This window comes from Pseudomonas sp. ok272, from assembly GCF_900109995.1.
Lineage (GTDB): Bacteria > Pseudomonadota > Gammaproteobacteria > Pseudomonadales > Pseudomonadaceae > Aquipseudomonas.
This window is the reverse complement of the sequence record NZ_FOCB01000003.1, coordinates 227,657-284,877: the sequence shown is the minus strand read 5'-3', so window position 1 is coordinate 284,877 and position 57,221 is coordinate 227,657. Positions and strand designations below refer to the sequence as shown.

51 protein-coding genes (1 of these 51 cut by a window edge) are annotated in these 57,221 nt (G+C 60.4%); 24 read left to right on the top strand and 27 right to left on the bottom strand.

The window, feature by feature from the left end:
- Positions 1–96 precede the first annotated feature (96 nt).
- Complete coding sequence (locus BMW74_RS06910; protein WP_093415540.1) at positions 97–1,593, top strand: Fic family protein; 1,497 nt, start codon at positions 97–99, stop codon at positions 1,591–1,593.
- A 559-nt stretch (positions 1,594–2,152) separates the two neighbouring features.
- On the opposite strand, the gene BMW74_RS06905 is transcribed toward BMW74_RS06910, so the two are convergent.
- Entirely contained in the window at positions 2,153–3,115 is a 963-nt protein-coding gene (locus tag BMW74_RS06905; protein WP_175479161.1) for a bifunctional GNAT family N-acetyltransferase/nucleoside diphosphate kinase regulator, read from the bottom strand.
- 45 nt (positions 3,116–3,160) lie between these two features.
- Between BMW74_RS06905 and BMW74_RS24665 the strand changes: the two genes are divergently transcribed.
- The gene (locus tag BMW74_RS24665) at positions 3,161–3,382 is read left to right on the top strand and encodes an amidase family protein (RefSeq protein ID WP_139208376.1); all 222 of its coding nucleotides are present in this window, start codon (positions 3,161–3,163) and stop codon (positions 3,380–3,382) included.
- Between the two features lie 26 nt (positions 3,383–3,408).
- Here the strand turns inward: BMW74_RS24665 and BMW74_RS06900 are convergent, their stop codons facing one another.
- Complete coding sequence (locus BMW74_RS06900; RefSeq protein WP_093415537.1) at positions 3,409–3,615, bottom strand: 4-oxalocrotonate tautomerase; 207 nt, start codon at positions 3,613–3,615, stop codon at positions 3,409–3,411.
- 346 nt (positions 3,616–3,961) lie between these two features.
- Between BMW74_RS06900 and BMW74_RS06895 the strand changes: the two genes are divergently transcribed.
- Positions 3,962–4,684: a FadR/GntR family transcriptional regulator gene (locus BMW74_RS06895; RefSeq protein WP_093415534.1), complete on the top strand. Its 723-nt coding sequence runs from the start codon at positions 3,962–3,964 to the stop codon at positions 4,682–4,684.
- 98 nt (positions 4,685–4,782) lie between these two features.
- Here the strand turns inward: BMW74_RS06895 and BMW74_RS06890 are convergent, their stop codons facing one another.
- The 7 genes from BMW74_RS06890 to BMW74_RS06855 form a co-directional block, all read right to left on the bottom strand.
- Positions 4,783–5,607, bottom strand: a complete 825-nt coding sequence (locus BMW74_RS06890; RefSeq protein WP_093415531.1) for a transporter substrate-binding domain-containing protein — start codon at positions 5,605–5,607, stop codon at positions 4,783–4,785.
- Positions 5,608–5,676: 69 nt separating this feature from the next.
- Positions 5,677–6,684, bottom strand: coding sequence for a trans-3-hydroxy-L-proline dehydratase (gene lhpH, locus BMW74_RS06885; protein WP_093415528.1), 1,008 nt, complete (start codon positions 6,682–6,684; stop codon positions 5,677–5,679).
- Positions 6,685–6,714: 30 nt separating this feature from the next.
- Entirely contained in the window at positions 6,715–7,638 is a 924-nt protein-coding gene (gene lhpI / locus BMW74_RS06880; RefSeq protein WP_093415525.1) for a bifunctional Delta(1)-pyrroline-2-carboxylate/Delta(1)-piperideine-2-carboxylate reductase, read from the bottom strand.
- Positions 7,639–7,661: 23 nt separating this feature from the next.
- On the bottom strand, positions 7,662–8,390 hold the full coding sequence (locus BMW74_RS06875) for an amino acid ABC transporter ATP-binding protein (protein ID WP_175479171.1): 729 nt from the start codon (positions 8,388–8,390) through the stop codon (positions 7,662–7,664).
- A 47-nt stretch (positions 8,391–8,437) separates the two neighbouring features.
- Positions 8,438–9,175: an amino acid ABC transporter permease gene (locus BMW74_RS06870; RefSeq protein ID WP_093415519.1), complete on the bottom strand. Its 738-nt coding sequence runs from the start codon at positions 9,173–9,175 to the stop codon at positions 8,438–8,440.
- A 2-nt stretch (positions 9,176–9,177) separates the two neighbouring features.
- Positions 9,178–9,852, bottom strand: a complete 675-nt coding sequence (locus BMW74_RS06865) for an amino acid ABC transporter permease (RefSeq protein ID WP_093415516.1) — start codon at positions 9,850–9,852, stop codon at positions 9,178–9,180.
- Positions 9,853–10,551: 699 nt separating this feature from the next.
- Positions 10,552–10,986: an Lrp/AsnC family transcriptional regulator gene (locus tag BMW74_RS06855; RefSeq protein WP_093415511.1), complete on the bottom strand. Its 435-nt coding sequence runs from the start codon at positions 10,984–10,986 to the stop codon at positions 10,552–10,554.
- Between the two features lie 139 nt (positions 10,987–11,125).
- Here BMW74_RS06855 and BMW74_RS06850 point away from each other — a divergent pair, with 139 nt between their 5' ends.
- The 5 genes from BMW74_RS06850 to BMW74_RS06830 all read left to right on the top strand — a co-directional run bounded on the left by BMW74_RS06850 (position 11,126) and on the right by BMW74_RS06830 (position 17,302).
- Complete coding sequence (locus BMW74_RS06850) at positions 11,126–14,173, top strand: aminotransferase class III-fold pyridoxal phosphate-dependent enzyme (protein WP_093415509.1); 3,048 nt, start codon at positions 11,126–11,128, stop codon at positions 14,171–14,173.
- A gap of 195 nt (positions 14,174–14,368) precedes the next feature.
- Positions 14,369–15,157, top strand: a complete 789-nt coding sequence (locus BMW74_RS06845; protein WP_093415507.1) for an ABC transporter substrate-binding protein — start codon at positions 14,369–14,371, stop codon at positions 15,155–15,157.
- Positions 15,158–15,220: 63 nt separating this feature from the next.
- Positions 15,221–15,868 (top strand): amino acid ABC transporter permease, encoded by a 648-nt coding sequence (locus BMW74_RS06840; protein ID WP_093415505.1) that lies wholly within the window; start codon positions 15,221–15,223, stop codon positions 15,866–15,868.
- A gap of 10 nt (positions 15,869–15,878) precedes the next feature.
- Complete coding sequence (locus BMW74_RS06835; protein ID WP_093415503.1) at positions 15,879–16,538, top strand: amino acid ABC transporter permease; 660 nt, start codon at positions 15,879–15,881, stop codon at positions 16,536–16,538.
- A gap of 14 nt (positions 16,539–16,552) precedes the next feature.
- Positions 16,553–17,302 (top strand): amino acid ABC transporter ATP-binding protein, encoded by a 750-nt coding sequence (locus tag BMW74_RS06830; protein WP_175479160.1) that lies wholly within the window; start codon positions 16,553–16,555, stop codon positions 17,300–17,302.
- Positions 17,303–17,313: 11 nt separating this feature from the next.
- Here the strand turns inward: BMW74_RS06830 and BMW74_RS06825 are convergent, their stop codons facing one another.
- From BMW74_RS06825 to BMW74_RS06790, 8 genes are read right to left on the bottom strand one after another with little or no spacing between them, the layout of a single operon-like run.
- Positions 17,314–18,444, bottom strand: a complete 1,131-nt coding sequence (locus BMW74_RS06825; RefSeq protein ID WP_093415497.1) for a glycosyltransferase family 4 protein — start codon at positions 18,442–18,444, stop codon at positions 17,314–17,316.
- Positions 18,445–19,575: a glycosyltransferase family 4 protein gene (locus BMW74_RS06820; protein ID WP_093415495.1), complete on the bottom strand. Its 1,131-nt coding sequence runs from the start codon at positions 19,573–19,575 to the stop codon at positions 18,445–18,447. It lies immediately after the preceding gene.
- Positions 19,559–20,926 carry a glycosyltransferase family 4 protein gene (locus BMW74_RS06815; RefSeq protein ID WP_093415493.1) on the bottom strand — a complete coding sequence of 456 codons (1,368 nt, stop codon included), beginning with the start codon at positions 20,924–20,926 and terminating at the stop codon, positions 19,559–19,561. The genes BMW74_RS06820 and BMW74_RS06815 overlap by 17 nt, the downstream gene beginning before the upstream one ends.
- Positions 20,923–22,176, bottom strand: coding sequence for an ABC transporter ATP-binding protein (locus BMW74_RS06810; RefSeq protein WP_093415491.1), 1,254 nt, complete (start codon positions 22,174–22,176; stop codon positions 20,923–20,925). The genes BMW74_RS06815 and BMW74_RS06810 overlap by 4 nt, the downstream gene beginning before the upstream one ends.
- Positions 22,176–22,973 (bottom strand): ABC transporter permease, encoded by a 798-nt coding sequence (locus BMW74_RS06805; protein ID WP_093415488.1) that lies wholly within the window; start codon positions 22,971–22,973, stop codon positions 22,176–22,178. Before BMW74_RS06805 ends, BMW74_RS06810 begins: the two co-directional genes overlap by 1 nt.
- Entirely contained in the window at positions 22,974–24,419 is a 1,446-nt protein-coding gene (locus BMW74_RS06800; protein ID WP_093415485.1) for a mannose-1-phosphate guanylyltransferase/mannose-6-phosphate isomerase, read from the bottom strand. It abuts the gene before it with no gap.
- Between the two features lie 3 nt (positions 24,420–24,422).
- Positions 24,423–25,394, bottom strand: coding sequence for a GDP-mannose 4,6-dehydratase (locus BMW74_RS06795; protein WP_093415482.1), 972 nt, complete (start codon positions 25,392–25,394; stop codon positions 24,423–24,425).
- Complete coding sequence (locus tag BMW74_RS06790) at positions 25,391–26,305, bottom strand: GDP-mannose 4,6-dehydratase (protein WP_093415479.1); 915 nt, start codon at positions 26,303–26,305, stop codon at positions 25,391–25,393. Before BMW74_RS06790 ends, BMW74_RS06795 begins: the two co-directional genes overlap by 4 nt.
- Before the next feature lie 431 nt (positions 26,306–26,736).
- Here BMW74_RS06790 and BMW74_RS06785 point away from each other — a divergent pair, with 431 nt between their 5' ends.
- The 8 genes from BMW74_RS06785 (at position 26,737) to cfaB (ending at position 37,385) form a co-directional block, all read left to right on the top strand.
- Positions 26,737–28,311 (top strand): glycosyltransferase, encoded by a 1,575-nt coding sequence (locus BMW74_RS06785; RefSeq protein ID WP_093415476.1) that lies wholly within the window; start codon positions 26,737–26,739, stop codon positions 28,309–28,311.
- Positions 28,305–29,609: a glycosyltransferase gene (locus BMW74_RS06780; RefSeq protein ID WP_093415473.1), complete on the top strand. Its 1,305-nt coding sequence runs from the start codon at positions 28,305–28,307 to the stop codon at positions 29,607–29,609. The genes BMW74_RS06785 and BMW74_RS06780 overlap by 7 nt, the downstream gene beginning before the upstream one ends.
- Positions 29,606–30,499 (top strand): class I SAM-dependent methyltransferase, encoded by an 894-nt coding sequence (locus BMW74_RS06775; protein WP_093415470.1) that lies wholly within the window; start codon positions 29,606–29,608, stop codon positions 30,497–30,499. Before BMW74_RS06780 ends, BMW74_RS06775 begins: the two co-directional genes overlap by 4 nt.
- Positions 30,493–31,329 (top strand): class I SAM-dependent methyltransferase, encoded by an 837-nt coding sequence (locus BMW74_RS06770; protein ID WP_093415467.1) that lies wholly within the window; start codon positions 30,493–30,495, stop codon positions 31,327–31,329. Before BMW74_RS06775 ends, BMW74_RS06770 begins: the two co-directional genes overlap by 7 nt.
- Before the next feature lie 53 nt (positions 31,330–31,382).
- Positions 31,383–32,591 (top strand): acyltransferase family protein, encoded by a 1,209-nt coding sequence (locus tag BMW74_RS06765; protein ID WP_093415464.1) that lies wholly within the window; start codon positions 31,383–31,385, stop codon positions 32,589–32,591.
- A 74-nt stretch (positions 32,592–32,665) separates the two neighbouring features.
- The gene (locus tag BMW74_RS06760) at positions 32,666–33,868 is read left to right on the top strand and encodes a DUF3142 domain-containing protein (protein ID WP_093415461.1); all 1,203 of its coding nucleotides are present in this window, start codon (positions 32,666–32,668) and stop codon (positions 33,866–33,868) included.
- Positions 33,855–36,011 carry a hypothetical protein gene (locus BMW74_RS06755; RefSeq protein ID WP_093415458.1) on the top strand — a complete coding sequence of 719 codons (2,157 nt, stop codon included), beginning with the start codon at positions 33,855–33,857 and terminating at the stop codon, positions 36,009–36,011. The genes BMW74_RS06760 and BMW74_RS06755 overlap by 14 nt, the downstream gene beginning before the upstream one ends.
- 189 nt (positions 36,012–36,200) lie before the next feature.
- Entirely contained in the window at positions 36,201–37,385 is a 1,185-nt protein-coding gene (cfaB, locus tag BMW74_RS06750) for a C17 cyclopropane fatty acid synthase CfaB (protein ID WP_093415456.1), read from the top strand.
- On the opposite strand, the gene cls is transcribed toward cfaB, so the two are convergent.
- On the bottom strand, positions 37,382–38,821 hold the full coding sequence (gene cls / locus BMW74_RS06745; RefSeq protein ID WP_093415453.1) for a cardiolipin synthase: 1,440 nt from the start codon (positions 38,819–38,821) through the stop codon (positions 37,382–37,384). The genes cfaB and cls overlap by 4 nt on opposite strands.
- 131 nt (positions 38,822–38,952) lie before the next feature.
- Between cls and BMW74_RS06740 the strand changes: the two genes are divergently transcribed.
- Positions 38,953–39,474: a DUF3617 domain-containing protein gene (locus tag BMW74_RS06740; protein ID WP_093415450.1), complete on the top strand. Its 522-nt coding sequence runs from the start codon at positions 38,953–38,955 to the stop codon at positions 39,472–39,474.
- 9 nt (positions 39,475–39,483) lie between these two features.
- On the opposite strand, the gene BMW74_RS06735 is transcribed toward BMW74_RS06740, so the two are convergent.
- The gene (locus BMW74_RS06735; protein WP_093415447.1) at positions 39,484–40,350 is read right to left on the bottom strand and encodes a His/Gly/Thr/Pro-type tRNA ligase C-terminal domain-containing protein; all 867 of its coding nucleotides are present in this window, start codon (positions 40,348–40,350) and stop codon (positions 39,484–39,486) included.
- A gap of 180 nt (positions 40,351–40,530) precedes the next feature.
- Complete coding sequence (gene folE2 / locus BMW74_RS06730) at positions 40,531–41,427, bottom strand: GTP cyclohydrolase FolE2 (protein ID WP_093415444.1); 897 nt, start codon at positions 41,425–41,427, stop codon at positions 40,531–40,533.
- Between the two features lie 194 nt (positions 41,428–41,621).
- Here folE2 and zigA point away from each other — a divergent pair, with 194 nt between their 5' ends.
- Together zigA and BMW74_RS06720 are read left to right on the top strand one after the other, a co-directional pair.
- Positions 41,622–42,830: a zinc metallochaperone GTPase ZigA gene (zigA, locus tag BMW74_RS06725; RefSeq protein ID WP_093415441.1), complete on the top strand. Its 1,209-nt coding sequence runs from the start codon at positions 41,622–41,624 to the stop codon at positions 42,828–42,830.
- 88 nt (positions 42,831–42,918) lie between these two features.
- Complete coding sequence (locus BMW74_RS06720) at positions 42,919–43,890, top strand: CobW family GTP-binding protein (RefSeq protein ID WP_093415437.1); 972 nt, start codon at positions 42,919–42,921, stop codon at positions 43,888–43,890.
- Between the two features lie 4 nt (positions 43,891–43,894).
- On the opposite strand, the gene BMW74_RS06715 is transcribed toward BMW74_RS06720, so the two are convergent.
- Positions 43,895–44,296 (bottom strand): DUF3301 domain-containing protein, encoded by a 402-nt coding sequence (locus BMW74_RS06715; RefSeq protein ID WP_093415434.1) that lies wholly within the window; start codon positions 44,294–44,296, stop codon positions 43,895–43,897.
- Between the two features lie 115 nt (positions 44,297–44,411).
- On the opposite strand from BMW74_RS06715, the gene pdxY reads away from it, so the two are divergent.
- Positions 44,412–45,284 carry a pyridoxal kinase PdxY gene (gene pdxY / locus BMW74_RS06710; RefSeq protein WP_093415431.1) on the top strand — a complete coding sequence of 291 codons (873 nt, stop codon included), beginning with the start codon at positions 44,412–44,414 and terminating at the stop codon, positions 45,282–45,284.
- Positions 45,285–45,396: 112 nt separating this feature from the next.
- Here pdxY and BMW74_RS06705 read toward each other — a convergent pair whose 3' ends face one another.
- On the bottom strand, positions 45,397–45,879 hold the full coding sequence (locus BMW74_RS06705) for an acyl-CoA thioesterase (RefSeq protein ID WP_093415429.1): 483 nt from the start codon (positions 45,877–45,879) through the stop codon (positions 45,397–45,399).
- 239 nt (positions 45,880–46,118) lie between these two features.
- On the opposite strand from BMW74_RS06705, the gene BMW74_RS06700 reads away from it, so the two are divergent.
- Entirely contained in the window at positions 46,119–47,882 is a 1,764-nt protein-coding gene (locus BMW74_RS06700; protein WP_093415426.1) for a cation:proton antiporter, read from the top strand.
- Between the two features lie 60 nt (positions 47,883–47,942).
- Here BMW74_RS06700 and BMW74_RS06695 read toward each other — a convergent pair whose 3' ends face one another.
- The 4 genes from BMW74_RS06695 to uvrD all read right to left on the bottom strand — a co-directional run bounded on the left by BMW74_RS06695 (position 47,943) and on the right by uvrD (position 52,295).
- On the bottom strand, positions 47,943–48,350 hold the full coding sequence (locus BMW74_RS06695) for an SMI1/KNR4 family protein (protein ID WP_093415423.1): 408 nt from the start codon (positions 48,348–48,350) through the stop codon (positions 47,943–47,945).
- A gap of 133 nt (positions 48,351–48,483) precedes the next feature.
- The gene (locus BMW74_RS06690; protein ID WP_093415420.1) at positions 48,484–49,356 is read right to left on the bottom strand and encodes a Tim44 domain-containing protein; all 873 of its coding nucleotides are present in this window, start codon (positions 49,354–49,356) and stop codon (positions 48,484–48,486) included.
- A 177-nt stretch (positions 49,357–49,533) separates the two neighbouring features.
- Positions 49,534–49,974, bottom strand: a complete 441-nt coding sequence (locus BMW74_RS06685; protein ID WP_093415416.1) for an EamA family transporter — start codon at positions 49,972–49,974, stop codon at positions 49,534–49,536.
- Between the two features lie 137 nt (positions 49,975–50,111).
- Positions 50,112–52,295, bottom strand: a complete 2,184-nt coding sequence (gene uvrD / locus BMW74_RS06680) for a DNA helicase II (protein ID WP_093415413.1) — start codon at positions 52,293–52,295, stop codon at positions 50,112–50,114.
- Between the two features lie 261 nt (positions 52,296–52,556).
- Between uvrD and BMW74_RS06675 the strand changes: the two genes are divergently transcribed.
- Positions 52,557–55,424, top strand: coding sequence for a putative bifunctional diguanylate cyclase/phosphodiesterase (locus tag BMW74_RS06675; protein WP_093415410.1), 2,868 nt, complete (start codon positions 52,557–52,559; stop codon positions 55,422–55,424).
- Between the two features lie 66 nt (positions 55,425–55,490).
- Here the strand turns inward: BMW74_RS06675 and BMW74_RS06670 are convergent, their stop codons facing one another.
- Positions 55,491–55,805, bottom strand: a complete 315-nt coding sequence (locus BMW74_RS06670) for a hypothetical protein (protein ID WP_093415407.1) — start codon at positions 55,803–55,805, stop codon at positions 55,491–55,493.
- 415 nt (positions 55,806–56,220) lie between these two features.
- On the opposite strand from BMW74_RS06670, the gene hexR reads away from it, so the two are divergent.
- Positions 56,221–57,087, top strand: a complete 867-nt coding sequence (gene hexR, locus BMW74_RS06665) for a transcriptional regulator HexR (protein WP_093415404.1) — start codon at positions 56,221–56,223, stop codon at positions 57,085–57,087.
- A 111-nt stretch (positions 57,088–57,198) separates the two neighbouring features.
- Positions 57,199–57,221, top strand: partial view of a PA3496 family putative envelope integrity protein gene (locus BMW74_RS06660; RefSeq protein WP_093415401.1) — the beginning only. It continues 190 nt past the right edge of the window; only the first 23 of its 213 coding nucleotides appear in the window; the start codon lies at positions 57,199–57,201; its stop codon lies off the right edge, out of view.

Below are 57,221 nucleotides of genomic sequence, written 5' to 3'. Positions count from 1 at the left end.
GCGGCCATTTGCGGTTAATATTTTCTGAGTGTTCGGCGCGTATTTTAAGAAAATCTTGGCTCGGTTAAAAAAATCTAACCAACGACAGGGGAAAAAATGGGAAATCTAGTGGGTTACGCCCATTTGATCAATGCGATGGGGCTGAAGGCTATCGGGGTAAAGAAGCCCGCACTCGTTCAACCCGTCACCCGCATTGAGCGGATCAACGGCGCGCTTGCAGTGCCGCAAGCGGTTGCGCCGGAGGCTGGTGATTTTCTCGCCCACATCATCTTTGCGCTCAAACATGAGGGCGTCAATCTCTCTATTTTGGCGCAGGCTCTGCCTCGCATTGAAGGTCAACTCCTTGTCGAGGCCATAACCCAATCTCCCAGCAGTGGCTATCTGCGCAAAGTCTGCTTCCTCTGGGAAGTCTACTCCGGCGCTTTACTGGACTACACGGACAAGCCTCGGGGCCCCGGTGTCCTCCTTTTTGATCCAGAACGGTACATCACGGGCCCATCGGTGCGAAACAACCGCTGGCGCGTGGACTTCAATGGGCTGGGGACACTCCAATATTGCGCGACGGTAGAGCGCACGCCTGAGGTCCAAGCCCTGCTTGAATACGACATTCTAGGGCGTTCGAAAGAGTTCATTGCTTCCTTGCCTAAGGAAATGATGGATCGCGCCATCAACTGGGCGTACCTGAGCGAGACAGATTCCTCATTTGCGATTGAAAAGGAAGCACCAAGCCAGCAGAAGTCAGAGCGTTTCGTTCAGTTGCTGCGCCAGGCACATGACCGCCAGCCGCTTACCGAAGACTACTTGGTCTCTCTGCAAAACAATGCAATTTCCCAACCGCTTGAATGGGCGGTGGCCTTCCGGCATGAACAAAACCACCTGACCAACTCCTTTCGAGGAGCGGCAGGGGTCACCTATATTCCCCCACCTCCAGACCTTTGCCGGGATCTGATGTTCGAACTCATGGCCTTCGCAAACCGTGCACCGTTGGAGCTTGACCCGCTGGTGGCCGCCGGCATTGCCTCATTCGGGTTTGTGTTCTTGCATCCCTTCATGGATGGGAATGGCCGACTGTCGCGCTTCTTGATACACCAGGCATTGTGCTGCAGCGGTGCGCTGGAGAACGGTTTGTTACTCCCTGTCTCCGTTGCCATGAAGCGAGAGGAGCAACGCTACCTTGAAGCTCTGCAGAGCTTCTCGAAACCTGCCCGTCAATTCTGGGAAGTTCGTTGGATCGATGCCGACAACATGTCGCTTAACTTCACCGGCGACCCAAGCCTCTATCGCTACTGGGATGCGACTGAATGTGTGGCCTTCACGCTGGAAATGGCCAAGCGGGCATTGGAAATCGAACTGAGGGAAGAAACCGAGTATCTGCAACGATACGACACGTTGCTCAAGGTGGTTAATGACAACTACGACGTGCGCGGCAGCCTCTTGAGCAAGCTGATAATGCAGTGCTTAGACCAGAATGGGGTCGTATCAAAGGGCCGTCGGAAGCAGTACAACGGGTATATCCAAGAGGAGGTTTTCGACTTCCTAGAAGGTCACGCCCAGGCCCTTCTGGCAGAAGCCTACGCAGAGCCCGACGACTAATAGTCTAGCGACCGAGGCGGTTGAATGACCGGTGGCAGATCCCTTGGGTGAAGCCATTTCCATCTCAGTCCCGCCATCTCCACTAGCTATTAGGCGGCCCAACCTTTCAAGCTCCTCTGCTTTGAAAAGGCCCAAAGCGTGCGGTCGTTCACCCACGTGGCCATCACTGGAATACCTCAAGTCTGTAAAAGGCGCTGATCAAAGCAATCAGCAGCCTGCGACAGATCCATTTATTCCCGACAGACTTTATTTAGTAGGTCGATCTGAAACACCCCATAAAAATGGTGTTGCGACAGACTTTATTTCTGATCAGCCCACAGGCTAGCCCCTGTAATTGCTGGGATCGATCCGACATACTTTATTCAGTAGGATCAGTTGGATTTAGAGAGCTAAAACTGTCGCAGGAGCCGGCTAGGTCATTCCTGCCGCCTCCTGCTTTTCGCAACTGGCTCCGCTCCTACCCTTGACCATTCAACGGGCCGCTCAGGCACGGAAAGCGAGGCCCCGTCCCTTGGGGGTTCCTCGCGCGTGATGGACGAACACTGAGCAAAAGGCGCAGTTATAGGTGGAAATCGCCCGCAGCCTCCGGCTGGTAAAGCACTTTCCTGATCTCAATCCGGCGGGTCCGATCAGAAATTCGCCAGTCGATGGCGTCCCCTTCCTGATAGCCCAGGATGGCGGCACCGATGTCGGAATACACGGAATGCTTCCCAGCGGTGCTGTCCGCGTCTTCAGGGTAGACCAGAGCCACTTCGATCTCTTCGTCGTCCAGCTGCAGCAAGGCCCTAGAGTTCATCGTGACAACATTGCACGCCACCTGCTGCGGCTTGACGACAATGGCTCGCTCAAGCTCATGTTCGAGTTCAACAACGGCCGGGCCAGGCTCGAGCGCGATTAGACTCTCGAGCCTGGCCTTGTCGATTTCAGTGATGTAGATCCTGGTGGAGTCGCAAACGGCACCTTCGCGCAAGAACTGGAGATAGCGTCCCGCCGTCATGGAAAACGACTTCAATCCCGGCGTTTCGCTCTCCAGCAGAAAGCCGCTGCGCAGAAAGGCTTTCAGCGAGCGCGCGTTGTCCGGGTGGATCTTGGCGATGAGCTTCTCGGCCCGCATGTCGAGGAAGGCCAGTTTCATGCCTTCGCGGATCGTGCGGGCGCCAAGGTTTCGGCCCCATTTGTCGCTGTCTCCGATGACCAGGACTATCTCGCAATTTGAGCCGGTCTTGATTAGACGGACAAAGCCCACTGGGGTGTCATGCCGGTCATAGGCCATGAAAAATCGGCCACCCCGGTTGAATAGATGGGTCAGGATCGGCAATTGAGTCCGATCGATGACTTGCTCGATGGAGCGGGAGACATGACGCGAATCGCTCAGATAGCAGGTGACGCGCTCATCTTCCAACCAATCCATCAGCGTCAGCGCGTGCGCCCGAGTAATTTCAGGGCACAGCGAAATGAAAGGCTTGTTCATCTTCACCACATTTATTTCTAAAGGATGAAAGCCCTTCATGGCTATGGCCATGACGGTTCTTTCGGCAACCGGCTATTTTAAGACATAACGCGAGTAATGCCGAACAACCACCTGGCTATTACCGGTCTAGCCAACGTTACCGGACAGCCGGCGATCACCGTTCCCATGACGTGGTCGGAAGACGCAGGGATTGCGATCGGTGCAGAACTCATCGGCCGCAACGGCGAAGAGCATGATCAGCTCGCACTTGCTGCTCAGTTGGGGCAGGCAAGACCTTGGTGGAATCGACGCAGGCCACTTCAAAGCTTTCAGCTTTAATTGCGTGGGCTCGATCAAGCCGACTATCAGTCAGAATGCGAGAGCTCAGCAGGCGCTGAATAGAGCTCCCCGGCACGCGCCCAGTCCTGGCGATCAATCTCGCTGAAGATGACGTCCACGGCCTCAGCAGTGCATCCGAGGATCTCGACGGTCAACCGAGTGACCTCTCTTGCATATTCGGCTTTTTGCGCCTGGGTACGGCCCGGTAACATTTCTACACGCACTATTGGCATTTACTTCACCGTGAAGGAGGAGGCGGCCACTGAGAATATGAGTGCGCCGCGATATCTGTGAGGGTCATCGACTTGTGTTTGATTTACTGCGCTTCCTGCCGCGCTTGTTTAAGTGGAGGACTGGTTTATTAAAGGACCAGATAAGACGTGCTATTGATCATTTCGGAGAAACGCTGGTAAAAGCGCCTAAGTTGGTCCTATCTAGGGCTTTTCATTGGTTATACTAGGTCCACTTTTCGCGAGCCACAATGGCCACGACCTGCTTTAGGTGAGATTTGGTCATCATTTCAAACCAGTCACACTTATTGCCTTGAGCCACAGCGCACTGCCCAGAGAGATCAATGACATGCAATCAGACTTCCGCCCCAAGCAGATCTATGAACAGGTTGCTGACCAGATCAGGGCGGGCATACGCAGCGGTGAATACGCCTGCGGCTCTCGCCTGCCTTCCGAGCGAGACTTGGCGCAGCTGCTGAAAGTCAGCAGGCCCGCCGTTCGCGAGGCAATCGGCGCGCTCCAGAACGAAGGCATGGTGGTTACCCGTCATGGGTCCGGCACGTATGTCGCCGACTCACTCGAAAGCACGAGCAATGTGTTGCCGATGCACCCCGAAGACGTGCAGGGTGATGCCGATTTCAGCCCCATCAGCACCCTTGAGGCCCGCCTGCTCATTGAGCCTGCCATTGCGAGGCTGGCGGCCCGTCGCGCACAGCGTGACCCGCTGGCTGAGCAGTACCTCAAGCAGATGGCTGATGTGAAGGACATTACCGATCCGCTGCATCAAGCGCGCTGGAGCAAGTCTGATCGCCTGTTCCACCTTCAGCTCGCTGTCATGACAGGCGATATCCTGATTTCCCGCATCGCCGAGGAAATCAACAAGACGATGGCGCAACCGCTGTGGAATCGCTTACGGGACGACGGGATCTATGACCCCGAGCGGATTCAGCTGTATGTCGCAGAGCACCAGATGATCTACGAGGCGATCGTGGCGGGTGATGAGGATGCGGCCGCGTTCTATGTCGAGGGGCATCTCAAGCGGGTTCAGCGCGATATCAGCTCACGGGAGTGAGGCCGTTCATTTAAACGGGACCTGTGCACGAACGGTGTGTCCGTGCAGGGTCACCTTCAGGCGCGCCGGGAGACAAGCAGGCGCGCCCTGTGGCCAGGTTACTGGATGGGTTCGACCTTGAACGGGCGCTGCATTTTGTAGAGCGTCTGGGCACCCAGCCACTTGTCGAAGATCGCCTGCATTTCCCCCGACGACTCCAGCTCATGCAGCGCAGTGTTCACTGCCTGCAGCATCGCAGGCTCGTCCTTTCGGATGCCCAGCCCCCAGACCTCGCGGCCGATGGCGGGCTGCAGGACGGCGTATTGCGCCGCCTTGTCACCCAGGCGGCTCAGTAGTTTCTGCACCACTTCCTCAGAGGTACTGAAGGCGACGACCTTGTTCTGGAGCAGCGCGGTGAACGCCGTGGAGACATCCTCGAAGCCAACCGTCGTGGCAGTGGGCAGCGCTTGCTTGATATAGCCCTCACTGATACTGCCCTTCACATAGCTGATGCGTTTGCCCGCCAGTTCACTGGTGTGCTTGAAGTCGCGGCTGGTTTTGACGGCCAGTACGTTTTCGCTCACGTAGTAGGCATCCGAGAAGGCCACCTGTTCGCCACGTTGCGGCGTATAGGCCAAGCCTGCGCTAAGCAAGTCCATGTGTTTTTGCTGCAGCTCGGGAATGCGTGCCTCGATCGAAACAGGCTTGATCTCGGCCTTCACACCGAGCTTTTTGCTGATCGCCTCACAGACATCCACATCGTAGCCGACCACGGAGCGATTTTTGACGTCCGTGTAACCGAACGGCTCGAAGATATCGAGCACCCCGCAGACCAGCGTGCCGCTGGCTTTGACATCAGCCAGTTGGTCGGCATGGGCTGCGCCTGCACCGAGTATTGCGCAACCGGCAATAGCAGAAACCAACAACGAGAAACGACGCTTCATAGGTGTGACCTCAAGTAGTACGCGTGGCGCTTTTTTATTATTCGATCAAGGTGCGACGAGCAAACGTTGTCAGCGGACCAGGAAACCGTTCTTCTGCGGGTCGCGATCATCGATGATCCAGTTGCAGAACCCGCAGATGTAGGCCGTGCCCGACACCTCGGGAATCACGGCCGGGAACTCGCCCACCATGGTTTCCTTGATGACCTTCGCGCTAAACACTGAGCCGATCACGGACTCATTGATCAGTACGTCGTCCTTGCCGATCTGGCCGCGCAGGTAGAGTTGCGCAATGCGCCCACTGGTGCCGGAGCCGGTAGGCGAACGGTCCACTTCACGGTCCGCGAAGACACAGCAGTTGGCTTGTGTGGACTGCGGGAAGCGCGGCTCGCCATCAATGATGGTGCCGTAGATGTGGTTGATTTGCGGGATGTCCGGGTGAACCACTGGGAACGCGGCGTTGGCCGCCTGCTTCACTTCTGCGCCGAATTTCTTCAGCTCTTCCACCGACGTTTCGCGAATCTCCAGGCCATGTGGCTTGCCGCTGGTATAGAAGTAGAAAGCGCCGCCGTAGGCGATGTCGCCCGTTACCGGTCCATAGCTCGGCGTGTTGACGGTCACATCGCGCTTGTAGATGAACGATGGGACGTTAATGAAGCGCACGCCGTTGGCATGCTTGCCATCCCACTTCACGAAGGCTTCGATGAAACCGCAGGGGGCGTCGATGCCGACGCGAGTCTCCGGAGAGGTGCGCTCGACCCAGCCTAACTCGACCGCGGCGGTGGCCAGGGCGATAGTGCCGTGACCGCAATGGTCGCTGTAACCCTCGTTGTGCAGGAAGATGATGCCGAAGTCTGCAGTGGGTGAAACTGGCTCAGTGAGATAGCCACCATACATGTCGGCATGGCCGCGTGGTTCGAACATCAAGGCCTGGCGGATGTCGTCGGCATTTTCCAACAGCCATGCGCGACGCTCGACGATGCTTTTGCCTGGCAGCCTGGGCAGGCCTGACGTCACGATACGGAACGGCTCACCGCCAGTGTGAACTTCGACGGTATTGATGGAGCGGGAGATTTGCATGGAGAAGCCCTTTCAGAATTCGATAATCGATTACTTGGCCGCCAGAGCGGCGAGTGCAACACGTGCGGCGGCCAGGTCCCAGGCCGCCGTGCCGACACTCTTGAACACCGCCGGTCGCGAACGGTCGATGCCATCCACCAGCGCAGACGCCAGCGACTTCACGTTGGACCAGTCCACACCGGCACGCAGCAGATCGCCGGCCTCATGCCTGGCGCCATCAGGATCGTCGGCATAGATGACGCTGGTATCCAGAGTGGCTTTGCCAATCTCTGCCATTTCTGGCTTGAAGGCTCCTACGCCAATCACCAGGCGACCGGCCTTGGCCAGCTCGTTGTAGACAGGTTCAGTGCTAGTGGTCAGCGTGATCACGACATCGACGTCGGGAATGCTATCGCCGAGCGGAGCCAGATGAGCATGCAGTTCGCGGTTGCGGTCGCAGAACTCTGTCGCTTTCTCCAGATCCAGGCCGCGTACCCAGACCTTGGCATCCGGATACAACGCGTTGATTGCCTGAATGTGATAGCGGGATTGGGCACCGGTACCAAAGATCAGGATCTGCTGCGGTGCTTGTTCCAGTAAGGTGCGAATGGCGAGCAGCGAAACGGCAGCGGTACGCCGCCCGGTGACTTCCGGGCCATCCAGCAAGCAGATGATTTTGCCGGTGACAGCATCACAAACGGTAACGGTGCCATTGATGGTTGGCAATTTACGCTGTGCATTGCTCGGCTGGACGTTTACCAGCTTGTGAATGCCGATGTCCGGTGCAGTAGCTGGCATGCTGAGCAGTACACCGCCATCTCCAAGGGGAACGACCATGCGCTCTGGGCTCAGGATCGAGTGTGCATCCAGTTCTTTGGCCGCGTTCGCGATCGCGTCGACCAGCGTGTTGAACTCAAGCAGTGCTGCGGTCTTGGCCTGATCACAGACAATGATCGAGGTGGATGGGCTACTCATTTACGGACTCCTTGGTACACCACTCAGTGGCTACGAATGTCGGACAGAAATTTCTGGGCGCGCGGGTGCTTGGGCGAAGTGAAGAACTCATCCGGAGGAGCAACTTCAAGCAGGCTTCCTTGATCCATGAACCACACGATGTCGGAGACCTCACGGGCAAAGTTCATTTCGTGGGTCACGCACACCATGGTCATACCTTCGGCAGCCAGGGCCTTCATCACCGAAAGCACCTCGCCGACCATCTCCGGATCCAGCGCACTGGTCGGCTCGTCAAACAGCATGACGGGCGGCTTCATCGCCAGCGCACGGGCGATAGCGACGCGCTGCTGCTGTCCGCCAGAAAGCTGGTTCGGATAGGCATTTGCCTTGTGGCTGAGCCCAACCTTGTCCAACAGACTGAGTGCCAGCTCGCGGGATTCTGCCTGCTTTACCTTGCCAACCCACAAAGGGCCGCAGGTCACGTTCTCCAACACGGAAAGATGGGGAAACAGGTTGAACTGCTGAAACACGAAGCCGATGTGGCTGCGCATCTTATTGACGTCGACATGTGGGCCTTGGACATCCTGGCCGTTGACATGGATGGTGCCCGAGCCAATCTCTTCGAGACGGTTCATGGTGCGGATCAGCGTGGACTTGCCCGAACCGGACGGTCCGCACAGCACGACCACTTCACCCTTTTTAACCTCTGCGCTCACATTGGTGAGTACATGATGTTTGTCGTACCACTTATTCACCTCATGCAGCGAGATGATGGCGCCGGACTGAGCCGGAGCAGCGTTATTGTTCATTTTCATGCTGGTCAATATCCCGCAGCCGGTGCACTGGGTGCGTTGAGGGGAGTGTGGGTGACTGCGCGCGTATAGCGCCGCTCAAGACGGGCTTCGAGCAGACGTGCCGTCTGGGTCAGGGAGAAGCAGATGACGAAATACGCCATCGACAGCACCAGGAACACGGTGAAGGGTTCGGTAATCACTGTGCTGTTCACCTGGTTGGCCGCATAGGTCAGCTCATTGACACCGATCACGTAGCCAAGCGAGGTGTCTTTGATGGTGGTTACGAACTGACCGACCATGCTCGGCAGCATCGTGGTCAGCGCCTGGGGCAGGATGATCTTGAAGGTCCGCGTCCAGTAGCCCATGCCCAGTGCCGCTGCAGCCTCGGCCTGCCCCTTGGGCAGCGACTCGATGCCCGCTCTGATGATTTCGGCCAGGTAGACCGACTGGAACACCACCAGCGTAACGGCCATGGTGGTGAAACCGGCGACGGGGCGCCCGAGAATCATGGGCACGATGAAGTACGCACCAAAGATCAGCATGACCAGCGGGATACTGCGCAGCAGGTAGCGGATCGCCGTGGCCGGATAGCGAATGACCTTGAATGGGCTCAGTTGGGCCAGGGCCAACAGAACGCTCAGCGGAAAGGCAACGCCGATACCGATGATCGACAGCAGGACCGTGGCGGCAATACCGCCAAGCGGACCATTGGGATAGGAGCCTATTAGAAACAGAAGCCAGTATTCGTGAATGATATCAAGCATGATCAGCGCCCCTTGATTCGCATGCGCTGACCGAGCCAGCCGCCAATGAACAGCAAGGTCAACGCCACGGCCGCGTACATTGCCGTGCTGATGCCGTAGGTTTCGAAGATCCGGAATGTGTCGCTGGCCACTTCCTTGGTGGCGTAGGTCAGCTCCATTACGCCGATGACCATGGCCAGGCTGGTGGTCTTCACCAGCATCACGGTGTTGCTCAACAGTGGTGGGATCGCGACACGTATGGCTTGGGGCAGGACGACTCGGCGCATCGTGCCCGCATAGCTCAGGCCAATCGCCCGCGCGGCCTCTTGCTGGCCTTTCGGGATACTGCGCAAGCCACTGCGAATATCTTCGGCGAAATAGGCACCGTAATAGAGGCCTATCGCGATCACGGCAAAGATGAACTCACCGTGGTACTCGTTCACCAGCTCCTGAAGGTTCTCGGGAAGCAGACTGCTCACACCGAAGTACCACAGGAAGATATGCACCAAAGGCGGTACGTTGCGTTGGTACTCGACAAAGGCCAGTACACAGAGCTCAACGAGCTTGATCTTAGTCATCCGGACCAAGGTCAGAAACAGGCCGACGGCGAACGACAGAACCCAACTGCACACCGACAGTGCGAGGGTGATTGCTAAGCCTTGAAGCAAGACCCAGCCATAATCGTTCAGCAATGACATGGCAGGTCCCCGGCGCGGGGCCTGTTGGGGCGGGTGCTTTCGGGGTCGGTGTCGATCCGTATATGCGGGCAAGGGAAGCCGGCCCAACCCATGCCATGGGCCTCGGGATCGATCTCAAGGGGGAGGTAACGGCGGATTGCGGCGGATAGGTTGAGGTACATTTTTTTCTTTTTATTCATCTCTACATTCCTGCTTGCCCCGCGGGGCTTAACTGATCTTTCGACTGAACCTCTGCGGGTTCACTGATAAGCCTCTCACTAGGCATAACCATGCGCTGGCGGTATGAATGGTTACAAAACGATCCAGTTATTGGTCGATACTATGCCCACTTTGCCGCATTAACAATGGTTTGAAGGGCGTTAAATGGAAAAAGAGGCCCTTGAATTGACCGGAAGTCCGGATTTAATAGTGAAATTGGTCACTGTAGTGCCAGATGCGCGCGTGCACGGCGCTTGAAAAACCAATCAATGGTAAGTGGTCAAGTTTGTGCAGCAGAATGTGATGCCGCTCGAGTTCCGGCCCAAGCAGCTCCACAAATCGGAGGCTGAGCAGATTCGCCTGGGTGCTGGCAGGGGGACCTTTACGGCCGATTCCAGCCTACGTTCGAAGAGGGATGTGGCGCATCATTTCAACGTGGGTTGGCCGGTGGGGCGGGATGGCTCAGGGCTTATTCAATCTTCTCACCACAGCCAGCCAGCTTCACTGCCGATCGATATCGCGCCGAAGCACGACGGCAGTGGTGATGTCTTCAACGGTTTCGTGACTGGCGACGGCATCTCTGACGCGATTCAGATCATCGATAGTGCGCGATTCGACCTCAATGACCAGATCGAGCTGGCCGCTGACCGAGGAGACGCGTCGTACCTGCGAGTTTCGGGCCAGGAGGTCCAGCAGGCCCATTGCTGGTGTGCGTTTAAGGCTCACCAGAAGGATCGCGCGAATGACGTTGGCATCGATTTCGCCAATATCAGCCCGGTAGCCCCTGATCACACCATTGCGTTCAAGGTTGATGACGCGTTCGCTGGTCGCACTTCTCGACAGTCCGATTCGCGCTGCCAGGGCCTTCAGGGCAATTCGAGCCTCTTTAGAAAGAATCTCGAGTATTTCTCGATCTTTCACGTCCAGGTCGCGCATCAGAACTCCCTAATTTGGCTGCCGAGTTTGTGCCGGTTGATTCCGACAATATGCAGGCTAAAGCCGACCGCATACCTACTGCCTTCACCGTTTTCGCATGCCAAGCTATCTGAAAAAAATGGCGCGGAAAACAATTACTATGACGAACCTTTCCCATCCTGCACCCCAGTTCTCGACGGCGGATGCCGAAAAGCTGGGTGAACAGCTTTTCAACGTTGTCGGCACGGCCACGCCGCTGGACGGCGAGCGAGACCGTAACTATCGGTTGAACACAGGAGCCGATGCAGGGTGGATTCTCAAGGTCGTCAACTCGACTGAACCACGCATTGAAAGCGAGTTTCAGACGGCGATTCTCAACCACCTCGCCCACTACAACCCCGAGCTTACCGTGCCGTCCCTCAAGAGAAGCCTGGCCGGTGATTTCCTGGCGTGTGCCGTGTCGCCCTCTGGCGAAACCCATGCGGTGCGCGTGGTCAGCTGGTTGCACGGAACGCCGCTTGCCGAGGTCAAGCGCACGTTCGAATTGATGCGCAGCCTTGGCCAATCCTTCGGTGAGATAGATCGTGCCCTGCAGGGTTTCATGCACCCAGGTGGGGTCCGCGATCTGGACTGGGATTTGCGTCACGCTGCCCGTTCGCGTGCACGCCTGCACTTCGTCAAGGACCCTGGCAGAAGGGCCATCCTGGAACGCTTCATTGAGCGTTTCGAAACCACGGTGCAACCGCAGCTTGCACGTCTGCGTACACAGATCATTCACAACGACGGCAACGACTGGAACATCCTCGTCGACGCCCAGGATCACCAGAAAGTCTCGGGCATCATCGATTTTGGCGATGCGGTGCACACGGTGCTGATTGCCGAAGTCGCGATTACCTGTGCCTATTCCATTCTCGACATGCAAGACCCGATTGGCGCCGCCGCCGCTCTCACGGCCGGATTCCATGAGAAGTACCCGCTGCAACCGGAGGAGCTGGATGTCCTCTTCACGCTCATTGCGATGCGCCTGGTGACCAGCGTCACCTTGTCGGCATCGCGGTGTGAGCAGACGCAAGACAATCCCTACCTTGCCATCAGCGAAGAGCCGGCTTGGCGCCTTCTGGAGCGGATGGATCGCATGAACCCTCGACTGGCGACGGCGATCCTGCGCAAAGCCTGTGGTTTTGACGCGATCGAAGGCGCGGGTGCGGTTCGCCGCTGGGTGGCCGAGAACCGCAAGTCCTTCGCCGATATCGTGCATCCTTCTGCGGCGACCATGAACAAGGCCATCGCTCCGTTCGGCGATGCTGCGCATGTGATGACGATCGCGTCAGCCGAGCAGCGTCCCGCGCAGGCAACGAAGTGGTGGAGCGATTTTGCGGCCGAGCACAAGGTGCCGCTCGGGATCGGGCCATGGGGCGAGGAAAGAACCATCTACACCGGCACGGCGTTTGAGTCGCGCTTCATTGAAGGGCAGCGGCGGATCATCCACGTCGGTGTCGACTTGATCATGCCCGCCGGCACGCCTTTGTATACGCCGGTTGCCGGCGTGGTGCAGAGCGTTGAGGTCGAGCGTGAGCCGCTGGGCTACGGCGGCTTGATCATGCTCAAGCATTCGCCTGACGGTTGCCCACCCTTCCTGACGCTGTGGGGGCACATGGCGCATGAGGCGCTGGCGCGGCTCAAGCCCGGTGATCACCTTGAGGCTGGCGCGCTGATCGGCTACATGGGCGCGGATCAGGAAAACGGTGGGTGGATCCCCCATGTGCATTTTCAAATGTCCACCGACACCGAGTTGAAAGCGAGCGAGTTCATCGGCGTTGGCGAGCGGGCTTATCTTGAGGTGTGGGCTGACCTTTTCCCTGACACATCGGCGCTCGCCGGGATTCCCCCAGAAACCTACAGCCAGGAAGGTCGCACCAAGGCAGAGCTGGTGGCCAAGCGTAAGGAACTGCTGCTGCCAAACTTGTCGATTTCCTACTCCGACCCGATCAAGTTCGTGCGTGGCGATGGCGTCTGGTTGATCGACAACTTTGGCCGGGCGTACCTGGATTGCTTCAACAACGTGTGCCATCTCGGCCACTGCCACCCCGATGTGGTGCAAGCGCTTGCGCAGCAAGCGTCACGCCTGAACACCAACACCCGTTACCTGCACGACAATATTGTTGAGTATGCAGAGCGGCTCACCGCAACCTTGCCCGACGGTTTGGCGGTCGCGTCCTTCGGCTGTTCAGGAACGGAAGCCAACAGCCTCATGTTGCGCATGGCGCGCAATCACACCGGGCGTAACGATGCCATCGTGCTGGATTGGGCTTACCACGGCACGACGCAGGAGCTGATTGACCTCAGCCCCTACAAGTACAAGCGCAAAGCCGGTAAAGGGCGTGCGGAGCATGTGTTTGAGGCGATCGTCCCGGATGCCTACCGTGCGCCGGACCACTGGTCGTTCGAAGAGATGGGTAAGCGTTTCGCTGAAAGCGTGGCGGATCAGATTGAGACCATGCGCAAGCAGGGCCGATCCCCGGCGTTCTTTTTGGCCGAGTCCATTCCCAGTGTCGCCGGGCAACTGTTCTTCCCGGACAACTACTTGAAAGAAGTCTATGCCATGGTGCGTGCCGAGGGCGGCCTGTGCCTGGCTGACGAAGTCCAGGTCGGCTTTGGCCGGGTCGGTAGCCACTGGTGGGCGTTTGAAACCCAGGGCGTGGTGCCGGATGCCGTCTCCATGGGCAAACCCATTGGCAATGGGCATCCGATGTCGGCGGTGGTGACCACGCGTGAGATCGCCGACAGCTTCAACAATGGCATGGAGTACTTCAACACCTTTGCCGGCAGTCCGGTTTCATGTGCCGTAGGGCTGTCGGTACTCGATGTGATCGAGCGCGATAACTTGAAACTCAACGCGCTGACGGTTGGTAACTATCTGCTCGACGGTTTCCGCAAGCTGCAGCGCCGCTACGAAGTAATAGGCGATGTGCGCGGGCAGGGGCTGTTCCTGGGGATAGAACTGGTCACGGATCGCAAAACGAAGGTTCCCGCCACGGCGCTGGCCAAGCAAGTCGCCGATGGCGCCAGGGAGCGTGGCATTTTGATCGGTACCGAAGGGCCCCACGACAATGTCCTGAAAATGCGTCCATCGATGATTTTCAGTCAATCAAACGCTGACTTTTTGCTTGAGGTGCTGGACGACAGCTTTAAAGCGGCACTCCAGTAGACCGTAGCGCGCCGCAGGGCCCTGAGGCGCGCTTTGGCAAGGCGACCGACATAGTGTCGGCCAACTCCGGCAATGTGTCAGGCAGGCTGACACCTTGCTGGGTGCTTTCCAGAATTGCCTATGCAAAGCTTTTCGTGAAGGTTGGGTGAAGAGCCCCAAAAACAATAAATAATAATTCTTCGAAGGTGCCATCCGATGCTAACCAAAAAGCTCAAGGGTTTGATTGTCGCTTCCACTGTGGCCGCCGCAGCGCTCATGTCCAGCGCCGCTGTTCACGCTGATGAGTTGCAGTCGATCCAGGATTCCAAAGAGATTCGTATTGCGATGAGCGGGCAATATTCTCCCTTCAGCTTTGCCAACGAACAGAACCAGATCGTCGGATTCGACGCCTCCATCAGCGAAGCACTGGCTGAGCGGATGGGGGTAAAAGTGACGATCATTACCACGCCATTCGACGGGATCATTGCCGGTCTTCTCGCGAAAAAATATGACGCCATTGTCGCGTCCATGACCATTACCCCGGAACGCCAGAAGGCCGTGGATTTCGTTGGGCCCTATTACCATGCCGGCCGGACGATCGTGGTCAAGGACGATTCCTCGATCAAAAGCCTGGATGACCTCAAGGCGGTCACGGTTGGCGTGACCCTCGGTGATGCTCACGATAAATGGGCCCGGGCGCGCGGCAACTTGAAGGTCAGAACCTATAAAGGTCTTCCCGAAATGCTGGTCGACCTGGAGGCCGGGCGCATCGATGCGATTGTGATGGACAGTGTGCCGGTGCTGGTCGCGGTCAAGGAAACCGGGCAGAAGGTACGCATCATTACCCCGCCCGATAGCGACGGTGGCCTTGAAGGCATGGGCATCGCCCTGCGCAAGAACAACCCTGAACTCAAGGCGGCGCTGCAGAAGGGCCTTGACGATATGCTCGCCGATGGCACCTACGAAAAGATCTCGATGAAGTGGATTGGCAAAGATATCCGCTGATTCATGTTGAGCAGGGCCCGACTTATCGTCGGGCCAGTCAATCGGACTTTTCTGAGCGTTCCCATGGATCTGACACTCATACAGCGCACACTCCCGTTTTTTCTGGAGGCGGCCTGGATCACGGTGCAAATCTCCGTACTTGCACTGCTACTTGGGTTTCTGGTCGCGATCGTGCTGGTTGCTGGGCGGTTGTCCACGGTGTTCGTATTTCGCTGCCTGGCAAGACTCTACGTCAGCGTTTTTCGCGGCACGCCCTGCCTGGTCCAGTTGTTCATCATTTACTTTGGCGGGCCGCAAATCGGACTTGAGCTGGAGCCGTTCGCCGCCGGCGTCATCGGTTTGGGCCTGAACATCGCGGCGTACATGGCGGAGTCTATTCGTGGCGCTATCGCCAACGTTGACCCTGGCCAGGAAGAAGCGGCGCGTTCAATTGGTTTCAGCAAGGGGCAAACCTTATGGCTGGTCACGCTGCCGCAAACGGCGAAGTTGATGATCCGGCCGCTGGGCGTCAACGCGGTCGCGTTGATCAAGGGTTCTGCATTGGTGTCGACGATCTCGGTGGTTGAACTTTCATACACGGCGCAACGCTTTATCAGTTCGACCTACAAGCCATTTGAGATCTTTACGGTGTCCGCGCTTCTTTATATCGCGATGGTCTACTCGGTCAGATTTATCGTTGACTATCTCGACAATCGCTTCGCGGCAAGGTGAGAGCATTCAGATGCAAAGCCTGGATCTAAGTATCGTCACACCCTATTCCGAACTACTGGCAACAGGCCTGTGGTGGACCGTGGTGATGTTTGTCAGCTCCAGCGTCTTGAGTTTGATGGCTGGGATAGCCTTTGCACTGATCGTGCTTTATGCACCTAAGCTTTTGGCCCTGCCGGTGCGTTTTATCACGTGGTTGCTGATGGGCACTCCATTGCTGCTTCAGCTGTATGTGATTTATTACGGCCTGGTGCAAGTGGGAATCGATATTCCGGCGCTGGCGGCGGGCATCATCGGCCTTAGCCTGCATTTCGCCGTCTACAACGCCGACGTTATTCGTGCCGGCGTGGTGTCAGTCGACCCCGGCCAGATCGAAGGGGCCCGGTCTATCGGCCTCAGCCGTGGGCAGACGCAGCGTTACGTCATCGTGCCGCAAGCGCTGCGCAGGACGATTGCGCCGTTGGGCAACAATCTGATCGTCCTGTTAAAGGACACCTCGCTGGTGTCCATCATCGGTATCGCGGAGTTGGTGTATAGCGCCCAGCGTGCCGTCAGCGAGACCTATAGCCCATTTGAGTTTTATCTGACGGTTGCGGTTATTTATTACGCCGCCAACCTTGTGCTCGAAGCCGGCCTGCACCTTCTCGAAAAAAAGGTAGAGATGTCACGATGACCCATACACAGTTCATGGTTGAGGTGAAGGGTGCTCGCAAGGCTTACGGAGCACTGGAAGTACTCAAGGGCATCGATCTTTCCGTCGCTCGCGGACAAATCATCGGCATTATCGGTCCCAGTGGGTCTGGCAAAAGCACACTGCTGCGCTCCATCAATCACCTGGAAGTACTGAACGACGGTGAGATCTGGCTGGAGGGTGAACAAGTCAATCGGCCGTTGAAAGGCCGTGCGTTTGAACAGCATATAAACGCTGTGCGCCAGCAGATGGGCATGGTGTTCCAGCACTTCAACTTATTCCCGCACTTGACCGTGTATGAAAACATCGCCCTTGGCCCGATAAAGCTCAAGGGCCTGACGAAAAAAGCGGCGCGCGAGTTGGCAATGGAATACTTGTCGAAAGTTGGCTTGGCCGACAAGTTCGACGAGTACCCTTCTCGCCTGTCGGGTGGACAGAAGCAGCGCGTGGCGATTGCCCGGGCGTTGGCGATGCAGCCCAAAGTCATGCTGTTCGATGAGGCGACGTCGGCGCTGGACCCCGAGCTTGTCGAAGAGGTCAACCTGGTCATGAAGCAGCTCGCTGCGGAGCACATGACCATGTTGATCGTCACCCATGAAATGCGCTTTGCCGGTGAGGTTGCCGACCGGATCGTCTTTATGGACGGCGGGGTTGTCGTGGAGGAGGGGACGCCGCAGGAAATCCTGCAACACCCTGTCCACGAGCGCACCCGGTCCTTCTTGAAGAAGCATCTGCACGATCGATAAGGTGCGCCTGCTTACGCATAGGACAGGGATTTCTCTTCCAGCAGCTCCCGATACAGCTCGGCCCACTGGCGTCCCATCTCATCGGCGGAGAACAGTTGTCGGTAGCGCGCCCCGGCCTTGACGCCCATGGCGGCGGCCTGGACCGGGTTGTCCCAGAGCGTGCGCATCGCCTCGCGAAAGGCCAGTGGATCACTCGGCGGCACGACCAGTCCGGTTTCGTTGTGGATGTTGATATAGCTGGTGCCGGTGCCGATCTCGCTGCAGATCATCGGCTTGCCATACATCGCCCCCTCCAGCAGCGAGATACCGAATGCCTCGGAGCGCAGGTGCGACGGGAAGACGATGGCGTAGCTCAGTTCCAGCAGCGCGACCTTGTCTTCGTCATCCAGGCGCCCGAGGAAGTGGAGGTTGCGCAGGCCCAATGCCGCGGCCTGGGCATGCAGCGCTTGCTCCAGTGGGCCGGCACCGACAATCACCACCGGGTAATCGACGTCCTTCAAGGCGTCGAGCAGGATGTGCAGGCCCTTGTAGTAGCGCATCACACCAACGAACAGGAAGAACTTATCCCCAAGCCGCTGGCGCCAGCGGTTCATGCGCGCGACATCGGGCTGTGGATAACCGGCTTTGTCCAGGCCATAGGGGATGACCCGGGTCTTGTCCTTGAACTGTTGCAGGACGTCACTGGTGTGCAGGTAGTTGGGCGACGCGGCGACAATGCGGTCGGCGCTGGCGAGGAAGCGGTTCATCAGCGGTCGATAGAGCTTGAGCAGGTGCTTCTGGCGAACGATGTCCGAGTGGTAGGTGACCACACAGGGTTTGTTCATGCCGCTGGCGAAATGCACCAGGTCCATGAATGGCCACGGGAAGTGGTAGTTGACCACGTCCGCTTCGGCGGCCAACTCACGGAACTGTTTGAACACGCTCCTGGAAAACCCGGTGGAGGCGAACTGGATGTCGAGCTTGGCACGATGCACTTCGTGCTGGCCCAGTTGCACCACGGGCGGGGTAGGGTCGGCGCTGAGGGTCAGCACTTGGCTGTCGATGCCCAGCTTGGCGCCGCTCTCGCACAACTGGTAGATCACTTGCTCGATACCGCCGAACGAGTCGGTCAGGTAGGTCTTGAAAAAATGAAGGACGCGCATTCAACCTCCCAATACCTGGCGATAGGCGCGAGCGGTAAGCGCTGCGCACTGTTGCCAGGAAAAAAGCTTTGCCTGTTGCAGTCCGGCTTCCCGGCATGCCTGCCAATGGGCTTGATCGTCGACCAGGCGCTTCATCGCTTCACACAGCGCCTGTGGATCGTCGGGCTCAACGTAGTTACCCGCCTGGCCAGCCACCTCGGGCATGGCCGAGCGGCGGGTCACGACCACCGGCGTACCGCTGGCCATGGCTTCCAGTACCGGCAGGCCAAAACCTTCATAGAGCGATGGAAAAATCAGTGCCCGGGCACCGGCCAGCAATTGGGCAACGTGCTCGTCCGGTAGATAGCCCAGCAGGCACACATCGCCTTGGGCCAGGGCCTGGCGCAGTTCATCGTTGAGCTGTTGGGTCTTCCAGCCGGCCATGCCGACAATCAACAACGGGTAGCGCTGGCGCATGCTCTCGGGCAATTGGGCGTGGGCGCGCAAGGCCAGGGACAGGTTCTTGCGCGGCTCCAGGGTGCCCACGCAGAGGAAGTAGCCTTGAGGCTCGACACCGTGGGCTTGCAGTACGGGCTTCAAGGCGTCGTTGTCACGGGGATGGAAGCGTGCAGCGGCGCCCAGCGGCGCCACCCTGAAATGTTCGGGTCCAAGACCGAAGTAGTGCTGGGCCTCATCGGCCACGAACTGCGAGTCGGTGAGGATCAGGCTGGCCTGCTGCACGCCCTGCGCGAGCCGGCGTTCGATTTCCTTCAAGCGCGCCGCCGGCTGTGTCGACGGGTAGTGCAGGTGGGTCAGGTCGTGCAGGGTGATGATGGTCGGCCCCTTGAACGCCAGCGGCCACAGGCTCGGTTCGTGATACAGATCGATGGCAGGCGTGCGGCCTTGGTCGAAGCGTCGTTGTTCCAGCCAGCGCCGGGCTTGATAGGCCCCGGGCACCTGGCGTAACAAGGGCGTGAGCCGCGAGTAGCCGGGCATGGCGGCGGTCGGCACCCGGGGGCTCCAACCCCAGCCGTGGAACAACGACAGCTGCAGGTCAGGCTCAAGGCCCAGGCCGTTGATCAACTCGACCAGGTAATGGCCAATGCCGGTGCGCGGCGCCTGCAGGATCCGGGCGTTAAGGGCAATCTGCATGTTGCCTCCCCACTGCCGCCGGGGCTGGGCGCACATGGCCCAGGACGCGTTCGACCAATTGTGCACTGGCTTCACGCCAGCCGATCCAGCGCCACTCGCTGACGTTGCGCTGTGCCGGGAAGGTGCCGCTGGTTTCCATGCCGATGATCAGGTCAGCCAGGCTCTGGGGGCTGGAGAGGTCGAAATAGGCCATGAACTCGCCACCAATCTCGCGGAACACCGGAATGTCGCTGCCCATGGCCGGCAAGCCGCGCTGCATGGCTTCCACCAGGGGCAGGCCAAAGCCCTCGACGTAGGAGGGGAACACCAACGCACGGGCGTGGGCATAGGCGTATTCCAGGCTGGTGTCGCTCAAGTCGTTGAACATGAACACGCGCCGATTCAGTTCCGGGTGTTCGCGGACGCGGGCCAGCAACGCTTCGCACTTCCAGCCGATGTGCCCGGCGATGCATAGCCGGGCCTTGGAACCGGTGGCCCAGGCCCGCTCGAAGGCATCGAGCAGGTAGGCGTGGTTCTTGCGCGGCTCGATGGTACTGACCATCAAGAACACCGGCTCCGGGGTCTCGAACAAACGGGCCAGGCGCGGCTCGACGCGAGCGTTGTCGGCCTGCAGGTCCAGCTCGCTGCCGAGGTGGAAATAGTCGAACCACACCGTGTCGGCGTGTGTTGGGCCGAGTCGGCGCTGCAGCTCTTCGCGGACCTGGTCGCGCACTGTCGCGGAGATGGTCATGTAGCCGTTGGCGGTGCGGGTGATCCAGTCGAACCACTGGTTGTAGGTCTGCACCAGCCGGTTGTCGTAGAACTGCGGATGGGTCAGGGGGATCAAGTCGTAGATGACCGCGACGATGTCCACGCCATCGCGCTTGAGCCGTTCGGCGAAGGGAAAGAAGTCGGTATGCCAGGACGAATCCAGCAAGATCAACTGATCGCCCGGTTGATGCTGCAGCGGCAGGCAGCGCTTGGGCATTTGCGAGGCGTAGAGCCGATTGATCAAGCGCAGCGGGAGGCTGAAACAGGCCAGTGCCGTGAGGCGATACAACACATACAGTGCGCGGCGGGTCCAGCGCGAAGCCAGGCGTTTATCCAGGCGCTTGTGCCATTCGCAGAAGCGGTGGGCCAGGCGGCCCAGGCGTGCGCCAAACTGCATCAGTTCATCGAAGAGCGGGATGTTGAGTGGCCCCAGTTGCAGCACGCGATGGAGTTTGCCCCGGAGCATGATCACGGGGATGCAGGGCACGCCGTTCACCGCGTCGGGCAGTTGATTGATGACGTTGCGCACCACCCGCTGAATCCCCGAGTTGACCTTGGGGTTGTGGAACACATGCGTGCACTCCACAAGCAGGCGGGTCATGGCGCAGTCTCCGGGACAACCTGTGCGGCGGTGCGGACGATGTCGGTCTTGGCGTCCAGCCACGCGCAGCCGACGAAGTCTTCGCGGCGGTTGTTGATGACGTGAAACACCAGGCCGTAGTCGCGCCATTCGAAGTTGCGGTCCAGGTGCGAGTCCAGCCGTGACAGGCTCAGGGCGACGGAGTAGTTGCCCTTGCCCAGGCCCATGATGAAGGCAAATCGATAGGTGATCTGTTCCCCGGCCTTGAGCTCGGTCAACGCCTGGTCCAGGCGGTGGGTGTTGATCCCGTACATCGGCTGGCCCAGGCGGTCTTTGATCATGAAGCCCAGCACCAGCCGCTCGATGTCCTGGCGGATTTCGACCTGGACCTCCAGCACCACGGGCTGGCCGACTTCGGCGGCATCGATGGGGCGTTCTTGTTCATTGAGCAGGCGCACCCGCAGGATGCCGGCCTCACCGGTGCCGGAAATAGTGCGCACCTGGCCATCGGCGAGTTGCTCCTGACGCACGGTCTGGCCTTCACGTTCGGCGAGTATGGCGTTGTAGTAGTCCATGACGGCTTCAGGCTTGTCATACATGGCCATGCGACCGTTCTCCAGGAGAATGGCCGAATCGCAGATGGACTGGATCGCCGAACGGTCGTGGGAGACGATCAACAGGGTCGTGCCGGCCTTGCGGAAGCTGCGGATGCGCTCGAAGCTCTTGTGCTGGAAATACGCATCGCCCACCGACAGCGCTTCGTCGACGATCAGGATGTCCGGACGGCGGGCGGTGGCCACGCTGAACGCCAGGCGCATCTGCATGCCGCTTGAATAGGTGCGCACATGATGGTCGATGGCCTCGCCGATCTCGGCGAAGCGTTCGATCTCGGGCATCAGGGCTTCGATTTCCTTAATCGACATGCCCAGCAGTTGTCCGGCCATGAATGCGTTCTGCCGGCCAGTGAAGTCGGCATGAAAGCCCATGCCCAACTCCAGTAGCGCGGCAACTCGGCCTTCCAGCTGAATCTGGCCACAGGTGGGTTGGGTCGTGCCGGTGATCATCTTCAGCAGGGTGCTCTTGCCCGCACCGTTGACGCCGACAATGCCAACTGCCTCACCGGGTGCGATCTCGAAGTTCACATCCTGCAGCACCCAATGCTGGCGATGGCGCACCGGTGAGAACGGGATCAGCCATTCGGCCAGGCGGCTCCAGCGCGAAGGATACTGTTTGTAGGCCTTGCCCAGGTCGGTTACACGAATGGTTCCCATCAGAGTTCATCCACCATTTCACCGACCCGCTGGCGAAACAGCCGCAGCCCGATCACGCAGAACAACACGGCAAGCACCAGGGCCGGCAACAGCGAACTCCAGACCGGCCATTGACCGTAGACGAACAGGTTCTGATAGCTGCTCATCAGGCCGGTCAGGGGGTTGAGTTGCAACAGGCGCTGGATCGGCTCGGGCAGGATCGAGATCGGGTAGACAATCGGCGTCAGCCAGAACCAGAACTGCAAGACAATCCCGTAGAACTGCCCGACATCACGGAAGAATACGTTGAGGACGCCGAGGACCATGCCCAGTCCGGCGCAGAACAGTATTTGCAAGGCGACCAGCGGAATCAGCGCCAGCAGGGCCATGCCGGGCAGGCGCCCGGTGATCAGCAGGAAGCCGACGAACAGGGCGATGATGATCGCAAAGTTGATCCCGGCATTGAGCAGCACGATCACCGGCAAACAGATCTTGGGGAAGCTGATCTTTTTCAGCAGGTTGGCATTCTCCAGAAACATGTTCTGGCAGCGCAGGGTGATCTCCGCGAACAGTCCCCAGGCCAGCAGCCCCGCGCACAGGTAGATGCTGTAGGCCATGCCGTCATCGATACCCGGTAGCTTGGCGCGCATGATGTGGGAAAAGATCACCGTGTAGACAACGATCATCGACAACGGGTTGAGCACCGTCCACAGCGCCCCGAACAGTGAGTTGCGATAGCGCGCCTGGAACTCGCGCTTGACGCTGCCGAAGATGAAGCCTCGGTGGCTGCTCAGGGATCGAAACAGGTTGAGGACCATTCAGGGCGTCCTTCCGTATTGGTCTTCGAAGCGCACGATGTCGTCTTCGCCCAGGTACTCGCCGCTCTGCACCTCAATGATCACCAGGTCGATTACCCCGGGGTTTTCCAGGCGATGCTTGTGCCCGGCGGCAATGAAGGTGGATTCGTTCTTGGCTACCAGGTGCGTACCGGTCCCATTGTTGGTGACCTTGGCCATGCCTTCGACCACTACCCAGTGTTCGTTGCGATGGTGGTGCATTTGCAGCGACAGCTTGGCCCCGGGCTTGACCACGATGCGTTTGATCTTGAAGCGCGGGCCTTCCTCCAGCACGGTGTAGGTGCCCCACGGCCGGCTGACGGTGCGGTGCAGGCGGTAGCTTTCGTGTGCTTTGTCCTTGAGTTGCTTGACCACCTTGCGCACGTCCTGGGCGCGGTCGGCGTGGGCCACCAGCACGGCGTCGGGGGTATCGATGACAATCAGGTGTTCCACACCCAGGGTCGCCACCAGGCGCCCGTCGCTCTGGACGAAGTTGCTGTGGCTGTCGATGAACAGTGCTTCGCCGCTGGCGCGGTTGCAGTGTGCGTCGGCCGGGATCAGGGCACTGACGGCGTTCCACGAACCGATGTCGCTCCAGTCGAAACCGGCGGGGATGACCACCACCTTGTCGGAGCACTCCATCAAGGCGTAGTCGATGGAGATATCGGTCATCTCGGCGAAGTGTGCCGCCGCCAACTCCTGTTGCAGGCTACCACCGGTTTCGACCGGGGCGCTGACAGCCAGGCACGCCGTGGCTTGTTCCAGCAACTGCGGGGCGTGGAGGCGCAATTGGGCCAGGACGGTACCGACCGAGAAGCAGAACATGCCTGAGTTCCACAGGAAGTTGCCGCTTTCGAGGTAGTGCGTGGCGGTTTGCAGGTCGGGCTTCTCGACGAAGCGCGCGACCCTGGCGGCGCCCTGGTCATCAAGGTGCTCGCCGCGCTCGATGTAGCCAAACCCGGTTTCCGGCGCGGTAGGCTTCACGCCGAACGTCACCAGGTGACCAGCTTCGGCCAGGCGCACCGCGTGGGTGACAGCGCGCTTGAAGGCTTCTTCATCCTGGATCAGGTGGTCGGCGGGCATCACCACCATGATTGCCTGGTCACCGTGCAGCGCTTGCAGCGACAAGGCCGCGGCGGCGATGGCCGGGGCGGTGTTGCGGCCCACCGGTTCGAGCACGAAGTGGCCGCGATGATGGCCGCCCAGGTCGGCATCCTGGAAGTGATCCTTGCTTTGGAAGTAGTAGTCACGGTTGGTCACCGTGACGATATCGCCGTGGCTGCCGAGCAGTGCCGCGGCCCGTCGATAGGTCTTGCACAGCAGCGTCTCGCCGTCGGGCAGGGCCATGAACGGCTTGGGGTGGCCCTCGCGGGAAACCGGCCACAGCCGCGTGCCGGCGCCACCAGAAAGAATCACAGGTATCAGCATGGCCTACTCCTTGGCGACGCGTTTCATGTCCGCATCCATCATCATGCGGATCAGGGTCTGTAGATCGGTCTTGGGCTGCCAACCCAGCAGGCGCTTGGCCTTGGCGGGGTTGCCCAGCAGTACGTCGACTTCGGCCGGCCGCAGGAATGCCGGGTCGATCTTCACGAAGTCGCGGTAGTTGAGGCCAACATGGTCAAAGGCGATCTGGCACATCTCACGCACCGTGGTGGTGACGCCGGTGGCGATCACAAAATCGTCAGCCTTGTCCTGTTGCAGCATCAGCCACATGGCTTCGACGTAGTCACCGGCAAAGCCCCAGTCACGCTTGGCGTCGATGTTGCCCAGGCGCAGCTCGTGCTGCTTGCCCAGCTTGATACGGGCGGCGGCGTCGGTGACCTTGCGGGTGACGAACTCGATCCCGCGCAGGGGGGATTCGTGGTTGAACAGGATGCCGCTTGAGGCATGCAGGTTAAAACTCTCGCGGTAGTTCACGGTGATCCAGTGGCCATACAACTTGGCCACACCGTAGGGGCTGCGCGGGTAGAACGGGGTGCTTTCGTCCTGCTGCGCGGCCTGGATCAGGCCAAACATCTCGCTGGTGGACGCCTGGTAGAAACGGGTGTGCGGGCTGAACTGGCGGATCGCTTCGAGCACGTGGGTCACGCCCAGTCCATCGACGATCCCCGTGGTGACGGGTTGATCCCAGGAGGCAGCGACAAAACTTTGTGCCGCCAGGTTGTAGACCTCATCGGGGGCGGACTTGATCACCGCGCGCTGCACGGAGCAGGCGTCGGCCATGTCGCCATCGAGGTAGCGAATCTCGCCCTCGATGCCCAGTTCCCGCAGGCGCCAGCGCGAATCGCTGCTGCGCCGGGCGACCAGGCCTGAAACCTGATAGCCCTTGTCGAGCAGGAGTTTGGCGAGGTAGGCGCCGTCTTGTCCGGTGATCCCGGTGATCAGTGCACTTTTGCTCATGCTTGTCGTACCCGTGACGCCCAGTCGGACAGGATCGCCCGCAGGGATTGTTGTGTAGTGAGTGCCGGCGCCCATCCGGTGGCCGCGTGCAGCTTGGCGTGGCTGCCGCAGACGCGACGCTGTTCTGCGCGACGCAGGCGCGCAGGGTCTTGGATCAGTTGCAGGTCGACCTGGGCCAGGTCCGCCAATTGTTCGATCAGGCTGCGGATGCTCTGCTCGACGCCGGAGCAGATGTTGTAGACCTGTCCAGGCGCGCCATGCGCCAACAGCGCGAGGTAGGCCGAGACGACATCGCTGACATCGAGGAAGTCCCGCGTCACGTCGATATCGCCCACCGCCAACTCGGGTGCTTGCAGGCCTTGCTGGATCCGGCAGATCTGTTGGGCGGCGCTGGCGATGACGAAGCTGTCCGCTTGCCCGGTGCCAATGTGGTTGAAGGGGCGGGCGACGATCACCGGCCAGCCCTCGGTCATGCCCCATTGCAGCACCAGGTATTCGGCCGACAGTTTACTCACCGCATACGGGTTGCGCGGGCAGGGCGGCTGTTGTTCGTCGATGGGCAGGCAACTTTCGTCGACCTGGCCGTAGACATCGCCCGAGCTGACATACAGGAAGGTACCGCAAAAGCCTCGGGCCTTGAGGGCTTGCAGCAGGTTCAGGGTGCCCAGCAGGTTGACTTCAAGGGTGGCGGCCGGATCGCGAAAGGCTTCGGGTACGAACGTCTGGCCCGCCAGGTGGATGACGGCGTCCGGCAACTCTGGCCAGACACCGTCGAGGCTGTTGCGATCGCACAGGTCATAGCGCGCTGTAGAACAGGACAATTCCCACGCGGAGTCCGCAGTATTCAGGCGCGATTGGATGTGATGCCCTACGAAGCCGCTTAGACCCGTAACGAACAGTCGCTTGCTCAAGCAGCCTTCCCCCTCTCTCAGCAAACTTCGCCACCCCCAGTATTTACTGCTTGATCCCGGAAAACTCAGGCGGTTTTCTCGGCGATATCAGGGGTGAAAAGTTTTTGTTGTAGTTGTTTGGACGTCAATCTGTGCCAATTGCGCGGTAATTTCAACAGGTCCGAACGTGACTGGTCAGTTCTCATCTGCGCGGCCGGACTTATTCTCGCCAGCCGTTCGCGAATCCCCAAAAGATGTGTTTAGAATGCCCCTCAGCACGATGACCCAGCAGGGCGCATGGCGATCATTTGGCCACGCCGGGCTGACTACAAAAACAAGAACGTAGACGGGTGTACAGCAGTTGGACGGCCACCGTAGTTGCAAGGGGCTGCGTCGCTGGACCGTCATAAAAATGAGGCTGCCGCAGCCGGTGGCTTCAACAGTGGGATGCCATGAACTTCATTCTTTATTCGGATGTGAATGACCGCTCGATCTGCCAGAGCCTAGGCCGTCCCGAATACAGCTATTATTTCGTTCTCAAGGCCTATCGTCCGCTATTCGAAAGCCTGGGCCGAGTACATGTGGTGGCCTCCATCGCCGAGGTCGACCCGCTTTATCAACAACTGCTCGCTAGCGGCGAGAACAGCCTGTTCGTCTCCTTCACCCCCCTGCAGAAAACCCCGCGAGACATCGCGTGCCCGACGATTTGCGTGGTCGCCTGGGAGTTCGATTCCATCCCCGACGAGCAGTGGGACAACGACCCGCGGCAGGACTGGACGCAAGTACTGGCCGGACAGGGGCGTGTCATCACGCTCTCCAGTCATACCGCGCATGCGATCCGCCGGGCCATGGGCGAAGACTTCCCGGTGCTGGTCTTGCCCACGCCGCTGTGGGAAAGCTTTGCAACCCTACGTAACGAATACATCAGTCGGCCAATCAATCCGGGCTCGGTGTTGGAGATCAAAGGCTGCATTCTCGATACCCGCGTGCTCGGCTTGTCCGCCGATGCGTTGATCGCGCCCCCTGCGCCGACCTTGACGGCCGAGCAATTGGCCGAAATCGAAGCCTCGCGTCCGCCGCCCTTGACGTTGAAACGGCGCTTCGTGATTGCCAAGCATTATTTGAGAATGTGGGCGCTGGACTTGGGCAAGACGCAAGCCGAACCGGTGAGCCGCACACACTTCTTGAAACAGTGGTACCAGGAGGGGGTTTGCGACCTGTTCTCTGAAGCCGCCCAGTCCCGGCTTGCCAAGCTGCTGCCATCGATTGCCGGCAGACCACCGGTTGAATCCCACGCGCCGCCGGCGAGAATTTACCCGGATATCACGGCACGGGTCGAAACCCAGGTGGACGGCGTGGTGTATGCCAGCGTGTTCAACCCCAAGGATGGACGCAAGAACTGGCACCAGTTGATCACGGCATTTTGCTGGGCATTCCGGGATACCGCGGACGCCACCTTGGTGCTGAAGATTACCCACAACGACCTGTCGTCCTACTACGACGACATGATGACGGTGTTGGCGCAGTTGTCCCCGTTTGCCTGTCGGGTGGTGGTGATGCATGGCTATCTGGACGATCCTCAGTATGCGCGGCTCTATGCTGCCGCCAGCTTTTACGTCAACGCCTCACGCTGCGAAGGTCTGTGCTTGCCGTTGATGGAGTTCATGGCGTGTGGCAAACCGGTGATCGCCCCGGCCCACACGGCCATGCAAGACTATATCGATGAGCAGGTGGCGTTCGTGGTTGCGGCCAGCGAAGAGCTGACCATCTGGCCCCAGGACACCCGCATTCTCTACCGCACCCTGCGTCACCGACCGGATTGGGGCTCGCTGAAAATGGCGTACCTGGACAGCTATGCCATGGCCAAGGAGCGTACGCAGGATTACCAGCGTATGTCCCAGGCATCTATTGAGCGGATGCATGAGTACTGCGCGTTCCCCTTGCTGCAACAGCGTGCGGCGGATTTTTTCGAGCAGCCGGTCCAGGTGCCTCAGGCAACGACCGCGAGGGATAACGCCTCATGCTGATCATCATTCATTCGGAAACCAACCAACACACCATCGTCGGTAACCTTGGGCGCTCGGAGTACAGCTACTACTTCGTGCTCAAGGAGTACCGGCCGGTGCTGGAACGATTGGGGCGAGTGGTGGAGGTTCGCGACCCTCAGGCTGAGGTCGACGTGTTGTACCGCGACTGCCAGGCCCGTGGGGAAGACTGTGTGTTCCTCTCGTTCTCGCCGCCTCATCGCACGCAAGCAGCACTCGCCTGCCCGACGCTTCCAGTCTTTGCGTGGGAGTTCAGCACCATCCCCAACGAGCCGTTTGCCGGAGATCCGCGCAACGACTGGCGTACGGTGTTACGCACAGCGGGTGCGGCGATTACCCATTCCAGCTACACCGTCAATGCCGTGCGCGAGGCCATGGGCAGCGATTACCCGATCGTGGCGGTGCCCGCACCGGTGTGGGACCGGTTTGCTGCCCGTGGCGCGCAGCTGGGGTGCCAACCGATGGCCGACAACATCCGATTGACCCTCAAGGGGGTGCTGGCTGACAGCCGTCAGCTCGACCTGCAGCCTTACGGTCCGGAGCAATTGCGCAGTGGTGAACCTCTCGATTTCCAGGCAATGGCCAGTGCCCACGAACTGGTCCTCAGCGGTGTGATCTACACCTCGGTGTTCAACCCCAGCGATGGACGCAAGAACTGGGAGGACATGATCAGTGCATTTTGCGTGACCTTTCGTGAGTCAGAGGACGCGACGCTGGTGCTCAAGCTGACTCACCACGATGCAGAAGAGGCGATGTCCGACATCCTGCATCACCTGTATAAAAACCAAACGTTCCGCTGCCGTATCGTGCTGATTTATGGCTATCTTGCGGACGCGGACTACGAGCGTTTGGTACAGGCCACCAGTTATGTGGTGAACACGTCCTACGGCGAAGGCCAGTGCCTGCCTTTGATGGAGTTCATGTCCTGCGGCAAACCGGCAGTGGCCCCACGGACCACGGCGATGATCGACTACCTGGACGCCGACAACGGGTTCCTGGTCGAGACCAGCGATGAGCTGACCGCCTGGCCCCACGATCCGCGTCGGGCTTACCGTACGCTGCGCTACATCACCAACTGGACGTCCTTGTGCAAGGCTTACCGGACCAGCTATGACGTCGCCCAGAACAACCCCGAGCGCTATGCGCAGATGTCCGGCCACGCGGTGGCCAGCCTGGAGGCTTTTTGTAGCCAGGCGATTGCCGAGCAACGCCTGGGGGGCTTTTTTGCGCAGCTGTTCGAGCGCCCGGCGCCCTGTGCGGCACAGGTGCCCAGCCCATGATCCGCTCAGTGCTGCGACGTTTGTTTCCCGTGCCAAGCCCGCCGCCGTCGCCGGTCATGGCCAGTTCGGTGTCACCGGCAGATGTCGGGTTACACGATGCCGTGCTCGACGGTTGGTTCAATGGCAGCACCGGCGAGTTGCTCAAGGGCTTTGCCATCACCGCCCAAGACACACTGCTAGATGTTGGCTGCGGCGAGGGGGTGGCAACGCTGTTTGCGGTGCGCCAGGGCGCCTCGGTGATCTTCACTGACAGTGAGCCGGACAAAGTGCATCATTTGGATCGTCAGGTGAAGGCCCAAGCCCTGGCGCCTTCCCTGGGGGTGGTCAGCAATAGTCTGCCGTTGCCGTTGGCCGACGCCTGCGCCAGTAAAGTGGTGTGCATGGAAGTACTGGAGCATGTGGACACCCCTGAACAGTTCATGGCCGAGCTCGTCCGTATGGGGCGCCCCGGCGCCCAGTATTTGCTGAGCGTGCCCGCCCCGGTGGGTGAACATCTGCAGCAGGGCATCGCCCCCGCAGGCTATTTTCAGGCACCCAACCATGTGCAGGTATTTAGCCATGAGCGATTTGTCGCACTGGTCGAAGACGCCGGCTTGATCATCGAGCATCGCCAGGCCACGGGCTTTTTCTGGGTCATGGGCATGATTTTTTTCTGGGCGAGCGAACGAGCGGCCGGACGTGATTTGGGCGGTGCTGTGCGTGATCGTATCCAGGCGCCGTACCCACCGCTGATGACAAGTTGGGCACGCACCTGGCAGGACCTGCTAGCACAGCCCGATGGGCTGGCGATCAAGCAGTTGCTGGACCAGTTGATGCCCAAGAGCCAAGTGATTATTGCCCGAAAACCTCACACAGGCAGCGTTCCCTGCCTTGGAGCCACCTCATGCTGAGCCTTCTGAAAAAACTAGCGGCAGGCAAAGAGCCCGCTCCAATGTCGGCGGTTGCCGAACCCACGGCCCCCACGGTCGATTCCTTTCAGTTGGGCCTGGAAGACGCGGTGCTCAGTGGCTGGTTCAACCAGCAAACTGACGAGTTGTATACCGGGTTCAAAATTTCTGCGCAGGACACGGTGCTGGACGTCGGCTGTGGGGATGGCGGCAATGTGCATTTCTGTGGAATGAGAGGCGCGAAAGTCATCTGCGCCGACATCGATGCGGCCAAGGTTGCCGCCACCGCCGAGCGTCTCAAGGATACCCCGGCACGTGACGTCGAATGCCATGTCACCGACTGCAACCCGCTGCCACTGCCTGACGCCATTGCCACGCGCATCGTGTCCACTGAAGTGATCGAGCACGTGGACGATCCGGCGCAGTTTCTCGCGGAGCTGGTGCGGGTCGGCCAACCGGGCGCCTTGTACTTGCTGAGTGTTCCCCACCCCAGTTCTGAAAACCTGCAGCAGGGTATCGCTGCCGAGCAGTACTTCCAGAAGCCCAATCACATCCGTGTCATCAGTGAAGATCAGTTCAAGCAGATGGTTGCCGATGCCGGTCTGGAGGTCATCAGTCACAGCCAGTTCGGATTCTACTGGTCAATGTGGATGCTGTTGTTCTGGGAGGCCAAGGTCGATCTCAATGACGCCAATCATCCGCTGCTCAATCATTGGGCCCAAATGTGGCGGTTGATCCTCGACACCCCGCGAGGTCCGCAACTCAAGCAGGCGCTGGATGCACTCGTGGCGAAGAGTCAGGTGATCATTGCGCGCAAGCCGTTGACGGTATAGCGCCGGGAAACCAGAGAGCGGGATCAACAACAATAATGAGCAAAGAGCGTTCGATGAGTAACAAGAAAAACCTGGAGATCGAGTACCTGCGCGGCATGGCGATCGGCCTGACCATCATTGGACACTCGATGATGTTGCTGCCGTTCTACAAGGATTTCTTTGCCCGCCTGTTCAACCTCTATGCCATGGGCACGGGGGTGGATTTATTCTTCTGCATCTCGGGCTTCGTGGTCAGCAAGGCTTACCTGGATTACTTCGACAAACACCGGCAGCAGGGAAGTTATGGTCTAGCGACCTATACCTTCTGGTTGCGCCGTGCGTATCGGTTGCTGCCCACGGCTTGGCTATGGGTACTGATTCCGCTGCTCTTTTCAATCTTCTATAACCAATCCAATGCGTTTGATAGCTGGTTCAACAACCTTCGCAGCTTCACGGCTATTGCGACGTTTAGCGGCAACCTGGCCAATCAGTATGGTGTGATACTCGGTCCCAACTCCGTCTACTGGAGCCTGGCGCTGGAGGAGCAGTTCTACTTCGTTTTTCCTCTGTTCCTGTTGCTGATCACCGCACCGCGTTGGCGGGTCATCGCATTGCTGCTGTTGATTGCCGCGCAGTTCGGCCTCGATCGCAACATGTTTGCCCCGGCCCCAGCGGCGATGCTGTTCTCATTCCGGCTGGACGCCATGATGTGGGGCATTTTGCTGTGCATGTTCACCCGCACCGACCTCTACAAGCAGATGGAGCCGACAGTCTTGCGCAGCAGTCCCCTCAAGCGCCTGGGGATCACGGTGTTCTTGCTGTACATGCTGGGAGCCGTGGGGGCCCAAATGAGCGCAACCCCGATTGCCTACGGCCTGATCGCAATCGTCTCGGTCATCTTTGTCTGGCTGGCCAGCTACCAGAAGGGCTACATATTCAGCCCTTTGCCGCTGTCTCTGATCCTGGAGTGGCTAGGTTCGCGCTCGTATGCGCTCTACGTGATCCATATGTTCGCCTTCCACCTGAGCACCGAAATATGGTCGCGGGTGGCCACGGAGCAAGGGCTTACCCTGGCCCAGGGTTTCACCACCGAGCTAATACTGACATCGGCGGTCATCCTGCTGGTCTGTGCCGAGTTGAACTACCGCTTCATCGAAACGCCGTTGCGCCGCCGAGGGGCGGACATTGCCCGGCGCAAGCTGGCGCATCTGGATGCCGTGCCAGTGCCACCACCGTCTCGTGGGACAGGTGCTGGTATCCTTTCTGGCGCAGAGAAGGGGTAAGGTGGGCGCTGTTCCAAGCCCACCCCCTGAAAGGCCCTTGGTGTATCAAGGGCTGAACTGCGCCACAGGTTTTTATGTCCGCGATCGCTCTGCTACGCAGCACATTACTACTCGTCATGGCCCTGCTACTCGGCTGCCAGCCACCTGACGCACCCCCCCTCGATCAACAACTCTACATCTGGCAACGGCAATGGACCGGCGCCCATGAACAGGCGCTGGCACAATCGCGCGCGGACTTTTCGACCTTGCGGGTGCTGGCTTTGCAGCGTTTTCCACAGGCCGGCTGGCGTCGTGCGCAGATCAATCCCGGGCTGTTGAAAGACGACGGTCGCCCCCTGATCGTCGTGGTGCGCCTTGACGGTCAACTCGCGGGCCTCGATCCCGGCGACGTGCAGGCGCAGATCCAGCAGATGATTGTCGATTGGCAGGCCCAGGGGTTGACCCTGGCCGGGGTCGAGATCGACCACGATGCGGCAACGGCGCGCTTGCCGGCGTACCGCGAGTTGCTGGTGGGCCTGCGCCAGGCGTTGCCGGCTGCCCTGAAACTGAGCATCACGGCGCTGCCGGCCTGGCTCGCCAGCCCTGAACTGCCGGCGTTGCTGGCGGCGGTCGATAGCAGCGTGTTGCAGGTGCATGCGGTCAGCCGCCCGGAACGGGGGTTGTTCGATCCGGTCCAGGCCCGGCAATGGGCCGAGCGCTGGAGCCGGATCAGCAACCGGCCGTTCTACCTGGCACTGCCGGCGTATGGCATTGCCTTGTTGCCGGGAGATGGCGGGGCGCCGCAGGTGGAAAGCGAAGTGCCTATCGAGCGCCGTGGTGTGCGTCGCGAGCTGATGGCCGACCCGCAGCAACTGGCGACCCTGGCCAGCCAGTTACGCGCCGATCCACCGGCGCACCTGGCCGGGTTGATCTGGTTCCGCCTGCCGCTCAAGGGCGATCGCCGCGCCTGGAGCCTCGCGACACTGCAGGCGGTGGCGCGGGGAGAGAAACTGCAGACGCAGTTGACGCTGAACCTTTCCAGCCACGAGGGTCTGTACGACATCGCCGTGAGCAATACCGGCAATCTCGACGGCCCGTTGCCCGCGCGCGTGGGCCTGGCGGCCAGCGGGTGCGACGGGTTTGATGGACTCAACGGCTACACCGTGCAGCGAACAGCCGCCGGACAACTGATGTTTACCCGTCTCAAGGACGCTCGACTGCCCGCGGGAAGCCAACGCTCCCTGGGGTGGGCGCGCTGTACACATATCGATCAAGGAGCCTCACATGTATCCCCGTAACCGGCCACAGCATTGGCTTGCCCTCAGCCTGTGCCTGCCGCTGGGCACTGCCATGGCCTGTGGCCCCGACTTTCCACTGCGCTTGCTCGACGACCGGGCGCAGAACCTGAGCGAGCTGCCCGAGGGCAGTTTCCAGTTCGAGGTCAGCCGTCTCGGCCGTGCCATCGCAGGCCTCAAGCCGGCCACTGGAGTGGCTTTCGATACCGACTACAGCCGTGATGAAGATCCCCACGTGCAGGCGCGCAATGCCGCTGAACAGCAGGGCTTGAGTGAAGCGCAACGCACCCGGGTGGCGTACTTGCGCACGCTGCAGAACCCGCAACAGGTGCTGGCGGAAGGGGCTGACCTGCCGCCGGAGCTGCGCCTGTACACCGCCGGCGCGGTGGCGTTTAACATCGGGCAAAGTGACGTCGCGGCGCTGCTCTTTCGCCAAGTCCTGGCGCTGCCGGCTGAGCAGCGTGCGTTGCGCAGCACCTGGGCGGCGTACTCGCTGGGGCGGACCTTGTCGGCGATCAGCGAGCACGCCACTGCCCTCGATGCGGCAGGACGCCAGGAGGTTGTGCAACACGCGCGTCAGGCCTATCGGCAGGCGCGTCAACTGAGCATCGAAGGCTTCAGCGACCCGCAGGAACTGGGTATCGCCAGCCTCGGCGAAGAGGCGCGGCTGGCGCGGCAGGCCGGGGACTGGAACAGCGCCATCGAACTTTACGCGAGCCAGAACCTGCAAGGCTCGCCCGTGGGTTACAGCTCGCTCAAGCAGTTGATGAATGAGCTCGGCGCGCTGCCGGATGATCAATTGAACGAGGTGCTCAAGGGCCAGGCGGTGCAGCAATTGGTCACGGCTGCGCTGATCAGTCATGTCGGCTGGTCGTTCGGCGAACAACCGCCGCTTGAGCAAAAAATCATCAAGGCCCTGTTGCAGAACACCGCCGGCAGCCTGGATAACGCCGATCGCCTGGCCGCGTTGAACTATCAGGTCGGTGACTACGCCACCACCAAGACCTTGCTTGAACACGCCGGCGATGGCGGCCTGGCGTGGTGGTTGCGGGCCAAGATGGCCGTGCGCGAGGGTGACAAGGTGGCAGCGACGAGCGCGTACGCCAAAGCGGCCAAGTCCTTTCCACAGGACGAAACCTGGGGCTATCGCATGACCGCCAGTGGCGACTATGAAACCCTCAAGCCCGGTTGCCGGGTCGAAGGCGAAAGTGCCTTGCTGGCGTTAGAACGCGGTGACTACCTGCAAGCCTTCGAGCAACTCTATCGCAGCCAGGACCTGTATTGGCTGGATGCCGCCGTGGTGGCGGAGCGGGTGCTGACGGTCGATGAGCTCAAGCAGTTCGTCGACAGCCGGGTGCCGGCCCCCGCGGCGCTGACCCAGCAGGAGCGCGACAACTACGTGCCGCTGCCGGTCGCGGCACGCCTGCGCGACCTGTTGGGCCGACGCCTGCTGCGCGAAGGACGCTACGACGAGGCGCCGGCCTACTTCGACAATCCGCAACTGCAAGGACTGGCCACGGAATATGGCCGCCTGCGCCAGGCCGCGGATTCGGGCTGGTGGCCATCGCGCCGTGCGGCGAACTACTTCAACGCCGGCTGGTTGGCGCGGTCCAAGGGCATGGAGTTGCTGGGCTACGAAATGGACCCGGACTACGCCACCTTCGACGGCGGCTACAGCCTTGAGGCGCCCGCCGTGGTCGTTGCGCCGCTGATCTCGGCGGGGGAAGTGCAACGCCAGCAGGCCAGCGCGGCCCAACCGAATGAGCGGTTCCACTATCGGTATGTGGCCACTGGCCTGGCCAGCCGGGCGGCGGACTTGCTGCCCCACAGCAGCCAGGCCTTTGCGGCCGTGTTGTGCGCGGCGGCAGGGTGGGGCACCGGCGTAGAGGAGCAGCGAGCCCTCTATCAACGCTACGTCAAGGAAGGTCCGTACGTGGATTGGGCGGTGAACTTCGGGCATCAATGCCCTTATCCGGACTTTCAGAGTGCCGACAAACGCTACGTGACTCAGGCGGTGGAGCCACTGCGCACGGCGTTGCGGCCCTATAAAACATGGCTGCAAATGGGCACCGTGGTCGGGTTTACCGCGCTGGCGCTGTGGCTGATCAACCGCCACAAACGCCGGGCAGGTCGCAACCATGCGTGAGGTTCCACGTGGAACACATTCACTCAGCCGCCATAGATTCAGGTCGCGCGAGACCTGGGCACACCGGCTCAAACTGCCGGGCTAGAGCGGGTGCGCGTTGTATCGAAAAAGGCTATCAATTCGATAGCCTGCTAATTGGTCACGATGGTCTACCCTCAGTTCAGACGTCTGAAACAAGAGGGTCTGTTCATGCTCGCGCAACTGCCACCGGCCTTACAGAATCTGCACCTACCGCTTCGCTTGCGACTCTGGGACGGCCATGAATTTAATCTGGGGCCGGCTCCCAGTGTCACGATTGTGGTCAAGGATCCGAAACTGGTATCCCAATTCACTCACCCAAGTCTTGATGTGCTGGGCGCGGCCTTTGTCGAGGGCAAGCTCGAACTCGAAGGCTCGATCAGCGATGTGATCCGGGTGTGTGACGAGTGGAGCCAGGCCTTGCTGGGTGAGGATGAAAGCAACCAGCCGGTGCGTGCGGTCCATGACAAGGCCACCGATGCCGCGGCCATTTCCTATCACTACGACCTGTCCAACGCGTTCTATCAGCTGTGGCTCGACAGCGACATGGCGTACTCGTGCGCCTACTTCGAAACCGGCAGCGAATCCCTGGAGCAGGCCCAGCAAGCGAAGTTTCGCCACTTGTGTCGCAAGCTGCGGCTGCAACCCGGCGAGTACCTGCTGGATGTCGGGTGTGGCTGGGGAGGGCTGGCACGTTTTGCCGCACGCGAGTTCGGGGTGAAGGTGTTTGGCATCACCCTGAGCAAGGAACAGTTGGCGCTGGCACGGCAACGGGTACTCGATGAGGGGTTGCAGGACATGGTCGAGTTGCAGTTGCTCGACTATCGCGACCTGCCGCAGGACGGTCGCTTCGACAAGGTGGTGAGCGTTGGCATGTTCGAGCACGTCGGGCACGCCAACCTTGCGCAGTACTGCAAGACCTTGCATGGCGCGGTGCGTGAGGGTGGCCTGGTGATGAACCATGGCATCACCGCCAAGCACACGGACGGTCGACCGGTGGGACGCGGGGCGGGGGACTTCATCGAGAAGTACGTGTTCCCCAATGGTGAGCTCCCTCATGTGTCGATGATTGCGGCACAGATCAGTGAGGCGGGGCTGGAGATTGTCGACGTCGAAAGCCTGCGCCTGCATTACGCCCGCACCCTGGACCACTGGAGCGAGCGACTGGAGGACAATCTGGATGCTGCCGCCAAGGAGGTGCCGGAGCAGGCGTTGCGGATCTGGCGCCTGTACCTGGCCGGCTGTGCCTACGCGTTCGCCCGCGGCTGGATCAACCTGCACCAGATCCTCGCGGTCAAGGCCCACGCCGACGGCAGCCATGAACTGCCGTGGACCCGAGACGATATCTACGCCTAGAGGATGGGCGAGATCAGCCGCGCGACCCGCATGCCAAGCTGTTGCAGGCGGTGGGTCTTGCGGCCCGCGTCCTTGCCGATCTCCAGGGCGTGGGCGAAGTCATCATTGAGCATGTGCTCGACCTCGCTGGCAAAGACCTGGTCGACGGTCAGCAGCATCACTTCGAAGTTGAGCCGGAACGAACGGTTGTCCAGGTTGGCGCTGCCAATCGCGCTGATTTCGCGATCGATCAGCACCACTTTCTGATGCAGGAAGCCCGGCTGGTAGCGGAACACCCGCACGCCTGCGCGCACCGCCTCAAAGGCATAGAGGCTGGAGGCCGCATAGACGATCCGGTGATCAGGGCGCGAGGGCAGCAGGATCCGTACATCGACACCGCGTAGCACCGCCAGGCGCAGCGCAGCGAAAACCGCCTCGTCGGGAATGAAGTACGGGCTGGTCAGCCAGACACGCTCGGTCGCGGCATGGATGGCCTCGACAAAGAACAGCGAGCAGGTTTCGTAAGGGTCGGCCGGGCCGCTGGCGAGCAGTTGGCACAGCACGCCATCCTCGGGGAAGCGCTGCGGCAGGATCAGCGGAGGCAGTTTGCGTGAGGCCCAGAACCAGTCTTCGGCGAATGACTCCTGCATGCAGGCCACCACCGGGCCGTTGACGGCGACATGGGTGTCGCGCCAGGGAGAGAGCGGCGGCTTTTCACCCATGTACTCATCGCCGACATTGTGCCCGCCGACAAAGCCCAATGCGCCATCGACCACCACGACCTTGCGGTGGTTGCGGAAGTTCACCTGGAACCGGTTCAGCCAGCCGCCACGGGTGGCGAAGGCTTCGACCTGCACCCCGGCGTCGCGCAATGCCTGCACGTAGCTGTGGGGCAGGGAGTGGCTACCGATCTGGTCGTACAGCAAATAGACGGCGACGCCTTCTGCGGACTTTTCCATCAACAGTTGCTGAAGACGCCGGCCCAACTGGTCGTCATGCACGATGAAGAACTGGACCAGCACGGCCTGGCGGGCGCCCCGAATCGCCTCGAAGATCGCCTCGAATGTCATCTGGCCGTTGACCAGCAGGCGCACCCGGTTGTTCGCCAGGCACGGCATGCGCCCCAGTTTCGGCATGGCGCGCAATGAGGCATAGGCACGGGAAGCGCGAGCGGTCAGCGCTTCCTCGATCCACGGGCGCCAGTTCAGGTCGGCGATCGCCTTGTGCATTTCTTCGTTGGCCTGTCGGCGGGCCTTGATGTAGGCATCGAAGGTGCTACGGCCGAAGACCAGATAGGGGATGAGTGTCAGGTAGGGCACGAATATCAGCGACAGGGCCCAGGCGATGGCGCCTTGCGCGGTCCTGACGGTGAGTACGGCGTGGATCGCAGCCATCGTGCCCAAGGAGTGGATGAGCGTGATGAGGTACACAAAGAGGTGAGGTCCAAAAAAATCCATAGGGCCGCCTTGCTCCTGAAAGTTCAGTGCCTAACAGACCATGTTCCATGGTGAATGTCGCTATTTAATTCGCCATGCAACCGAAGTAGATTGGCGACGTCTAACGGCCACTACTATCCAGGAGCTACACAATGAACGTACGCCTGTTGAGCTTGGCCATGGTCGCTGGCTTGTCACTGCCGATGGTTGCCCAGGCGCAGATGCTGCAACCGGGTTTGTGGGAGCTGACGTCCAGCAACATGAAGGTCGATAACCAGAACCTGCCGGACTTGCAATTGATTCTGGGGCAGTTGGGCAGTCAACTGACACCGGCGCAAAAGGCCGCCCTGGAGAAGCAGGGCATCACGCTGGGCGGCAAGGGGATTCGCGCGTGCCTGACCCCGGCGCAGGTGCAGAGCGACACCATTCCGCTGCAGGACCCACAGTCAGGTTGCCAGCAACAGATCACCGAGCGAAACGGCAACCAGTGGAAGTTCCGCTTCAGTTGCCCGAAGGCACAAGGCACTGGGGTGGCGAATTTCCTCAGCGATCGTGAGTTCAGAACCACGGTCAATGGCACGTTCAACGCCACCGGCATTCAGCAGGCGGGCAGCATGGAGACGCGCGCCGTGTGGCTGGGTCAGGACTGCGGAACCGTCAAGCCCCGCGCTTGAGGAGGGCGGCTACAGGCGTTCGCTGCGCAACAGCTCGCACACACCTTCGACAGGTAGCCGGCCCAGGTTCTCCCCAGCCCCAGTGCGCACGCTGACAAAGTTGCCGTCCAGTTCCTTGTCGCCAATCACCACCAGGTAGGGCACGCCCTGCTGGTGGTGATGGCGCAGCTTGTTGGCGATCTTCTCGTTGCGCAGGTCCGAGCGTGCGCTCAAGCCGCTCCGGCGCAGGGTCTCGGTGACCGATTGCGCGTAGTCCGCCTGGCGCTCATTGATGTTGATCACGACCACCTGTTGCGGTGCGCGCCAGCTATCGAGCTCTTGCTGGTTTGGCCAGCACACACCGTAGATCCGCTGCCGCGTGGTCCCGACCAAGTGCTCCAGGCTGAATGCCTGTATCACATGGGTCGATGGTACATGGGGGCCCTCGCCGAGCGCTTCCACATCCTCCAATTGATAGCAGGGCACCAGGTAGGCCATCGAATGGTTGGCCGCCGCCAATGCCTGCATTCGGGTTTCGATCAGCGGCAAGTCTTCAGGCTGCAACGGCGGTTCGTGGCTCAGTTCGCAATAGAAGCCGTCACCGACCACGGCGCCACCGATGATGGTTGCCTCGCTGAAGCGTTGCTTGATGGCCATTGCCAGCAACAAGGCACAGGAGCGACGCAGGATTTCCAGGCCTTGGGGTTCACGGGCCGTGAGGATGCTCACACGTGAGTCCTGGCGGATGACAAACCCGCACTCCACCAGCATGCCGTTCACCCTGCCCGCGACTGCCGCCTTGGCCAGGCCCAGGCTGATACTGGCCGCCACTTCAAAGACCGAGAGCGGTTGGTCGTACTCGCGCCGTGTGCCGTCAGGCAGGGTGATGTGAATCATCGTCGGTGATCCTGAAGGTTTCGCGCAAAGCGGGATTTAACCTTTTAACCATAAAAGCAAACCCTGACCTGCGTCATTAAGAGCTCCGACATGGGGGCGTTTTACCGAAAAAAATACTGCTCTGGTCAGTTGAAGCACCGAGCGTCAGGCGCATCAACACCAAGCTGTGGCAGGCAACGATCATGCGGCGCCCCAGTTCCAGCGACTGATGGCGACCGCATCATGGGCGTGCAGGCTCTCGGCGTGAACCACACGCACCTCAAAGGCGTCGATGCCCTCGGTGCGTTTGAGCGCGAGGTTCAGGCGGCGGGCGGCGTCTTCGCAAAACATCAGGTTCTGACCATTGGCCAGGGCGAAAGCTTGTTCGTCTGCGCGCTTCACGGCGGTTTGCACGGCGGTGCCGAGTGCCGCTTCGGCGTCGTTGATCGTGGCGATCAGGGGGAAGTTATCCAGATCGTTGACCAGCCGCACGTGCAACTGCGCGTAACTGCGCTGGCTATGAGGGGTCGCGACGATGCCGTTTGCGGAGCCGAGCCAGGCCAGGACGTCGGCATGCTGCAAGGGCTGGTTGGCAAAATCATCGATGAACTGCTGTTGAATCAGTTGCCTGGAAAGGGCCGCCGAGCAGGGGCATGTGGATGAGTAGGCCACTTCAGTTTTGAGTTCCACGTGGAACACTTCATTTTCCAGGCGCGCTTCAAAACAGGTTGTGTAGCTTTTCCAGCCGCTCAATGGGCTGATCATTGCTGGGCGTTTGAGCAACATGTCGGCGTGAATACGTAGGTAGGCCGCGTGGGATAAACCGTCGTGACTATCGAGGAAGGTTTGCAGCACGCGTCGCAGAAGCGTTGGGGTGAGGGGTTCGCGCTCAAGCATTTGCAGGGCGAGATACAGCCGCGACATATGTATGCCCCGAGCGTCGCCATCATCAAGACTGACGCCCGCATCGGCCTTGGCGCTGATGCGCTGGCCGTCAAATAACACGGGAAGAGCGATGTCGCACATGCCCACCCAATCGAGCGGCAAGGCTTGGGGTGAAGTCTGCGCAGCGATATCGGGCAATGTCAGCGCGTGCATGGGGCGGTCCACCGTGGGCAATTCAACGTCAGTAATAGGGTAAGCATTCATGTTCTTGAGCGGCGTTGTTCATGCACCGATGGCAATGACTCAACCGCGGTCGTGGGGAGTAAGAGGGTGGCTTAATCATGTTGTTATACTATAACATAAAAACAGCGCCCAGCCTGGCGTCCACTCCTGATGAGGAATACCTGATGCCCAATCGTCTCCCCGTGACCGTCCTCTCCGGGTTTCTCGGCGCCGGTAAAAGCACCTTGCTCAACTACGTCTTGCGCAATCGCGAGCACCTGCGGGTGGCGGTGATCGTCAATGACATGAGTGAAATCAACCTCGACGGCGGTGAGGTCCAGCGTGACGTCACCTTGAGTCGCGCCGATGAAAAACTCATCGAAATGAGCAATGGCTGCATCTGCTGCACCCTGCGCGAGGACTTGCTGGTGGAGGTCGGCAAACTCGCCCGCGAAGGTCGCTTCGATTACCTGTTGATTGAGTCCACGGGGATCTCGGAGCCGCTGCCGGTGGCCGAGACATTTACCTTTCGCGACGAAGACGGCCAGAGCCTGGCGGACATCGCGCGGCTCGACACCATGGTCACGGTGGTCGATGGCATCAACTTCCTGCTCGACTACCAGGCTGCCGAAAGCCTCGCGTCGCGGGGCGAAACCCTGGGGGATGAGGACGAACGCTCCATCACCGACCTGCTGATCGAGCAGATCGAGTTCGCCGATGTGCTGTTGATCAGCAAGATCGACCTGATCAGCCGCGCCGAGCGTGAAGAACTGATCGCGATCCTCAAGCGGCTTAATGCTCAGGCGCACATCATCCCGATGGTCATGGGCGAAGTGCCGCTCAAGGCGATTCTCAACACCGCTCGTTTCGACTTCGAAAAAGCCGCCCAGGCACCGGGCTGGTTGCAGACACTGCGCGGTGAACACGTGCCGGAAACCAGCGAATACGGGATCGCCTCAACGGTCTACCGGGCTCGCCGGCCCTTTCATCCCCAGCGCTTCTTTACCTTCATCAATCGCCCTTGGGTGAACGGCAAATTGCTGCGTTCCAAGGGTTTTTTCTGGCTGGCCAGCAAACATCAGGACGCGGGCAACTGGTCCCAGGCCGGTGGCTTGATGCGCCATGGCTTCGCGGGCCGCTGGTGGCGGTTTGTGCCCAAAAGCCAGTGGCCACAGGATCAGGAGAGCACGGCGGCCATCATGAACAACTGGGCCGCGGACACCGGTGACTGCCGCCAGGAACTGGTGTTCATCGGCCAGAACATCGACTTCGCCCGGCTTGCGTCCGACTTGGACGGTTGCCTGCTCAACGATGATGAAATGACATTGGGTGCAGAAGGCTGGAGGCTGATGGCTGACCCGTTTGGCCCTTGGTTCGAAGAGGAGGCCGCGTGATGTTGGCGCCCGCCTGAGCCATGCGGCGATAGTGAATAACCGCCCGCTCAGGCATATTGGCGGCATTACGACCGTGAAACCCTCAACCATGTTGCAGAACATCCCCACCCACGTCATCGCCGGGCCCCTGGGTGCCGGCAAGACCAGCCTGATCAAGCACCTGCTGGCGCAGCGCCCGGCCAACGAGCGTTGGGCGGTGCTGATCAACGAGTTCGGTCAGATTGGCCTCGACGCCGCATTGCTGACCACCGATGCCGAGGGTATTGCCTTGGGGGAAGTGGCGGGCGGCTGCCTGTGCTGCGTCAATGGTGCGCCGTTCCAGATTGGGCTGGGGCGCTTGCTGCGCAAGTCCCGGCCTGATCGTTTATTTATCGAACCCTCCGGGCTGGGGCATCCGGCGCAGTTACTCCGGCAACTGAGCGAAGCGCCGTGGCAGGGGGTGTTGGCGATCCAGCCCAGCGTGTTGGTGCTGGATGCCCAGGCATTGGCGGCTGGCCAGCCACTCCCGGCCGCGCAGCAGGCCACGTTGCCGGTCGTGGGATTGCTGCTGCTGAACAAGTCCGAGTCGTTGAGCGCTGCCGATCGCCAGCGGATCACCGCGCTTCTCCCGCCGTGCCCGGTGCATTGGACACAACACGGGAGGTTGGCGTTGGACCAACTGCCGGGGGTGAGGAATCAGGCGGTGGGGGCTGTGGATAACTTTCGCGTGCCGAAAGGGCTGGCGCAGATGCCGGCGCTGTGGACAGATAAGACGCAGCCACTCTGCCTGAGCCAGCAGCAGGAGGGCGGTTGGAGCATTGGCTGGCGCTGGCATCCCACGCAAGTGTTCGACCCGCGGTTGATCCAGTCCTGGCTTGAAGCGCTGGATTGGCGGCGCGCCAAGCTGGTTATCCACAGCTCGCCAGGTTGGTGCTCGGCCAACGCGCTGGACAATGCGCCGCTCAGTTGGCAACCGAGTGAATGGTGCCAGGACTCGCGTATCGAACTGATCTTCACCGAGCCCCAAGACACCGAAGCGCTGCAGGCTGGCCTTGCCCGTTGCCACAAGGGCTCTGTCTGAGGCCTTAGTGACGCGACTTGTTGTGATCCTGGCGCCATTGGCTCAACTCGATGACCTCGGCGCTGACGGGCGGCGTGGGCTGTTCCTCGAACGGCATCGGGTAGGGCGCGAGTTCGATGCTTGCGCTGTGAGCGCCGAATTGGGTGATGGTGCCGGTGTGGCGGGCTTCGCCAGTCACCGTGAACTCAAAGTTATAGATCCGGGCCAGGCGCCGGCGACCGTTGGCGTCCTTGACGATGCCGATCTTTTTCAACGCAACGTTGCCATCGAGCAGTTCGATGTTGAGTTTGGCGCAATGGCGCTTGACCCGCTCCAGCGCCCGCTCGCGCAAACCGTGGTTGTGCCACAGCCAGGCGGCGCCGGTTGCCAGCAGCATCAACACGAAGATGTTTCCAAGGGTCAGCATCAACAAAACTCCAACGAATGGGCATCAGCTTAACTGCGACGTTGGCCTGTCGTACAGGCTGTGTTTAGTCGCATACTGCGCGGCTCCAATTTCACTCGTTTTACGGACTCCCCGCATGAAACGTACACCTCATCTGCTTGCCATCCAGTCCCACGTGGTTTTTGGTCACGCCGGCAACAGCGCCGCGGTTTTCCCGATGCAGCGGGTCGGGGTGAATGTCTGGCCGCTGAACACGGTGCAGTTCTCCAACCACACCCAATACGGCCAGTGGACCGGTGAAGTGCTGGCACCGCAGCAGATTCCCGAGCTGGTGGAGGGCATCGCCGCCATTGGTGAGCTGGGCAACTGTGATGCGGTGTTGTCGGGCTACCTGGGCAGCGCCGCGCAGGGGCGGGCGATCCTCAGTGGGGTGGCGCGGATCAAGGCGATCAACCCCAACGCGTTGTACCTGTGCGACCCGGTGATGGGTCATGCCGAGAAGGGCTGCATCGTGCCCGCCGAGGTCAGCGACTTCCTGCTGGATGAAGCGGCGGCAGTGGCGGACTTCATGTGCCCGAACCAACTGGAGCTGGACAGTTTCTCCGGGCGCAAGCCGCAGTCGCTGTTCGATTGCCTGGCGATGGCCCGGGCGCTGCTGGCACGTGGGCCGAAGGCGGTGCTGGTCAAGCACCTGGATTATCCCGGCAAGTTGCCGGACGGATTCGAGATGTTGCTGGTGACCGCCGAAGGCAGTTGGCACCTGCGTCGTCCACTGCTGGCGTTTCCGCGTCAGCCGGTGGGCGTGGGCGACCTGACCTCGGGGCTGTTCCTGGCGCGGGTGTTGTTGGGCGATAGCCTGGTGGCCGCGTTCGAGTTCACCGCCTCGGCCGTCCATGAAGTGCTCCTGGAAACCCAGGCCTGCGCGAGTTATGAGCTGGAACTGGTGCGGGCCCAGGATCGGATCGCCCATCCCCGGGTGAAGTTCGAGGCGACATCGATCAGCCTCTGAGTGGGTGTTAAGCCCAATCGCGAGCAGGCTCGCTCCCACACAAGATCACACGTGGGAGCGAGCCTGCTCGCGAAGGCAATCCAACGAAGGCGACAAGGCAGTCTGACCGGCCTCAGGCGTCCGCCTTGATCTCCTGATAGCGCTTTTCCATCTCCTGGCGAATCTGCCGGCGCTGCTTACCCTGGATGTAGCGGCGCTTGTCTTCGCTGTTCTGCGGCTGCAGCGGCGGCACCTGTGCAGGTTTACGCTGCTCATCGACCGCGACCATGGTGAAGAAGCAACTATTGGTGTGGCGCACCGAGCGCTCGCGGATGTTCTCGGTCACCACCTTGATGCCCACCTCCATCGACGTGTTGCCGGTGAAGTTGACCGATGCCAGGAAGGTCACCAACTCACCCACGTGGATCGGTTCACGGAAGATCACCTGGTCCACCGACAAGGTCACCACATACTGACCGGCATAACGACTGGCACAAGCGTAGGCCACTTCGTCGAGGTATTTGAGCAGCGTGCCACCGTGGACATTGCCAGAGAAGTTGGCCATGTCAGGGGTCATCAATACCGTCATCGACAGTTGGGCGTTTCCGGGTTCCATAGCGCACTCACGGTTCTAGGCAGGGATTACGGGAGTGCCTCTGCGGGCACTTGAACAATTTCAAAGCGTCGTTAACGGGACGCCGCGTCAATGGCGGCCGTCACGCTTGTGTCTATCTGTTTCCATATATTGCACCGCATTTCTGCCAGAAGTCGTGGTGTTACCCTGCAAAAGCCCTTCCAGCGGGCGTTTTTCGTTGATCCGCAACGCTTGTCCGCCCCCACTCAGGAGCCATCGCCATGCATGCCATCAGTTTCATTCAGGACCTGGCAGTGATCATGTTGATAGCCGGTGTGGTGACCATCGTGTTCCACCGGCTCAAGCAACCGGTGGTCCTGGGCTACATCGTCGCGGGTGTCATTATTGGCCCGCATACCCCGCCGTTCGGGCTGATTCACGACGAAGAGACCATCAAGATCCTCGCCGAGTTGGGGGTGATCTTCCTGATGTTCTGCCTGGGCCTGGAGTTCAGCCTGCGCAAGTTGTTCAAGGTCGGCGCGACGGCGTTCATCGCCGCGTTCCTGGAAATCGTGCTGATGATCTGGATCGGCTACGAAATTGGCCGCTGGTTCGACTGGAACACCATGGACTCGCTGTTCCTGGGCGCGATCCTGGCCATTTCCTCGACCACCATCATCGTCAAGGCCCTGAATGACCTGAAGATGAAGAACCAGCGCTTTGCCCAGTTGATCTTTGGCGTGCTGATTGTCGAGGACATCCTGGGCATCGGCATCATTGCCTTGCTGTCGAGCATCGCGGTCAGCGGCACCGTGAGTTCCGGCGAAGTGTTCTCCACGGTGGGCAAGCTCTCGTTGTTCATGATCGTGGCGCTGGTGGTGGGGATCCTGCTGGTGCCGCGCCTGTTGGCCTATGTGGCCAAATTCGACAGCAACGAGATGCTGCTGATCACCGTGCTGGGCCTGTGTTTCGGCTTCTGCCTGCTGGTGGTCAAGCTTGAATACAGCATGGTGCTGGGGGCGTTCCTGATCGGCGCGATCATGGCCGAATCCCGGCAATTGGTCGACATCGAGCGGCTGATCGAACCGGTTCGCGACATGTTCAGTGCGATCTTCTTTGTCGCCATCGGCCTGCTGATCAATCCGCAGATTCTTGTGCAATACGCCTGGCCGATCGCGGTGATTACCGTCGCCGTGGTGCTGGGCAAGATGCTGTCCTGCGGGCTTGGGGCGTTTATCGCGGGCAATGACGGCCGTACCTCACTTCGGGTCGGCATGGGTCTGTCACAGATTGGCGAGTTTTCCTTCATCATTGCGGCGCTGGGCATGACCTTGCAGGTCACCAGCGACTTCCTCTATCCGGTGGCCGTCGCGGTGTCGGCCATCACCACCTTGCTCACGCCGTACCTGATTCGTGCCGCCGATCCGCTGTCGCTGAAGCTCGCCGCCGTGATGCCGACGCGTGTGGCTCGCGTGCTGGGCATGTACGGCGAATGGCTGCGCAGCATCCAGCCGCAAGGCGAGGGCGCGCTGCTGGCGGCGATGATTCGGCGAATTCTGTTGCAGGTGGGGGTCAACCTGGCACTGGTGGTGGCGGTCTTCTTCTCGGGCGGGTTCTTTGCCGGGCGGATCTCCAGCTACCTGCAAGACTGGGTCAGCGATCCTGGTTGGCACAAAGCCCTGATCTGGGGTGGGGCGCTGCTGCTGTCGCTCCCGTTTCTGATTGCCGCCTATCGCAAGCTCAAGGCGCTCTCGATGTTGCTGGCGGAAATGGGCGTGAAACCGGAGATGGCCGGCCGCCACACGCAACGCGTACGTCGGGTGATCGCCGAAGTGATCCCGATCCTTTCGTTGTTGGTGATTTTCCTGCTGTTGGCGGCCTTGTCGGCCAGCATCTTGCCAACCAACAAATTGCTGGTGCTGATTGCCGTGGTGGCTGCCGCGGTGGCGGCGCTGCTATGGCGCTGGTTTATCCGCGTGCATACGCGCATGCAGATTGCCCTGCTGGAAACCCTGGACAATCACAAGGACGCGTCGGGGCACTGAAACCAGCCCCCGTAGCCGCTGCCGACGCATATCGCGCCAGCGGCTACGGGTCACGGGTGATCAGCTTTCCAGCCAGACGTCCCGCGCCCAGTGCCACACCGATTCCCAGGTTTCTTCGGCAATCAACTCGTCTTCGGCCTGCCAGAGCACCACGGTGCCGTCTTCTTCTACGCAGTAATAGTCATCACCGTCCTGGCAGATCGGGATCAGGCTGCGCTCCACGCCTGCGTCCCACGCGTTGGCGGCAACGTCCGGCAGGTAAGTGTGCGATTGCGGGTCGGTGACGGTCACCGGCTCCAGGCTGCCGTAGACGACATCACTGACGGTCAGCAGGAATTCTCTGAAGACGAATGGGATATCGATGAACAGTTGTTCCTCGATTTCCACCAGTTGGTCTTCGTCAGGTAGCTCCAAGGGTACCGGTACCGGTTCGTTGGCTTCACGCAGTTGTTCGATGATTTCTTCCACGGCCGGGATCCTCGTGCTGATGGCGCGGTTAATAGGAGGCGGTTTATACAGTAGCTCGCTATGGATGTAACCGCGAAATAGAAAACCCCGGACAAGTCCGGGGTTTTTATGACTGCATGCAAACGCGCAAGGATCAGCCGTTCTGGCGGATACCGGCCACCAGCCAAGGCTGGTTCTCGCCTTGCGGACGTTCCATGTTCCAGCTTTCGCTGAACACTTCGCCCTGGTCGAAACGCGAGGTCTTCGACACACCGCTGAAGGTCAGGGTGGCGATGGTCTTGTCTGCGCGATCATCCACGCCATCCAGTTGAACGGTGAGGTTGTCGATATAGGTGGACTGGAAGGCATCACCCAGCTCGGCACGCTCGCGCTTGAGGAACTCCAGCAGTTGCGGGGTCACGAACTCGGCGATCTTGTCCATTTCGTTGGCGTCCCAGTGTTGCTGCAGGGACTGGAAGTGGCTACGCGCAGCTTCAACGAAGCGCTCTTCGTTGAACCAGGCCGGTGCATTGATCACCGGACGGGCGGCGGCCGATGCCGCCGAGCCACCGAAGATGGAGCCCATGGCCGGCTTTTGCTCGAACACTTCACGCTGCATCGGCGCGCCGGCAGGTGCCAGGTGCTCCTGCTGCTTGCGGCGACGGGCGGCGATGAAGCGGAAGATCACAAACGCGATGACCGCCATGATCAGGATGTCGAAGATCTGCATGCCCTGGAAACCGCCGCCCATGAACATGGAGGCCAGCAGGCCACCGGCCGCGATACCGGCCAGAGGGCCGAGCCAGCGCGAAGCGCCACCGGCCTTGGCAGCCGCGCCCGCGGCACCGGCAGCACCAGCGGTCGCAGCAGCGCCGCCCATGCCTGGAGAAGAAGGCGCCATTTGGCTGGTCTGGTGAGACGGCGCAGCGCCGGAGCTCTTGCCGCCACCAAAGCGTTTGGCGTTGGCGTCAAGGCTCATCGTCAGGCCGATGCACAACGCCATGGCGATGCTAAGAAAACGTTTCATAAAGGGAATTCCCATTTGTGGATGGCACGCGCGCCATGTTGCACAGGTGAACTGGCATAGGCTAGCGGCGATATGTTTCGGGCTTTTGCCTGACAGGCTAGATTCAGCTCGGTCGGCACAAGCGGCGTATGTACATTTGTCAGTAAGGCGAGTGGATGGGCTCAGTAGGAAAATCGCCTAGCGGCGCAGCGCCAACATGACCACGCCTGCCGTGATCAAGCCAATCCCGCCCCATTGGCGCAGGTCGAGCTTCTCGCCCAGCAGGATCACGCCGAGTACCGCCACCAGCACCACGCTGAGCTTGTCCACGGGCGCTACCAGCGACGCCGGCCCGAGCTTCAGTGCCCGGAAGTAGCAGATCCACGATGCGCCGGTGGCCAGCCCCGAGAGCAGCAGGAACAGGTAACTCTTGGGGGAAATCGATCCCAATGCTTGATATTGGCCCGTGGCGTACAAAATCAAGGCCAGGCTGACCAATACCACCACGGTGCGCAGCAAGGTGGCGAAGTCGGAGTTGACGTTCTCGATGCCGACCTTGGCGAAAATCGCGGTCAGGGCGGCGAACACGGCCGACAGCAGGGCCCAGAATGTCCAAGAGGAAAAGAAGCCTGAGCTCATGAGTTCTGTCCTGATGATGAACGCCAAACCCGTGGGAGCGAGCCCGCTCGCGAATACGTCGGCACATTCACGATCAATGTTGCCTGACACACCGCGATCGCGAGCAGGCTCGCTCCCACAGTGGACTTGCGTAAGGTCTAGACCGCCTCCAGCTTGGCGTACCCCAGCATCAACCACTTGCTGCCTTCGCTGAAGTTCACCTGCACCCGGGCCTGCGCCCCGGAGCCTTCGAAGTTGAGGATCACCCCTTCGCCGAACACCGCATGTTGCACTTGCTGGCCGAGGCTGAACGCCGTCTCCGGGATCTCGGTACCGGCGAACATGCTGCTGGTGCTCTGCTTGTTGGCCCCGTTGAACGGACGGCTGACGCTATTGGACAGCCGCACTTCCTGAATCAGGCCTTTGGGCACCTCGCGTACGAAGCGTGAAACCTTGTTGTAGGTCTCGCTGCCGTACAAGCGTCGGGTTTCAGCGTAGGTCATCACCAGGTTTTGCATGGCGCGGGTGATGCCGACATAAGCCAGGCGGCGTTCTTCTTCCAGGCGCCCGGGCTCTTCCAGGCTCATCTTGTGCGGGAACAAGCCTTCTTCCATGCCCACCAGGAACACGTAGGGAAACTCCAGGCCCTTGGCACTGTGCAAGGTCATCAACTGGATGCTGTCTTCGTGCTCGTCGGCCTGGGTGTCGCCGGCTTCCAGCGAGGCATGGCCGAGGAAGGCGGCCAGTGGCGTCAGGTCTTCGTCTTCTTCGTTGTTCTCGAAGTTACGGGCGGCGCTGACCAGTTCCTCAAGGTTTTCTACCCGGGCCTGGCCTTTCTCGCCTTTTTCCGCTTCGTGATAGGCGATCAGGCCCGACTGTTCGATGACGGTCTGGGTCATCAGGTGCAGCGGCATCTCGGCGGTTTTCGCCGCCAGGTTCTCGATCAGTTCGATAAAGCCACCCAGGGCACCGGCGGCGCGCCCAGTGAGGCCTTTATTGGCGATCAACAGGCGCATGGCTTCCCACATCGACACATCGCTGTGGCGGGCGTGGTCGCGGATCGCCTCGACGGTCTTCTCGCCAATGCCACGGGCCGGGACGTTGATCACCCGCTCCAGGGCCGCGTCATTGCCACGGCCTTCGAGCAGGCGCAGGTAAGCCATGGCGTTCTTGATTTCAGCGCGTTCGAAGAAGCGCTGGCCGCCATAGATGCGGTACGGAATGCGCTCGCGCAGCAAGGCTTCTTCCAGAACGCGCGATTGGGCGTTGGAGCGGTACAAAATCGCGATATCGCTGCGCGCCAGGCCGGTTTTCAGCGCGCTTTCGATGGTTTCGACAACGTAGCGCGCTTCATCGTGTTCGTTGAACGCGGCGTACAGGTTGATGGCTTCGCCTTCGCCGCCATCGGTCCACAGCTCTTTGCCCATGCGCCCGGTGTTGTTGGCAATCAGGGCGTTCGCCGCCTTGAGGATGCCGGCGGTGGAGCGATAGTTCTGCTCCAGGCGGATGGTCTGGGCATCCGGGAAGTCGTCGGAATACTGATAGATGTTCTCGATTTTCGCCCCGCGCCAGCCGTAGATCGACTGGTCGTCGTCGCCGACCACCATCAGGCTGTCGCCGCCTTTGGCCAGCAGGCGCAACCAGGCGTACTGCACGGCGTTGGTGTCCTGGAACTCGTCCACCAGAATGTGCCGGAAACGTTTCTGGTAGTGCGCCAGCAGGCCCGGGTGGTCACGCCACAGGTCGAGGGCGCGCAGCAGCAGTTCGGAGAAATCGATGACGCCGGCGCGCAGGCAGGCCGCCTCGTAGGCTTCATAGATGCTGCGCATGGTGCCCAGGAACAGGTCACCGCTGGCCTGGATGTGTTGCGGGCGCAGGCCTTCGTCCTTCTGGCCGTTGATGAACCACTGGGCCTGGCGGGCGGGCCAGCGTTGCTCGTCCAGGCCCAGCTCGCGGATCACCCGCTTGACCAGCCGCTGCTGGTCGTCGCTGTCGAGGATCTGGAAGGTCTGGCTCAGGCCGGCTTCCTGCCAGTGCGCCCGCAACAAGCGGTGCGCCAGGCCGTGGAAGGTGCCGACCCACATGCCGGCCGGGTTGATACCCATCAACTGCTCGATGCGATGACGCATCTCGGCAGCGGCCTTGTTGGTGAAGGTCACCGACAGGATCGAGTGCGGGGACGCGTTCTCGACCTGGATCAACCAGGCGATACGGTGCACCAGCACACGGGTTTTACCGGAGCCAGCCCCGGCCAGGACCAACTGACGACCCACGGAGGCAGCTACGGCCTGGCGTTGGGCATCGTTGAGGGAGTTCAGCAAAAGAGAGAGATCATCGCGCATCGGGGCATTCTAGGGTGCTGGGCCACACCGGGCAAACCGAGCGTTGGATTAACCGACAAAAGAATCAAAAAGGGCGACCGACCGGTCACTCATCGCCAGCCCTCGTGGCCCGTGCCTTCGGGGTTTTCGCGGGGCAATCGAGGGGCATTTGTTTCGGCGTTTTTGTGATCTGGAGCAGTTTGGTCCGGGCAATGGCTTGTGTATGCTCCGTCGACGCTTGGGTTTGCACGCCCACTTCTAATAAGAATAAGAACATTGCCTATGACCCTCAGCACCCACCTGCCAGGGCCCCTTGTGGAACCACAGGTTATCCGCGAGCAATACGCCATGGAAATGGCCGTCGAGCGTACGCGCCTGCTCTATCAGGGCTCGCTGCTGCCCACGCTGCTGATGTTGATCAATGGCCTGGTGTGCGCCGGGTTGCTCTGGAGCCCCCAGCACTACGGGCTGGTGAGTGTCTGGTTGGTCTGGCTGCTGTCATTGGTGGCATTGCGGGTGATCCAGGTCGCCGCTTTCGACTCGGCCATGCCCAGTCGTCAGGCACAGCCGGCCTGGCGGCGCATGTTCTTGCTGGGCTCGGCCTTTAGCGGGCTGACCCTGGCCGCTGCGGGGATCGCCCTGGTGCCGGGCGACAACTTCCTGCAACAAGCCTGGGTGTTTGGCCTGATCGGCGCTGCGACGCTGTCGGCCAGCGTCGCCTATGCCGTGAGCCTGCCGGCGTTCCTGTCCTTTACCTTGCCGTGCTTGCTGCCCGCCATCGGCTATCTGTTCTGGGGCGACAACGAACAGCAGCAAGGCTGGGGCTGGCTGGGGTTGATACTCCTGGGCGCCTTGAGCGTGGTCGCGTGGCAGGTCAATCGCTTGATTTCGCGAGGGTTGCTGCGGCGCTTCCAGAATCAGGCGCTGATCGAGCACCTGCAACAGGCACAACGGCGCAGCGATCAACTCAACCAGGCATTGGCCAGGGAAATCGAGCAGCGTCGGCAGGCCGAAGAAGAACTGCGTGAGGCCCAGGTCGGGCTCGAAAGCCGTGTGGCCCAACGCAGCCAGGAACGGGACGCCGCCAATCGCGCCCTGAGCAAGAGTGAAGCGCGCCTGGCGCTGGCCTTGAACGCCAGTGAGTTGGGGCTGTGGGACTGGGACCTGCAAACAGACGAAGTGCATCACACCCAGCTCAAGGAGTTGTTTGGCCTTGAACCGGCGTTCATCACCGCGATGCTCAGCCACCTCAAGCCGCGCCTGCATCCCCAAGACGTGCCGTCGCTGCGCCGGGCGCTGGTGGAGCACCTGAAGGGCCGCACCGACGACTATCAAATCGAATACCGCGTGCGTCACGGCGATGGTCATTGGGTGTGGATCGAAGACCGTGGCCGAGCCGTGGAACGCAGCGCCAGCGGACGGGTCCTGCGCATGGTCGGCACCCGGCGCGACATCAGTGCCAGCAAGAACCAGGAACAACAACGGCAACTGGCGGCCACCGTGTTCGAGGCGGCCAGCGAAGGCATCTTGATCTTTGACCCGGACTACGCGGTGATCGCGGTCAACCAGGCATTCAATCGGGTGTCCGGTTACTCGACCGAGGATTTGCTGGGGCGCAACGTGGTCGAGTTGCCGTGCAGCCGGGACGCCAAGCGCCATTACGGGGCCATCCACCACGCCTTGGAACAGCATGGCAGTTGGCAGGGCGAGTTGGTGGAGGCGCGCAAGAACGGCGAGCTCTATCCGCAATGGTTGCAACTGAGTGCGGTGCGCGATACGCGGGGCAACGTCAGCCATATCGTGGGCTTCTTCGCCGATCTTTCGGCCCGGCGTGAGTCCGAAGAGCGCATGCGCTACCTGACCCATAACGACGAACTCACCGGGTTGGCCAACCGCTCACTGTTCCGCGAGCGCTTGCGTGAGGCCCATCAGCGCGTGCGCCAGGGCAGTCGCAGCCTGGCGCTGCTGCACATCAATCTGGACCGCTTCAAGCTGCTCAACGATAGCCTGGGGCATGAGGTGGCTGACCAACTGCTGCAGAAAATGGCGCGTCGCCTGGTCAGCGCGTTGCCGGAGGCGGACACCATTGCCCGCTTGTCCGGCGATGAGTTTGCCGTGCTGTTCGACGCCTACGGCAGCCTGTCCAGCCTGGCGCGGGTCGCGACCCGATTGCTGGCCAAGCTGCGGCTGCCATTGACGATCGAGGGGCATGAACTGGTGGTCAGTGCGTCGATGGGCATCAGCATGCTGCCCGACAACGCGCGGGAAATGTCGGCACTGATCAGCCAGTCGAACATGGCCATGCAGCACGCCAAGCACTTGGGTGGGAACAACTTCCAGTTCTACACCGACAGCCTGCAGGCCAGCACCCTTGAGCGCTTGCAGTTGGAAAACCACCTGCGCAAGGCTCTCGAGGAGAACCAGTTGACGGTGTTTTATCAACCCAAGCTCTGCCTCGCCAGCGGCCGCCTGAACGCCGCCGAAGCGTTGGTACGCTGGGACCATCCGACCATCGGCCGGATACCTCCGGGGGAATTCATTGGCCTGGCCGAGGAGACCGGCTTGATCGGGCCGATTGGCGAGTTCGTGTTGCGCCAGGCGTGCTGGCAGGCGTGTGAGTGGCAACGCCAGGGGCTGGAGCCTATTCGGGTCTCGGTCAATCTATCGGTGCACCAACTGCGCCAGGGCAAGCTCGTCAGCCTGGTGCGCCAGGTGCTGGAAGAAACCGGCCTGGCGCCGTGCTACCTGGAGCTGGAACTGACCGAAAGCCAATTACTGGACAGCGTCGAGCACATCATCGCGACGTTCCAGCAACTGCGTGACCTGGGGGTGAAGCTGGCCATCGATGACTTTGGCACTGGCTACTCGTCGTTGAGCTACCTCAAGCGCATTCCGGTGGACTACGTGAAGATCGACCAGGCGTTCATTCGCGGGGTGGGCGAGGACGGTGCCGATGCGGCGATCACCCGGGCGATCATTGCCCTGGCCCATGGCTTGTCGCTCAAAGTGGTGGCGGAGGGGGTGGAGACACCCGAGCAACTGGCGTTCCTAGAGGCGCAGTCTTGCGATGAAGTACAAGGCTATCTGATCAGTCGTCCGGTGGATGCCGTGCAACTTGAACAGTTATTAAGAGACAAGCGTGTGAAGTAACTTATATAAACCTGCCAGTGACGCCTATTGAACTGGCAGGGAAATCTCGGGGTGCTGAGACTTTTATTAGTGCGTGATCATCACGTCTTTAATGCTGTGTACGTGTTCACCTTTGTAGAAAATATCGACGCCGGTGACATTGGATGCGCCCAGGGATTTGTAGGTGGCTACTTTGTCCGTGAGCACTTGCAAGTGAACACCTTCAGAGGTGTGCAGCTCCAGCTCGAGCCTCAGGTTGAAGGACTTGTCCTGCTGCGGGCTAACGACCAGGACTGGGGTAACGCCGGGCGTCGCCACGGTGATCGTGCCTTCGGCACGGAAGAACAGATCGCCAGGCATACGGTTGATTTGTGCGAACCAGTTTTTGCTTTCAATGGTCATGTTTAATTAATCCTTAGTTAAGTTTAAGTTGCGTCCTGCCGAGGCGATTATTCATCACGGGTATTTTTATATGAAGCGCCATACTGGTTCGGAATGTAAAAGTGCGACGATAGGCGTTGAAGGGATTATTTATGTTTTTGAGGGGGCGGCCCGCGCGCTGTCGATAAGTGTTGGCCGTGTGGCGTTTGCCGTTGTTCAACTAAGGAATGGGCGGCGCAGCCAGGGGACTATTAAAAAGGCACGGAGCGAAGGCGCAACGCTCAGCAAAAAAAGGCTACATACCACCTGCTCGGCCAAAACCGGGGGGCTAACTGGCATCCGGTTACGGATTGGGCAGGCAAAAAGCCGATTCTTGTAGTATAACTACAAGCTCGCTACATCCCCGGCGCCTGCCCATAACAAAGAGTCCAGCCCTTTGAACCTGTTGCAACATATCGCCCAGTCTCGCCACCTGTTACGCAAGTCGGAACTCAAGGTTGCCGATCATGTGCTGCTTGATCCCGCGGCGGTGATGCACAGTTCCATGGCTGACCTTGCCCACAGCGTCGGTATCAGTGAGCCGACCATCGTGCGCTTTTGCCGCGCCATCGGTTGTTCGGGGTTCCAGGACCTGAAGCTCAAGCTGGCCCAGAGCCTGGCCGCCGGCGCCAGCTTCGGCCAGTTCGCGATCCATGAAGACGACTCGGTCGCCGACTACAGCCTGAAGATCTTCGACACCACCCTGCACACCCTGATGGAAGTTCGCGAGAACCTCGACCCGGTGGAGTTGCAACGGGCGGTGACGCTGATGTCCCAGGCCCAGCGTGTCGAGTTCTACGGCTTTGGTGCGTCCGGCGCCGTGGCGGCCGATGCCCAGCACAAATTCTTCCGGTTGCTGCTGACGGCTGCGGCCTACTCGGACCCGCACATGCAGGCCATGTCGGCCGTGACCCTCAAGCCGACGGATGTGGCGATCTGTATCTCCCAGTCGGGTCGCTCCAAGGACTTGCTGATCACCGCCAACCTGGTGCGCGAAAGCGGCGCCTCGCTGATCACCCTGTGCCCGAGCCAAACGCCATTGGCCGAGCTGTCGACCGTCAACCTGGCGATCGATGTGCACGAAGACACTGAAATCTACACGCCGCTGACCTCGCGTATCGCCCACCTGGTGGTGATCGACGTGCTGGCGATGGGCGTGGCCATGGCGCGCGGCCCGAGCCTGGTCAACCACCTCAAGAGCGTCAAGCGCAGCCTGCGCAGCTTGCGCCTGTCGCCCAAGTCGGTGAAAGCCCTGGACGACTGAGTCGACAGGGCGGGGGCTCCGAGCATTCACAGGCCTGTCATCCCCGCGCCGCCAAACCGTCATCCCCCGCGCCTATCGTGAAACTCCCGTACTCGTCTTGGGAGACATGAAATGGCCCCGCACTACGAAGAACG

Bases quoted from the DNA above. Each gene is read 5' to 3' on its own strand.
- BMW74_RS06685 (WP_093415416.1), bottom strand. From the start codon at position 49,974: ATGAGCTCAGGCTTCTTTTCCTCTTGGACATTCTGGGCCCTGCTGTCG.
- BMW74_RS06835 (WP_093415503.1), top strand. From the start codon at position 15,879: ATGCAAAGCCTGGATCTAAGTATCGTCACACCCTATTCCGAACTACTG.
- BMW74_RS06850 (WP_093415509.1), top strand. From the start codon at position 11,126: ATGACGAACCTTTCCCATCCTGCACCCCAGTTCTCGACGGCGGATGCC.
- zigA (WP_093415441.1), top strand. From the start codon at position 41,622: ATGCCCAATCGTCTCCCCGTGACCGTCCTCTCCGGGTTTCTCGGCGCC.
- BMW74_RS06905 (WP_175479161.1), bottom strand. From the start codon at position 3,115: ATGGCCATAGCCATGAAGGGCTTTCATCCTTTAGAAATAAATGTGGTG.
- BMW74_RS06740 (WP_093415450.1), top strand. From the start codon at position 38,953: ATGAACGTACGCCTGTTGAGCTTGGCCATGGTCGCTGGCTTGTCACTG.
- lhpH (WP_093415528.1), bottom strand. From the start codon at position 6,684: ATGCAAATCTCCCGCTCCATCAATACCGTCGAAGTTCACACTGGCGGT.
- BMW74_RS06805 (WP_093415488.1), bottom strand. From the start codon at position 22,973: ATGGTCCTCAACCTGTTTCGATCCCTGAGCAGCCACCGAGGCTTCATC.
- BMW74_RS06780 (WP_093415473.1), top strand. From the start codon at position 28,305: ATGCTGATCATCATTCATTCGGAAACCAACCAACACACCATCGTCGGT.
- BMW74_RS06830 (WP_175479160.1), top strand. From the start codon at position 16,553: ATGGTTGAGGTGAAGGGTGCTCGCAAGGCTTACGGAGCACTGGAAGTA.
- BMW74_RS06870 (WP_093415519.1), bottom strand. From the start codon at position 9,175: ATGCTTGATATCATTCACGAATACTGGCTTCTGTTTCTAATAGGCTCC.
- BMW74_RS06900 (WP_093415537.1), bottom strand. From the start codon at position 3,615: ATGCCAATAGTGCGTGTAGAAATGTTACCGGGCCGTACCCAGGCGCAA.
- BMW74_RS06910 (WP_093415540.1), top strand. From the start codon at position 97: ATGGGAAATCTAGTGGGTTACGCCCATTTGATCAATGCGATGGGGCTG.
- BMW74_RS24665 (WP_139208376.1), top strand. From the start codon at position 3,161: ATGCCGAACAACCACCTGGCTATTACCGGTCTAGCCAACGTTACCGGA.
- lhpI (WP_093415525.1), bottom strand. From the start codon at position 7,638: ATGAGTAGCCCATCCACCTCGATCATTGTCTGTGATCAGGCCAAGACC.
- BMW74_RS06705 (WP_093415429.1), bottom strand. From the start codon at position 45,879: ATGGAACCCGGAAACGCCCAACTGTCGATGACGGTATTGATGACCCCT.
- BMW74_RS06865 (WP_093415516.1), bottom strand. From the start codon at position 9,852: ATGTCATTGCTGAACGATTATGGCTGGGTCTTGCTTCAAGGCTTAGCA.
- BMW74_RS06785 (WP_093415476.1), top strand. From the start codon at position 26,737: ATGAACTTCATTCTTTATTCGGATGTGAATGACCGCTCGATCTGCCAG.
- BMW74_RS06825 (WP_093415497.1), bottom strand. From the start codon at position 18,444: ATGCGCGTCCTTCATTTTTTCAAGACCTACCTGACCGACTCGTTCGGC.
- BMW74_RS06770 (WP_093415467.1), top strand. From the start codon at position 30,493: ATGCTGAGCCTTCTGAAAAAACTAGCGGCAGGCAAAGAGCCCGCTCCA.
- BMW74_RS06800 (WP_093415485.1), bottom strand. From the start codon at position 24,419: ATGCTGATACCTGTGATTCTTTCTGGTGGCGCCGGCACGCGGCTGTGG.
- BMW74_RS06700 (WP_093415426.1), top strand. From the start codon at position 46,119: ATGCATGCCATCAGTTTCATTCAGGACCTGGCAGTGATCATGTTGATA.
- BMW74_RS06890 (WP_093415531.1), bottom strand. From the start codon at position 5,607: ATGAAGCGTCGTTTCTCGTTGTTGGTTTCTGCTATTGCCGGTTGCGCA.
- BMW74_RS06845 (WP_093415507.1), top strand. From the start codon at position 14,369: ATGCTAACCAAAAAGCTCAAGGGTTTGATTGTCGCTTCCACTGTGGCC.
- cls (WP_093415453.1), bottom strand. From the start codon at position 38,821: ATGGATTTTTTTGGACCTCACCTCTTTGTGTACCTCATCACGCTCATC.
- BMW74_RS06840 (WP_093415505.1), top strand. From the start codon at position 15,221: ATGGATCTGACACTCATACAGCGCACACTCCCGTTTTTTCTGGAGGCG.
- BMW74_RS06815 (WP_093415493.1), bottom strand. From the start codon at position 20,926: ATGACCCGCCTGCTTGTGGAGTGCACGCATGTGTTCCACAACCCCAAG.
- BMW74_RS06675 (WP_093415410.1), top strand. From the start codon at position 52,557: ATGACCCTCAGCACCCACCTGCCAGGGCCCCTTGTGGAACCACAGGTT.
- BMW74_RS06795 (WP_093415482.1), bottom strand. From the start codon at position 25,394: ATGAGCAAAAGTGCACTGATCACCGGGATCACCGGACAAGACGGCGCC.
- BMW74_RS06735 (WP_093415447.1), bottom strand. From the start codon at position 40,350: ATGATTCACATCACCCTGCCTGACGGCACACGGCGCGAGTACGACCAA.
- BMW74_RS06775 (WP_093415470.1), top strand. From the start codon at position 29,606: ATGATCCGCTCAGTGCTGCGACGTTTGTTTCCCGTGCCAAGCCCGCCG.
- BMW74_RS06855 (WP_093415511.1), bottom strand. From the start codon at position 10,986: ATGCGCGACCTGGACGTGAAAGATCGAGAAATACTCGAGATTCTTTCT.
- BMW74_RS06755 (WP_093415458.1), top strand. From the start codon at position 33,855: ATGTATCCCCGTAACCGGCCACAGCATTGGCTTGCCCTCAGCCTGTGC.
- uvrD (WP_093415413.1), bottom strand. From the start codon at position 52,295: ATGCGCGATGATCTCTCTCTTTTGCTGAACTCCCTCAACGATGCCCAA.
- BMW74_RS06895 (WP_093415534.1), top strand. From the start codon at position 3,962: ATGCAATCAGACTTCCGCCCCAAGCAGATCTATGAACAGGTTGCTGAC.
- cfaB (WP_093415456.1), top strand. From the start codon at position 36,201: ATGCTCGCGCAACTGCCACCGGCCTTACAGAATCTGCACCTACCGCTT.
- BMW74_RS06760 (WP_093415461.1), top strand. From the start codon at position 32,666: ATGTCCGCGATCGCTCTGCTACGCAGCACATTACTACTCGTCATGGCC.
- BMW74_RS06720 (WP_093415437.1), top strand. From the start codon at position 42,919: ATGTTGCAGAACATCCCCACCCACGTCATCGCCGGGCCCCTGGGTGCC.
- BMW74_RS06715 (WP_093415434.1), bottom strand. From the start codon at position 44,296: ATGCTGACCCTTGGAAACATCTTCGTGTTGATGCTGCTGGCAACCGGC.
- BMW74_RS06820 (WP_093415495.1), bottom strand. From the start codon at position 19,575: ATGCAGATTGCCCTTAACGCCCGGATCCTGCAGGCGCCGCGCACCGGC.
- BMW74_RS06690 (WP_093415420.1), bottom strand. From the start codon at position 49,356: ATGAAACGTTTTCTTAGCATCGCCATGGCGTTGTGCATCGGCCTGACG.
- pdxY (WP_093415431.1), top strand. From the start codon at position 44,412: ATGAAACGTACACCTCATCTGCTTGCCATCCAGTCCCACGTGGTTTTT.
- BMW74_RS06765 (WP_093415464.1), top strand. From the start codon at position 31,383: ATGAGTAACAAGAAAAACCTGGAGATCGAGTACCTGCGCGGCATGGCG.
- folE2 (WP_093415444.1), bottom strand. From the start codon at position 41,427: ATGCACGCGCTGACATTGCCCGATATCGCTGCGCAGACTTCACCCCAA.
- BMW74_RS06670 (WP_093415407.1), bottom strand. From the start codon at position 55,805: ATGACCATTGAAAGCAAAAACTGGTTCGCACAAATCAACCGTATGCCT.
- BMW74_RS06810 (WP_093415491.1), bottom strand. From the start codon at position 22,176: ATGGGAACCATTCGTGTAACCGACCTGGGCAAGGCCTACAAACAGTAT.